Annotated in this window: 56 protein-coding genes, 1 tRNA gene and 1 other RNA gene; 25 read left to right on the top strand and 33 right to left on the bottom strand. The window is 42.4% G+C overall.

The window, feature by feature from the left end; all coding sequences use genetic code 11:
* The first annotated feature begins 137 nt into the window (after positions 1-137).
* The 4 genes from fba to ACGHEH_RS15150 all read left to right on the top strand — a co-directional run bounded on the left by fba (position 138) and on the right by ACGHEH_RS15150 (position 4,843).
* Positions 138-1,202, top strand: coding sequence for a class II fructose-bisphosphate aldolase (fba, locus tag ACGHEH_RS15135; protein ID WP_058028826.1), 1,065 nt, complete (start codon positions 138-140; stop codon positions 1,200-1,202).
* A 543-nt stretch (positions 1,203-1,745) separates the two neighbouring features.
* Positions 1,746-2,435 (top strand): phosphate regulon transcriptional regulator PhoB, encoded by a 690-nt coding sequence (gene phoB, locus ACGHEH_RS15140; protein WP_058028827.1) that lies wholly within the window; start codon positions 1,746-1,748, stop codon positions 2,433-2,435.
* A gap of 27 nt (positions 2,436-2,462) precedes the next feature.
* Positions 2,463-3,770 (top strand): phosphate regulon sensor histidine kinase PhoR, encoded by a 1,308-nt coding sequence (phoR, locus tag ACGHEH_RS15145; RefSeq protein WP_390446820.1) that lies wholly within the window; start codon positions 2,463-2,465, stop codon positions 3,768-3,770.
* Between the two features lie 104 nt (positions 3,771-3,874).
* Positions 3,875-4,843: a PstS family phosphate ABC transporter substrate-binding protein gene (locus ACGHEH_RS15150; RefSeq protein WP_390446823.1), complete on the top strand. Its 969-nt coding sequence runs from the start codon at positions 3,875-3,877 to the stop codon at positions 4,841-4,843.
* A 63-nt stretch (positions 4,844-4,906) separates the two neighbouring features.
* Here the strand turns inward: ACGHEH_RS15150 and ACGHEH_RS15155 are convergent, their stop codons facing one another.
* From ACGHEH_RS15155 to sfsA, 8 genes are all read right to left on the bottom strand, one after another.
* A complete protein-coding gene (locus tag ACGHEH_RS15155) occupies positions 4,907-5,131 on the bottom strand; it encodes a hypothetical protein (RefSeq protein WP_349284539.1) in 225 nt (74 codons plus the stop codon).
* Positions 5,132-5,145: 14 nt separating this feature from the next.
* A complete protein-coding gene (gene panC, locus ACGHEH_RS15160) occupies positions 5,146-5,994 on the bottom strand; it encodes a pantoate--beta-alanine ligase (protein ID WP_390446826.1) in 849 nt (282 codons plus the stop codon).
* Positions 5,994-6,788, bottom strand: a complete 795-nt coding sequence (gene panB / locus ACGHEH_RS15165) for a 3-methyl-2-oxobutanoate hydroxymethyltransferase (RefSeq protein WP_390446828.1) — start codon at positions 6,786-6,788, stop codon at positions 5,994-5,996. The genes panC and panB overlap by 1 nt, the downstream gene beginning before the upstream one ends.
* Before the next feature lie 21 nt (positions 6,789-6,809).
* Positions 6,810-7,298 carry a 2-amino-4-hydroxy-6-hydroxymethyldihydropteridine diphosphokinase gene (folK, locus tag ACGHEH_RS15170; RefSeq protein ID WP_390446831.1) on the bottom strand — a complete coding sequence of 163 codons (489 nt, stop codon included), beginning with the start codon at positions 7,296-7,298 and terminating at the stop codon, positions 6,810-6,812.
* Entirely contained in the window at positions 7,295-8,662 is a 1,368-nt protein-coding gene (gene pcnB, locus ACGHEH_RS15175; protein WP_390446834.1) for a polynucleotide adenylyltransferase PcnB, read from the bottom strand. Before pcnB ends, folK begins: the two co-directional genes overlap by 4 nt.
* A gap of 438 nt (positions 8,663-9,100) precedes the next feature.
* On the bottom strand, positions 9,101-9,994 hold the full coding sequence (gluQRS, locus tag ACGHEH_RS15180) for a tRNA glutamyl-Q(34) synthetase GluQRS (RefSeq protein ID WP_390446836.1): 894 nt from the start codon (positions 9,992-9,994) through the stop codon (positions 9,101-9,103).
* 8 nt (positions 9,995-10,002) lie between these two features.
* Positions 10,003-10,446, bottom strand: coding sequence for an RNA polymerase-binding protein DksA (dksA, locus tag ACGHEH_RS15185; protein WP_390446838.1), 444 nt, complete (start codon positions 10,444-10,446; stop codon positions 10,003-10,005).
* Between the two features lie 173 nt (positions 10,447-10,619).
* Entirely contained in the window at positions 10,620-11,324 is a 705-nt protein-coding gene (sfsA, locus tag ACGHEH_RS15190) for a DNA/RNA nuclease SfsA (protein WP_390446840.1), read from the bottom strand.
* An 82-nt stretch (positions 11,325-11,406) separates the two neighbouring features.
* Between sfsA and pepB the strand changes: the two genes are divergently transcribed.
* Complete coding sequence (gene pepB / locus ACGHEH_RS15195; RefSeq protein ID WP_390446843.1) at positions 11,407-12,702, top strand: aminopeptidase PepB; 1,296 nt, start codon at positions 11,407-11,409, stop codon at positions 12,700-12,702.
* 98 nt (positions 12,703-12,800) lie between these two features.
* On the opposite strand, the gene ACGHEH_RS15200 is transcribed toward pepB, so the two are convergent.
* The 5 genes from ACGHEH_RS15200 to gpmM all read right to left on the bottom strand — a co-directional run bounded on the left by ACGHEH_RS15200 (position 12,801) and on the right by gpmM (position 18,070).
* Complete coding sequence (locus tag ACGHEH_RS15200) at positions 12,801-13,220, bottom strand: HPP family protein (RefSeq protein WP_390446845.1); 420 nt, start codon at positions 13,218-13,220, stop codon at positions 12,801-12,803.
* Positions 13,221-13,299: 79 nt separating this feature from the next.
* Positions 13,300-14,070: a divergent polysaccharide deacetylase family protein gene (locus tag ACGHEH_RS15205; protein WP_390446847.1), complete on the bottom strand. Its 771-nt coding sequence runs from the start codon at positions 14,068-14,070 to the stop codon at positions 13,300-13,302.
* A gap of 52 nt (positions 14,071-14,122) precedes the next feature.
* Entirely contained in the window at positions 14,123-15,352 is a 1,230-nt protein-coding gene (locus tag ACGHEH_RS15210) for a S41 family peptidase (RefSeq protein ID WP_390446850.1), read from the bottom strand.
* A gap of 40 nt (positions 15,353-15,392) precedes the next feature.
* Positions 15,393-16,526 carry a murein hydrolase activator EnvC family protein gene (locus ACGHEH_RS15215; RefSeq protein WP_390446853.1) on the bottom strand — a complete coding sequence of 378 codons (1,134 nt, stop codon included), beginning with the start codon at positions 16,524-16,526 and terminating at the stop codon, positions 15,393-15,395.
* Complete coding sequence (gene gpmM, locus ACGHEH_RS15220; RefSeq protein ID WP_390446856.1) at positions 16,526-18,070, bottom strand: 2,3-bisphosphoglycerate-independent phosphoglycerate mutase; 1,545 nt, start codon at positions 18,068-18,070, stop codon at positions 16,526-16,528. Before gpmM ends, ACGHEH_RS15215 begins: the two co-directional genes overlap by 1 nt.
* 214 nt (positions 18,071-18,284) lie before the next feature.
* On the opposite strand from gpmM, the gene ACGHEH_RS15225 reads away from it, so the two are divergent.
* The 4 genes from ACGHEH_RS15225 to gpsA are packed head-to-tail and all read left to right on the top strand — an operon-like array spanning position 18,285 to position 20,518.
* Positions 18,285-18,716, top strand: a complete 432-nt coding sequence (locus tag ACGHEH_RS15225; RefSeq protein ID WP_390446859.1) for a rhodanese-like domain-containing protein — start codon at positions 18,285-18,287, stop codon at positions 18,714-18,716.
* A gap of 13 nt (positions 18,717-18,729) precedes the next feature.
* Complete coding sequence (gene grxC / locus ACGHEH_RS15230; protein ID WP_058028845.1) at positions 18,730-18,987, top strand: glutaredoxin 3; 258 nt, start codon at positions 18,730-18,732, stop codon at positions 18,985-18,987.
* 36 nt (positions 18,988-19,023) lie between these two features.
* Positions 19,024-19,506 (top strand): protein-export chaperone SecB, encoded by a 483-nt coding sequence (gene secB, locus ACGHEH_RS15235; RefSeq protein WP_138479843.1) that lies wholly within the window; start codon positions 19,024-19,026, stop codon positions 19,504-19,506.
* Positions 19,507-19,510: 4 nt separating this feature from the next.
* A complete protein-coding gene (gene gpsA / locus ACGHEH_RS15240) occupies positions 19,511-20,518 on the top strand; it encodes an NAD(P)H-dependent glycerol-3-phosphate dehydrogenase (protein ID WP_390446863.1) in 1,008 nt (335 codons plus the stop codon).
* Positions 20,519-20,598: 80 nt separating this feature from the next.
* Here the strand turns inward: gpsA and ACGHEH_RS15245 are convergent, their stop codons facing one another.
* Positions 20,599-24,255 carry an EAL domain-containing protein gene (locus ACGHEH_RS15245; protein ID WP_390446866.1) on the bottom strand — a complete coding sequence of 1,219 codons (3,657 nt, stop codon included), beginning with the start codon at positions 24,253-24,255 and terminating at the stop codon, positions 20,599-20,601.
* 88 nt (positions 24,256-24,343) lie between these two features.
* Positions 24,344-24,808: a tRNA (uridine(34)/cytosine(34)/5-carboxymethylaminomethyluridine(34)-2'-O)-methyltransferase TrmL gene (gene trmL, locus ACGHEH_RS15250; RefSeq protein ID WP_138479849.1), complete on the bottom strand. Its 465-nt coding sequence runs from the start codon at positions 24,806-24,808 to the stop codon at positions 24,344-24,346.
* A gap of 102 nt (positions 24,809-24,910) precedes the next feature.
* Between trmL and ACGHEH_RS15255 the strand changes: the two genes are divergently transcribed.
* Entirely contained in the window at positions 24,911-25,810 is a 900-nt protein-coding gene (locus ACGHEH_RS15255) for a cation diffusion facilitator family transporter (protein WP_390446870.1), read from the top strand.
* Here the strand turns inward: ACGHEH_RS15255 and ACGHEH_RS15260 are convergent.
* From ACGHEH_RS15260 to ACGHEH_RS15275, 4 genes are all read right to left on the bottom strand, one after another.
* Positions 25,762-26,727, bottom strand: a complete 966-nt coding sequence (locus ACGHEH_RS15260) for an alpha/beta fold hydrolase (RefSeq protein WP_390446873.1) — start codon at positions 26,725-26,727, stop codon at positions 25,762-25,764. The genes ACGHEH_RS15255 and ACGHEH_RS15260 overlap by 49 nt on opposite strands.
* Complete coding sequence (locus tag ACGHEH_RS15265; protein ID WP_390446876.1) at positions 26,724-28,121, bottom strand: ATP-binding protein; 1,398 nt, start codon at positions 28,119-28,121, stop codon at positions 26,724-26,726. Before ACGHEH_RS15265 ends, ACGHEH_RS15260 begins: the two co-directional genes overlap by 4 nt.
* Positions 28,102-28,785, bottom strand: coding sequence for a response regulator (locus tag ACGHEH_RS15270; RefSeq protein WP_390446879.1), 684 nt, complete (start codon positions 28,783-28,785; stop codon positions 28,102-28,104). Before ACGHEH_RS15270 ends, ACGHEH_RS15265 begins: the two co-directional genes overlap by 20 nt.
* Before the next feature lie 117 nt (positions 28,786-28,902).
* Positions 28,903-29,076, bottom strand: a complete 174-nt coding sequence (locus tag ACGHEH_RS15275) for a hypothetical protein (protein WP_349284518.1) — start codon at positions 29,074-29,076, stop codon at positions 28,903-28,905.
* Positions 29,077-29,195: 119 nt separating this feature from the next.
* Between ACGHEH_RS15275 and ACGHEH_RS15280 the strand changes: the two genes are divergently transcribed.
* Entirely contained in the window at positions 29,196-29,636 is a 441-nt protein-coding gene (locus ACGHEH_RS15280) for a Spy/CpxP family protein refolding chaperone (RefSeq protein WP_390446883.1), read from the top strand.
* A gap of 103 nt (positions 29,637-29,739) precedes the next feature.
* On the opposite strand, the gene yacG is transcribed toward ACGHEH_RS15280, so the two are convergent.
* The 7 genes from yacG to nadC form a co-directional block, all read right to left on the bottom strand.
* The gene (gene yacG, locus ACGHEH_RS15285; RefSeq protein ID WP_390446974.1) at positions 29,740-29,979 is read right to left on the bottom strand and encodes a DNA gyrase inhibitor YacG; all 240 of its coding nucleotides are present in this window, start codon (positions 29,977-29,979) and stop codon (positions 29,740-29,742) included.
* Positions 29,980-30,073: 94 nt separating this feature from the next.
* Positions 30,074-31,756 (bottom strand): type IV-A pilus assembly ATPase PilB, encoded by a 1,683-nt coding sequence (pilB, locus tag ACGHEH_RS15290; RefSeq protein WP_390446886.1) that lies wholly within the window; start codon positions 31,754-31,756, stop codon positions 30,074-30,076.
* A gap of 136 nt (positions 31,757-31,892) precedes the next feature.
* The gene (coaE, locus tag ACGHEH_RS15295; protein WP_390446889.1) at positions 31,893-32,501 is read right to left on the bottom strand and encodes a dephospho-CoA kinase; all 609 of its coding nucleotides are present in this window, start codon (positions 32,499-32,501) and stop codon (positions 31,893-31,895) included.
* A gap of 31 nt (positions 32,502-32,532) precedes the next feature.
* Positions 32,533-33,423, bottom strand: a complete 891-nt coding sequence (locus ACGHEH_RS15300) for a prepilin peptidase (RefSeq protein ID WP_390446892.1) — start codon at positions 33,421-33,423, stop codon at positions 32,533-32,535.
* Between the two features lie 35 nt (positions 33,424-33,458).
* Complete coding sequence (locus ACGHEH_RS15305) at positions 33,459-34,694, bottom strand: type II secretion system F family protein (RefSeq protein WP_390446895.1); 1,236 nt, start codon at positions 34,692-34,694, stop codon at positions 33,459-33,461.
* Between the two features lie 51 nt (positions 34,695-34,745).
* Complete coding sequence (locus ACGHEH_RS15310) at positions 34,746-35,237, bottom strand: pilin (RefSeq protein ID WP_390446898.1); 492 nt, start codon at positions 35,235-35,237, stop codon at positions 34,746-34,748.
* Positions 35,238-35,791: 554 nt separating this feature from the next.
* Entirely contained in the window at positions 35,792-36,658 is an 867-nt protein-coding gene (gene nadC / locus ACGHEH_RS15315; RefSeq protein ID WP_390446901.1) for a carboxylating nicotinate-nucleotide diphosphorylase, read from the bottom strand.
* Between the two features lie 185 nt (positions 36,659-36,843).
* On the opposite strand from nadC, the gene ampD reads away from it, so the two are divergent.
* Complete coding sequence (ampD, locus tag ACGHEH_RS15320; protein WP_390446977.1) at positions 36,844-37,356, top strand: 1,6-anhydro-N-acetylmuramyl-L-alanine amidase AmpD; 513 nt, start codon at positions 36,844-36,846, stop codon at positions 37,354-37,356.
* Between the two features lie 7 nt (positions 37,357-37,363).
* The gene (ampE, locus tag ACGHEH_RS15325) at positions 37,364-38,215 is read left to right on the top strand and encodes a beta-lactamase regulator AmpE (RefSeq protein ID WP_390446904.1); all 852 of its coding nucleotides are present in this window, start codon (positions 37,364-37,366) and stop codon (positions 38,213-38,215) included.
* Between the two features lie 28 nt (positions 38,216-38,243).
* On the opposite strand, the gene ACGHEH_RS15330 is transcribed toward ampE, so the two are convergent.
* A complete protein-coding gene (locus tag ACGHEH_RS15330) occupies positions 38,244-40,748 on the bottom strand; it encodes a PilZ domain-containing protein (protein ID WP_390446908.1) in 2,505 nt (834 codons plus the stop codon).
* 204 nt (positions 40,749-40,952) lie between these two features.
* Here ACGHEH_RS15330 and radA point away from each other — a divergent pair, with 204 nt between their 5' ends.
* The gene (gene radA, locus ACGHEH_RS15335) at positions 40,953-42,323 is read left to right on the top strand and encodes a DNA repair protein RadA (protein ID WP_138479877.1); all 1,371 of its coding nucleotides are present in this window, start codon (positions 40,953-40,955) and stop codon (positions 42,321-42,323) included.
* A gap of 15 nt (positions 42,324-42,338) precedes the next feature.
* The gene (locus ACGHEH_RS15340; protein ID WP_390446913.1) at positions 42,339-43,262 is read left to right on the top strand and encodes a hypothetical protein; all 924 of its coding nucleotides are present in this window, start codon (positions 42,339-42,341) and stop codon (positions 43,260-43,262) included.
* A 339-nt stretch (positions 43,263-43,601) separates the two neighbouring features.
* Here the strand turns inward: ACGHEH_RS15340 and ACGHEH_RS15345 are convergent, their stop codons facing one another.
* The gene (locus ACGHEH_RS15345) at positions 43,602-44,099 is read right to left on the bottom strand and encodes an RDD family protein (protein WP_390446916.1); all 498 of its coding nucleotides are present in this window, start codon (positions 44,097-44,099) and stop codon (positions 43,602-43,604) included.
* A 252-nt stretch (positions 44,100-44,351) separates the two neighbouring features.
* Between ACGHEH_RS15345 and ACGHEH_RS15350 the strand changes: the two genes are divergently transcribed.
* A tRNA-Leu gene (locus ACGHEH_RS15350) sits at positions 44,352-44,436 on the top strand.
* A 296-nt stretch (positions 44,437-44,732) separates the two neighbouring features.
* Here the strand turns inward: ACGHEH_RS15350 and fldB are convergent.
* Positions 44,733-45,254: a flavodoxin FldB gene (fldB, locus tag ACGHEH_RS15355; protein WP_390446919.1), complete on the bottom strand. Its 522-nt coding sequence runs from the start codon at positions 45,252-45,254 to the stop codon at positions 44,733-44,735.
* Between the two features lie 79 nt (positions 45,255-45,333).
* Between fldB and xerD the strand changes: the two genes are divergently transcribed.
* The 5 genes from xerD (at position 45,334) to lysS (ending at position 51,732) form a co-directional block, all read left to right on the top strand.
* The gene (gene xerD, locus ACGHEH_RS15360; RefSeq protein WP_390446922.1) at positions 45,334-46,260 is read left to right on the top strand and encodes a site-specific tyrosine recombinase XerD; all 927 of its coding nucleotides are present in this window, start codon (positions 45,334-45,336) and stop codon (positions 46,258-46,260) included.
* Between the two features lie 59 nt (positions 46,261-46,319).
* Entirely contained in the window at positions 46,320-47,057 is a 738-nt protein-coding gene (gene dsbC / locus ACGHEH_RS15365; protein ID WP_138629238.1) for a bifunctional protein-disulfide isomerase/oxidoreductase DsbC, read from the top strand.
* Positions 47,058-47,201: 144 nt separating this feature from the next.
* Positions 47,202-48,932: a single-stranded-DNA-specific exonuclease RecJ gene (recJ, locus tag ACGHEH_RS15370; protein ID WP_390446925.1), complete on the top strand. Its 1,731-nt coding sequence runs from the start codon at positions 47,202-47,204 to the stop codon at positions 48,930-48,932.
* Between the two features lie 132 nt (positions 48,933-49,064).
* Positions 49,065-50,163, top strand: a protein-coding gene (prfB, locus tag ACGHEH_RS15375) for a peptide chain release factor 2 (RefSeq protein WP_130256774.1) whose coding sequence is annotated in 2 segments (ribosomal slippage) — positions 49,065-49,139 and positions 49,141-50,163 — 1,098 coding nt in all. Because the reading frame shifts where the segments join, the coding sequence is not laid out codon by codon here.
* Positions 50,164-50,190: 27 nt separating this feature from the next.
* The gene (lysS, locus tag ACGHEH_RS15380) at positions 50,191-51,732 is read left to right on the top strand and encodes a lysine--tRNA ligase (protein WP_390446929.1); all 1,542 of its coding nucleotides are present in this window, start codon (positions 50,191-50,193) and stop codon (positions 51,730-51,732) included.
* 137 nt (positions 51,733-51,869) lie between these two features.
* Here lysS and ACGHEH_RS15385 read toward each other — a convergent pair whose 3' ends face one another.
* The 4 genes from ACGHEH_RS15385 to ssrS all read right to left on the bottom strand — a co-directional run bounded on the left by ACGHEH_RS15385 (position 51,870) and on the right by ssrS (position 52,929).
* On the bottom strand, positions 51,870-52,094 hold the full coding sequence (locus tag ACGHEH_RS15385) for a hypothetical protein (RefSeq protein ID WP_390446932.1): 225 nt from the start codon (positions 52,092-52,094) through the stop codon (positions 51,870-51,872).
* Positions 52,095-52,119: 25 nt separating this feature from the next.
* Entirely contained in the window at positions 52,120-52,347 is a 228-nt protein-coding gene (locus tag ACGHEH_RS15390; RefSeq protein ID WP_390446935.1) for a hypothetical protein, read from the bottom strand.
* A 28-nt stretch (positions 52,348-52,375) separates the two neighbouring features.
* Positions 52,376-52,603, bottom strand: a complete 228-nt coding sequence (locus ACGHEH_RS15395; protein ID WP_058028871.1) for a hypothetical protein — start codon at positions 52,601-52,603, stop codon at positions 52,376-52,378.
* Positions 52,604-52,746: 143 nt separating this feature from the next.
* Positions 52,747-52,929: non-coding RNA, 6S RNA (ssrS, locus tag ACGHEH_RS15400), on the bottom strand.
* Positions 52,930-53,151: 222 nt separating this feature from the next.
* Between ssrS and ACGHEH_RS15405 the strand changes: the two genes are divergently transcribed.
* Genes ACGHEH_RS15405 through ACGHEH_RS15420 form a run of 4 tightly spaced genes read left to right on the top strand, consistent with a single transcriptional unit; the run spans position 53,152 to position 57,388 of the window.
* Complete coding sequence (locus tag ACGHEH_RS15405) at positions 53,152-53,709, top strand: UPF0149 family protein (protein WP_058028872.1); 558 nt, start codon at positions 53,152-53,154, stop codon at positions 53,707-53,709.
* Entirely contained in the window at positions 53,709-55,019 is a 1,311-nt protein-coding gene (pepP, locus tag ACGHEH_RS15410; protein ID WP_390446939.1) for a Xaa-Pro aminopeptidase, read from the top strand. Before ACGHEH_RS15405 ends, pepP begins: the two co-directional genes overlap by 1 nt.
* 9 nt (positions 55,020-55,028) lie before the next feature.
* Positions 55,029-56,210, top strand: a complete 1,182-nt coding sequence (gene ubiH, locus ACGHEH_RS15415) for a 2-octaprenyl-6-methoxyphenyl hydroxylase (RefSeq protein ID WP_390446942.1) — start codon at positions 55,029-55,031, stop codon at positions 56,208-56,210.
* Positions 56,210-57,388, top strand: a complete 1,179-nt coding sequence (locus ACGHEH_RS15420; protein WP_390446945.1) for an FAD-dependent monooxygenase — start codon at positions 56,210-56,212, stop codon at positions 57,386-57,388. The genes ubiH and ACGHEH_RS15420 overlap by 1 nt, the downstream gene beginning before the upstream one ends.
* The last annotated feature ends 64 nt before the right edge of the window (positions 57,389-57,452 follow it).

Consider the following 57,452-nt stretch of genomic DNA (forward strand, 5'->3'; position numbering starts at 1 on the left):
TTTGCTGGCCTTTTTATCTTAATCACTCTCACTCAGATTAAGGTGAATAAAAAATCAGTAGCAACAAGCGAAAGGCTACTTTCGATATATCCGTTCAAACTAGATAGCAAAGGCTATCGACTATTGGAGAAAGCAAAATGGCTTTAATCAGTATGCGTCAACTTCTTGATCATGCGGCAGAGCATGGTTACGGCGTTCCAGCGTTCAACGTTAACAACCAAGAGCAGATGCGTGCCATCATGGAAGCGGCTGATAAAACAAACAGTCCAGTGATCGTTCAAGGCTCTGCAGGCGCTCGTGCATACGCAGGTGCACCTTTCATTCGTCATATGATTCTAGCGGCTGTTGAAGAATGGCCACATATCCCAGTTGTTATGCACCAAGACCACGGTACATCTCCAGGTGTATGTCAGCGTTCTATCCAATTAGGTTTCTCATCAGTGATGATGGATGGTTCTTTAATGGAAGATGGTAAAACACCTTCTTCATACGAATATAATGTAGACGTAACACGTCGTACAGTTGAAATGGCGCATGCATGTGGTGTGTCTGTTGAGGGTGAGCTAGGTGTACTTGGTTCATTAGAAACAGGTGAAGCTGGCGAAGAAGATGGCATTGGTGCTGAAGGTAAATTAACTGAAGACCAACTGCTGACAGATCCTGAAGAAGCCGCTGACTTCGTTAAGAAAACAGGTGTAGATGCATTAGCAATTGCGTGTGGTACATCACACGGTGCTTACAAGTTCACACGTCCACCAACAGGTGATATCTTAGCAATCAACCGCATTAAAGAGATCCACGCTCGTATCCCAGATACACACTTAGTTATGCATGGTTCTTCTTCTGTACCGCAAGAGTGGTTAGCAGTAATCAATGAATTTGGTGGCGAGATCCCTGAAACTTACGGTGTGCCAGTTGATCAAATCGTAGAAGGTATCAAGTACGGTGTGCGTAAAGTAAACATCGATACAGACTTACGTTTAGCATCAACAGGGGCTATCCGTCGTCACCTAGCGCATAACCCGTCTAACTTTGACCCACGTAAATTCTTAGCTGAAGCGACGAAAGCGATGACTGAGATCTGTGTTGCGCGTTATGAAGCGTTTGGCACTGCGGGTAATGCAGCGAAGATCAAACCAATTTCACTAGACGACATGCACCTGAAGTATTTATCAGGTGAGCTTGACCCACAGATCAAGTAATAACCAAGTCTAGCTGATTTTATATTAAGCCCCAGTATTGGGGCTTTTTTGGATCAGTATTTTACTAATTCAGATCTGACTTCCCGATGTTGGGGATCAGGTTCTTACCAACTTACGCGATCTGGGATCGATTTCTTACTAACTTGTCGAGTAATTTACACTCAAAACAACCCTAAAACAGTGTATCAAGATCCAAATTGAGATCCTTAATACGACTTCTGTTAGTATAAAACTGATCTCTCAGTGCACTACTTAGTCAAAAGTTGATCTCTATTTAATCAGTGCGTATTTGTGTGATCCGATCAATTAAACTTGGTTTTAGTAAACAGATGTAATAATAGATCTGATTTAAGTGGTTTTAAAATAGCTGCTTAAATAATAAGGGAATTCACATAAATTATTGTTCTTTTTGGAATAATGTATTTTGTCATTTATATGACCTGATAAATATTTCTTTTTAAGATCGGATTATTTTTTCATAAAACTGTCATACTAAGTCATAATAATGAAACCAACTTGGGTAAATCGAAGAGAACTGTGGGAATGTCACGTAAAGTACTTGTAGTTGATGATGAAGCACCAATCAGAGAAATGTTGGTTTTCGTATTGGAGCAAAATGGATTTCAGGCAATAGAAGCTGAAGATTATGATTCGGCTATGGCTGCAATGGTAGAGCCATACCCTGATATGGTTTTATTAGACTGGATGCTTCCGGGCGGCAGCGGTATTCAAATTGCGAAAAAGTTTAAGCAAAGCGAATTCACACGTCAGATCCCTATCATCATGTTAACTGCACGCGGTGAAGAAGAAGACAAAGTAAAAGGACTTGAGGTAGGTGCAGACGATTATGTGACTAAACCTTTCTCTCCTAAAGAATTAATGGCACGTATTAAAGCGGTTATTCGTCGTGTGTCTCCAACCTCACTTGAAGAAGCGATTGAAGTGCACGGTTTACGCTTAGATCCTATTTCTCACCGAGTCACATCGGCGGGTAATGAATTAGACATGGGTCCAACAGAATTCCGTTTATTACACTTCTTTATGACTCACCCTGAGCGTGTTTACAGCCGTGAGCAATTATTAGATCATGTTTGGGGCACAAACGTATATGTTGAAGATCGCACTGTGGATGTGCATATTAGACGTCTGCGTAAGGCAATTGCACCGCTAGGTCATGATAGACTAGTACAAACAGTTCGCGGTGCTGGTTACCGTTTTTCTAGTAAAATGTAAGCACTCAGCTTTGGATACACTGTATTTATGTATCGAGTAATAAATAAACAGGCGTTAGTTAAACGCCTGTTTTTGTATTTTATACCACTGGCTTTGGTGGGCGTTTTAATTGGCGCACCTTTCATCTTGCTGTTTTTAGGCGCGCTCGCGCTGTTACTTTGGCATTATCATCAACTCTACCGACTCAGTGATTGGCTGCTCAACCAACGTAGTTTCAATCCGCCAGAAGGCGAAGGTGCTTGGGAGCAGATCTTCGAAGGGATCTACCATCTTCAGCATCGTAATCGTAAAAAGCGTAATGAGTTGGCTGAGTTGATCCGTCGTTTTCGTGAAGGTGCAGAAGCGGTACCTGATGCGGTCGTCGTATTACAAACTGATTTAAGCATTATTTGGTGTAATCAGCTTGCGCTGAAAGTATTGGGGCTACAATGGCCAACCGATCATGGTCAGCGCTTAGATAACCTAGTGCGGGATCCAAAATTTGCTAAATACATGAACAAGCAAAAGTTCGATGAGCCATTAGAACTAGAGGTATCGCATAATCAAGAGCAAACTCTTGAGTTTAGGGTAATGCCTTATGCGGGCCAGCTTATGATGGTGGTGCGCGACATTTCTCGGCTGAAGCAGCTCGAGCAGATGCGCAAAGATTTTGTTGCTAATGTATCCCATGAACTTCGCACGCCGCTAACGGTGGTGACTGGCTACCTAGAAATGATGGACGAGGATAACCTGCCACCGCCATCAATGTGGGCGAAAGCGCATCAAACCATGATTGAACAATGTCATCGCATGGATAGCTTAGTTAATCAGTTACTGTCACTTTCTCGGATAGAGGGGGCGCGTAAATATGATAATGATAAACCAGTCAGAGTACCTGATATGTTGGCACTGATTGCGACCGAAGCGAATTCACTCAATAAAGAAAAAGGGCATGAGATCAGTTTTGATGTTAACCCTGATCTTGATATTGTCGGTGCACCAGATGAGTTGCGTAGCGCCTTTTCGAATTTGGTGTTCAATGCGGTTCACTACACCAAACCAAACGGCAATATTCATGTGCAATGGCAAATGAAAGATGAGCAGGCGTATTTCTCTGTGACTGATAATGGTGATGGCATAGCCCCTGAGCATATCAATCGACTGACTGAGCGCTTTTATCGAGTTGATAAGGCAAGAAGTCGTAAAACCGGCGGCTCAGGCTTAGGTTTAGCCATCACTAAACATGTATTAACGCGTCATGATTCACATTTAGATATCAGCAGTGAAGTAGGTAAAGGTTCTTGTTTTTCTTTTGCTTTTCCAAAAACACGCATTGCTGATTATGACAATAAATAAAACAGTGGTCATAAAATTGTCATTTTTAAGTAATTTAACTGTCATTTAATCGCTGCAAAATGAACCTCGTTAACTAATTGGGACGAACAACTGGAGAAACCCAAATGAAATTTAAAAGTTTAGTAGCTGCAATGGGTGTAGCGGTAACAACTCTTTTATCAACACCAGCATCAGCTTTAGATGAAAAGCTACCTATGTACAATAAAACAAGTGGCATCTCAGGTAACTTCTCATCTGTAGGCTCTGATACGCTTGCAAACATGATGACTTTTTGGGCTGAAGAATATAAGCGTATTTACCCTAACGTAAATATCCAAATTCAAGCAGCGGGTTCTTCAACTGCGCCACCGGCATTAACTGAAGCAACTGCAAACTTCGGTCCTATGAGCCGTAAGATGAAATCTAAAGAAATCGAAGCGTTCGAAAAGCGCTACGGTTACAAGCCAACTGAAGTACGTGTAGCAATCGATGCACTAGCAGTATTCGTACACAAAGATAACCCAATCAAAGGTCTACGTATTGACCAAGTTGATGCAATCTTCTCTTCAACACGTAAGTGTGGTGCTGAAGGTGAAATCAATCGTTGGGGTGATGTAGGTCTTAACGGTGACTGGTCTGGTAAAGACGTACAGCTTTATGGTCGTAACTCAGTATCAGGTACTTATGGTTACTTTAAAAAGAAAGCACTATGTAAAGGTGACTTCCGTAACAACGTAAATGAGCAACCAGGTTCTGCATCAGTAGTACAGTCAATCTCTTCTTCAATCAATGCAATTGGTTATTCAGGCATTGGTTATAAGACGTCAGGTGTTCGTACTGTACCACTAGCGAAAAAAGGTGATAAGTTCGTAGACGCAACTTTAGATAACGTTTCTAAGGGCAAATACCCACTATCACGTTTCCTATACGTTTACGTGAACAAGCACCCTAACAAGCCACTTTCACCAATCGAAGCTGAATTCTTAAAGATGGTACTTTCTCAAGAAGGTCAGCAAATCGTAGAGAAAGATGGTTATGTACCACTTCCTAGCAAGGTTGCGGCTGCTGAAATGAAGAAGTTAGGTCTTCTTTAATTTAGGCAAATAGAATAAAAATAAAAAACCGCTGAAGTTCAGCGGTTTTTTGTGTTTGAACAATTAATTTAAAGTTTTATTTAGTAAAGCTTCGGTTTCAGCCTTACAGCTGTTGTAGTCGTCAATACACTCATTGCTACAAATCTGATGCCCTAAGGTGTTTTCTGTATGACGTTGTGCACAGTTACTTTCACATTGATAGTTTTGTTGTGCACATTGATTGAGTTCACTGCTGGTTGCCCCACAGCCAACTAACAATACAGAGGCGACAATAAGCAAAGCTTTCATTTTTAATTATCCTTCTACAAAGAAACTTGTAAGTTATCGATCAGTCTCACTTTACCTAAGAAAGCGGCCGCAAGAATAACAAACTCTTTTGTTTCAAGTGTAGCAGGTTTTAAATTGTCTTTTTCAGCAATGGCAAAGTAATCAGGTTTCAAACCGGCCTGTTCAAGTGCTTGTTTTGCTTCTTGTTCAATCGCATCGAACGCTTTATTACCTTGTTCAAGAGATTGACCCGCATTTAACAGCGTTTGATATAACACCTTGGCCGTGTCTTTCTCTTGCTCTGATAAGTAACCATTACGAGAGCTCATCGCCAGTCCAGATACTTCTCGCTGTGTTTGTACACCAATAATTTCAATTGGCATAGACAGGTCTCGAACCATAGCGCGAATGACTTGTAACTGTTGAAAGTCTTTCTCGCCAAAACAAGCAAAGTCTGGCAGTACCATGTTGAACAGTTTAGTGACGACGGTTGCTACGCCTTTGAAATGACCAGGGCGCGCACCACCGCAATAACCCATAGAAATATCAGGTACGTCTACATAACTTTGCGCATCCAGGCCATTTGGATACATAACATCAACGGTCGGCGTAAACACGAGCGCCGTGCCAATTTCAGCAAGCCCTTGTTTGTCGGCGTCTAATGTTCTTGGGTAGCTGTCTAAATCTTCGTTGGCACCAAATTGCATTGGATTGACGAAAATACTAACAACTACTTTATCCGCAAGCGTTTTCGCTTTTTCAACAAGTGAAAAGTGGCCTTGATGAAGATTGCCCATGGTTGGCACAAACGCAATACTTAAGCCTTGTTGACGCCAAGCCTTAATTTGGCTGCGAAGCGATTTTATTTCACTGACTGACTGCATTAGTTAAACTCGTGCTCATTACTTGGGAAGGCACCTGACTTGACATCATCACAGTATTTTTTAACTGCATCGTGCATGTTGCCTGTTTCGGCTAAGAAGTTTTTCGAAAACTTAGGAATGTAACCCGCTGAAATACCCACTAGGTCATGCATCACTAAGATTTGGCCGTCAGTGTCTTTTCCTGCACCAATACCAATCACAGGAATGTTAACAGACTCAGTGATGCGCTTAGCCAGCGCAGAAGGAATACACTCAATGACGAGTAGTTGTGCGCCAGCAGCTTCTAGTGCTTGTGCGTCTGCAACCATTTTATCTGCTTGCTCAGACTCACGGCCCTGAATTTTAAAACCGCCGAATACATGAACAGACTGCGGTGTTAAGCCTAAATGACCACATACTGGAATGCCTTGCTGAGTAAGCGCACGAATGCTGTCGTGTAACCACTCACCACCTTCTAACTTCACCATGTTTGCACCTGCACGCATCAACTGTGCAGCATTGTTACAAGCTTGTTCTACGTTGGCATAGCTCATAAATGGCATATCAGCGATCACAAATAAATCTTTTGAGCCTGCACGAACACACTTGGTGTGATATGCAATATCATCAGTGGTAACTGCAAGCGTGTCATCACCGCCTTGCAAAACCATACCCAGTGAATCACCAACCAAAACAACATCAACACCTTGGTTGTGAAAAAGCTGAGAGAAACTCGCATCATAAGCCGTTAATGCGGTAATTTTTTGTTTTTCTTGTTTCATTTTAGCCAGTGTAGAGACGGTCACTTTAGCCATGTTGTTCCTCTTGGGGTTAATTTAATTCAACTCTAATGGCGTTAAACCATTGAGTGGCACTTGCTGAGCAATATCAGCGAGTGTGTTGCCATTAGGCAGTTTAAGTTCAGGTGAGATTTCTAATAGTGGATATACTACAAACTCACGTTCACATAGACCATAGTGCGGCACGGTTAAGCGCTCAGTGTCTATAATTTGCTCGCCAAATAGCAGAATATCTAGATCTAGGGTTCTTGGGCCCCAGCGTTCATCTTTACGCTGACGACCTTGTTCAAGTTCAATACGTTGTAATTCATCAAGCAGAGCTTCTGGTGCAAGTCTGGTATTGAGTAATGCGACGGCATTAACATAATCAGGCTGATCTTGCGGTCCCATAGGCTTAGATGAATAAAACTGTGAAACTTTTTCAAGCTCACAGTCAGTAAGTGTACTTAGGGCTTTAACCGCGTTGTGCAGCTGTGCAACAGGTGCGTCAAGATTGGCGCCTAAGCCAATATAAACTGGGATCATGTATCACCTGTTTTTTTCTTTGGCTTTCTGCGGTAACGGCGACGCGGCTTTTTGCCATCAGATTGACCTAAGTTTTTGACAAGCTCTTTTTGACCGGTGACATCCGATTTTAAGTATTCAGTCCACCAATCAGCTAACGCTTGTTGATCGTCTTCGCCGCTTTCTACACGCAGTAGTAAGAAATCATAAGCGGCTTTGAAGCGAGGCTGCAGGCTTAAACGATAAGCGCGTTGACCTGAGCGTTTGTCTAAACGCATTTGAATATGCCAGATATCACGCGCGCCTAATGTAAAGCGTTTTGGTACAGATACGTGCTGGGCGTTTTGACTTAAAACTTGGTTCATCGCCTGATTGAAGGCGTCAAATTCTGACATGCCTTGTTGCTCGATGATCTGCTGAGTACGTTGTTGCAGCGGGAACCAAAGTAGCGCGGCATAGACAAACGCCGGCGTGACTTTTTTATCTTGATTAATGCGCGTATCGGTATTCGCAAACATTTGCTCAATAAAGCGCGCTTCAAAGCCGGTTTCACTTTGCTCTAAGATTACATCGAGTGCCGGGAATAGCTGTTTAAATAGACCAAACTCACGAAGTTGTAAGTAGTTTTCAACCGCTTTGCCATTTAAGAATAATTTTAGCGTTTCTTCGAATAAGCGGGCAGGCGGAATATTACCCAGTAAATCAGCAAGCTCATAAATAGGCTTTTTCGTGTCTGGCGCAATTTCCATGTCGAGCTTGGTTGCAAATCGAACCGCGCGTAGCATGCGCACTGGATCTTCACGATAACGGGTTTCAGGGTCGCCAATAAGTTCAATTTTACGGGCTTTGATGGCTTCCACGCCGCGAGCGAAATCATGAATGCTAAAATCATTAATCGAGTAGTATAGGGCGTTTATAGAGAAGTCGCGACGCTGAGCGTCTTCTTCAATGGTGCCGTATACATTGTCACGGAGCAGTTGGCCATGTTCGCTTGATTGGCTGGTCGCATTTTTGCGCTCATCGGCTTCATGGTGACCACGCATGGTGGCAACTTCGATGATTTCACGGCCAAAAACGATGTGCGCTAGACGGAATCTGCGGCCGATCAGGCGACAATTTCTAAATAATTTTTTGATTTCTTCTGGCGTAGCGTTGGTAACAACGTCGAAATCTTTCGGCTGGATCCCCATTAAAATATCACGAATACAACCACCAACTAGATAAGCGTCATAGCCACCATCTTTCAAGCGATACAAAACTTTGATGGCATTAGGGCTAAATTGCTTGCGCGAGATACCATGCTCGGCACGAGTGATTAATGCGGGTGTTGCCGAGGTTGTATGGTGTGCATCTGCAGAGTCTGGCTTGACCCACTTTTTGCACATGTTAATTAGCTTGGAAATAATGACCCGTCTCCTAAAACGCTCAATTGGTAACCTATTTAATAACCTGAGCTCTGGATAATAAATCTATCTCCTGCGGTTACTTTTAAAGCTAACTTCGTTGAATTTACTTTCAATAGGCCAGCTATTGAAAGTAAATTCGCCTTGCCTACATGGATGTAGGTACCTTAGCGATAGCAGGACGCGTGAGCAGTGTTATCCCTAAAAGTTTCCGGCTGCAGACTTGAAAAAACGTTTACTAATTTAATATCAATAAATTAGTAAATCTCTTAACCACAGCTCAGCTTAAATAGGTAAAATCAAAGTGGCTAATAATATACTAGCGTCACTAAAAAATTAAGCTAGGAGTAGAAATAAACTGATCTAAAAGTGGCTTTAGTGTGTCGTTATCTGGTGTGAATATACTTGATGTGCGTCTAGCTATAGTGTGATGCTCTTTTCAAGCACTTGTGGAATAGCGGTAAGAGAAAACTGTGTGATTGCCCAAGTTAAAACTTCTTCAACATTACTGAGTTTCATATCATCAGTGATGTTTATTCCTAAAAAGCTTAACGCGCGCAATAATTCAGGGAGCGGATCATCGATATTAATGGCAGGGGCATGGTTCTGTTTCGAGAGTTTAAAGCCAGGCTCTGTGACAGCCAAAGGTACATGGGCATACTCTGGTACTGAGTGGCCGAGTTGTTTAAACAAGCTAATTTGTCTTGCTGTGGGTTCTAATAAATCGGCACCGCGTACAACGCGACTGATCTTTTGCTCGATATCATCAATCACGACCACTAACTGATAGGCAAATAATCCATCGCGACGTTTGACAATATAGTCTTCGTCAGCCAAAGCATGAGGCACATTTACCTGACCTTGCAGTAAATCAGTAAATTGATAAACCGGCTGCATTTGCGTTAAACGAATAGCATGCTCATTAAAGTCCAGAGCCTGTGACTTACAATGACCTTGATACAGTCCACCCGCTTGTTTGATCATTTTACGCGTGCAATTACAGGCGTAAAGATCGGGTTTAAGCTGTGTTAGGGTATCTTGATAAAGCGCGTGACGCTGACTTTGGTACTCGACTTGTTCGTCCCAATGTAAACCAAACTTTTCAAGTGCAGTTAAGATGGCACTGTCAGCACCTTGCACGACACGAGGTGTATCTATGTCTTCCATACGTACAAGCCAAGCGCCTTGGTGTACTTTAGCGTCTAGATAACTTGCGAGGGCGGCAACGAGTGAGCCGAAGTGTAGAGGGCCAGAAGGCGAAGGGGCAAATCGGCCTCGATAACCCCTTGAATTGGACAATGCTTCTTTATGCATGTGCCGTATTAAGCGCGGCCGATCTGTTTTTCTTTGATCTCAGCCAGCGTTTTACAGTCTACGCATAGGTCGGCAGTTGGACGAGCTTCAAGACGGCGAATACCAATCTCAATGCCGCACGATTCACAATAACCAAAGTCGTCTTCTTCGATTAAGTTCAGTGTTTTTTCGATTTTCTTGATGAGTTTTCTTTCTCTATCACGGGTGCGCAACTCTAAAGAGAATTCTTCTTCTTGCGCAGCACGGTCAACCGGATCAGGGAAGTTTGCGGCTTCATCCTGCATATGGTTCATCGTTCTGTCTACTTCGTTGCGTAGGTCTGAACGCCATGCTTCTAAAATCTTTTTGAAATGCGCACGTTGTGCGTCATTCATGTATTCTTCGCCCGGTTGTTCTTGGTATGGTTGTAAACCGGCTTGAGCCAATAACCCTAATTTTTTTTGGTCTGGCATAGCATTCTCCTAAATCCTTAATATAACGGCGGCTGACGCCGGCGGCTATAAATAGCAAAATATGCTCCCCTAAGCAAACACTTTTTTTACTGTGGATTGGCTAAAATACAGCAGGTGCCAAATTAAGAGAACAACTTAATATTGGCTGCTATATGAGGGCATAGATGACTAATTCAAGAGCTAAGTACGGGAATTTTGTGATTTAGGATTATTTCTTGTGGGCTTATTTGGCAATTATAGGCAATAACTTCTACGCCGGCTATCTGAGCTTCACTCAGTAATTGCGCGTATTTCGGGTCAAGGTGGGCAGCAGCCTTTACCGACTCTATACCCGTATGCATCACCATAAATAGCAGCACAGCGCGATGCCCATGCTGAACGATATCGATTAATTCTCTAAGATGTTTTTGACCGCGTACCGTTTGAGTATCGGGAAAGTAACCTTGTCCGTCTTCTAGTAAAGTGACTGATTTTACTTCAACATAGCAAAGTGCTTTGTGTTCATCTTTAAGCAAAATATCAATGCGACTATTTTCTTGTCCGTATTTCACTTCGGGTTGCAAATGTGTATAGCCTTGCAATTCAGAAATTGTACCTTGTTCTATGCCTTCAATCGCCAGTTTGTTTGCAATCGCAGTATTCACACAAATGAGGTCACCCGCTGAATTCTCAGTGAGTTCCAACGAGTGCGCATACTTTCGTTTTGGATTATCACTGGTTGAGTAGTAAGCATTAAAACCCGGATCAGCACAGCCGGTCATTTTGCCTGTATTGGCACAATGAACTGTAAATGCTTGAATAGGTGTTTCTAGGTCAACTAAAAAGCGTTTATAGCGCTTTATTAAGGTGGCTTTTTCGAGCTTTGGCGTGAACTTCATTGTTTAATCGCAATAGGTTGGGTGATACTCTGTGCTAGTGTACACTTAATGCCATTAATAAGCGTATAAGAGAACACAATCTATGTCTGATAAATTCATTGTTCGTATCAGTGAGCAAGCACCTACAGCGCCGTGGAGTGCAGATGCATTGCTATCGTTTGATCAACTTGGTGCCATTGTTCACCTGCAGCAAAACGAAACACTTAAATTAGTACAAAAAGCAGCGCGCAGCCTTTCTCAACAAGGTGTTAAGCAAGTTGTATTACAAGGTGATGCTTGGTGCACTGAATCACAATGGGCGTTCTATCAAGGTTTCGTTACTGCTAAGCAACTTGATGGTGTTGAGTTTGTTGACAATGAACAGTCAGATTTAGCTGAACTTGCAGCATTAAAAAATGCGGCAACTTGGACGCGCCAGATGATCAACGGCACAGCTGAAGATGTGTATCCTGAGAGTTTAGCTAGCAAAGCGGCTGAGTTTATACAATCTCTAGCGCCTGAGCATGTAAGTTACAATATCATCAAAGGCAACGCACTACTTGAACATCAGTGGATCGGTATCCATGAAGTAGGTCGTGGTAGTGAACGCCCACCAGTATTACTTGAGCTTGATTACAACCCAACAGGTGACGAAGATGCGCCTGTAAGCGCAGCGCTTGTAGGTAAAGGTATTACGTTTGATTCAGGTGGTTACTCAATCAAACCTAGCGAAGGCATGTTATCAATGAAGTGCGACATGGGTGGTGCGGCGACTGTGACTGCGGGCCTTGCGATAGCTATTCAGCGTGGCATCGACAAACGCATCAAATTATTCTTATGCTGCGCAGAGAACTTAATTTCAGGTCATGCTTATAAGTTAGGTGATATTCTAACTTATAAAAATGGCACAACGGTTGAGATCGTAAATACGGACGCTGAAGGGCGTTTAGTTCTGGCTGATGGCTTAATGGCAGCTGGTGAAACAGGTGCGCCATTAATTATTGATGCAGCAACGCTAACGGGTGCAGCCCTGGTTGCTGTAGGTCAAGAATACAATGCATTATTTGGTCTTGATAAAGCATTGGTGTCTGAAGTTCAGCAGTTCGCTGAAGAAGAGTTTGAAGCGGCTTGGCCACTACCCCTTGAAAAGTGGCACCAAAATAACTGTCCTTCACCTTATGCTGACACTGCTAACAGCCGTGCTCAAAAAGGTGGTGGTTACGGTGGCGCATCGAATGCTGCGGGCTTCTTATCGCGCTTTGTACCAAATGAAGGCCAAGGTTGGGTACACATCGATCTAGCTGCTTCATTCCAAAACAGCGCTGGTAGTTTATGGTCTGCTGGTGCAACAACACTAGGTATGCGTACCGTGGCTAGAACATTACAAGCAAAAGCGTAAGCTTTTTTAAGCTAAGCTACATAAATTTTAAAAGGAGGCGAAGCCTCCTTTTTTGTATTTGCTTTATAACTGATTTAATCAATAGCTCAGGTTAGATATTAAGATAAAAGAGCCGCTGCAAGTCTAACAAAATCAGATGAAGTTAAAATCCCCAATAGTTTTCCATCTTCGTCGACGACAGGCATACAACCATGGCGGTTTTCGACAAAAAACTGTGCCACTTCACTAAGAGACTGTTCTGGTCGAATACTGGCAAAATCGGTTGCCATGATGTCTTGGGCAATGCTTTGCTTTTCCTTCCTTTCAATCGCATTGGGCCCGTAGGTTGCCATGATTTTCATTACCTGTGCGACCATGATCTTTTGTGTCAGCATACCTTTTAAAATACCTTGATCATCGATCACTGGAATGTGGCGAATGTTTTTTTCGCGCATCAAGTCGTGCACTTCTTTAACGGTTGATTGATGGTGCACTGCAAATGGATCGGCAGTCATGAGATCAGAAACAATATGAAGCATATTAAACAGTCCTAATTTGGATCAATGTATAAATTTATAACCCATTTTATTCGAGCTTGCTTAAATCGAGATCAAAGTTTTATTTTTCAGTGATGTTTGGTACGACTGTTCCTGTGTTTTTGGCGAGTTGAATGTATCGAGAGCGAACGAGTTGCGATAGGGGAACGAGCTCATACCCTTGTTCAAGTAGAGGCGGGATCTGTGCATGTAAAAATGCCACAGTTTCAGGATATGGGTGCGCGATGAGTACGCTTTGGCCACTTCTTAACGCGATACTTTTTGCTTCATTTAATTGTTGAGCAAAGTAAGCATCTTGTTTCTCGTTATCGAGAAAAACCTGGCGCGCAATATTCGCCACACCGTATAGGTCAGCCACGGTTTGTGCTTGTGACTCATTAGTCGTTCGGCTATCAAGAAAGTATAAACCGCGTTTGCGTAAGACTTCCATCGTCCATTTCATCGGATCGCTATATTGAGTCAGTGCCGATCCCATATGATTATTCACGCCACTGACTTGAGGTAAACTGGCTAGCGCGTGACCCAGTGTCATTTGTAGCGTTTGTTTATCCATGTCTAAAGTCAGTGCACCGGGTCCGAGCGCTTTGTCTTCAATTGCTTGCATAGGTACATGCAAAAGTAGCTCTTTACTCTGTTGACTGGCTAGGTATGCAAATTTTTGAGAATAGGGGGTATGCGGCAAAATGGCAAAAGTCAGCTCACCGGGGAGAGAAAGTAAATTGAGATCACGCTGGTGGTTTCCTACATCGTCGATCACAATGGCAATTTGTTTAGCATGTAAGGGTAATGCTAAGTAAAAAACACTTAGCAATAACCATAATAATGAGCGCACAGTGTATTCTTCTATTTATAAGCCTGTAGCTTGAGAGTGAGTACTCTCTTATTTAATTTTTATCTTTGTAATAACTTTTCGCGTCAACTAAATGCTTGTCTAGCAAGGCTAAATTAGCCATGTTGTTCGAAAGTTCACCAGCCATTATAGCGCGTTTATTTAAATGTGAAAGCCCTTGTTCAGCCAGTAAAATATTTGGTTTAATTCCGACACCATCGATAGAACGACCAGAAGGCGTAAAGTATTTTGCGGTTGTGAGCTTTAGTGCGGTAGTGCCATCGCCGATGGGGATCAGTGACTGCACTGAACCTTTACCATACGACTTACTACCAACGACTATTGCGCGTTGGTTATCTTGTAAGGCACCGGCTAAGATCTCTGCCGCAGAAGCCGATTGCTCGTTGATTAACACCACAATCGGCGCACCATTTAAAATATCACCGTGCTGTGCGACAAATTGTTGGTTAGCATCATAAAAGCGTCCTTTGGTGGTGACTATGGTGCCAGCTTGCAAAAATAAGTCTGAAATCGCCACCGCGCTGCTTAAAGTGCCTCCGGGATTATCACGTAGATCGATGATCAGTCCTGAAAGTGGTCCACCATTATTTGAAGTCAGTTTATTGATGTGACGCGCAACGTCATGATAACTGTGGTTATTAAAGCTCTGCAGAGAAATATAGGCATTTTGATTGGTTAAGAGCTGACTAAATACACTCTCTACATTAATTTCTTCGCGTCTTAAAGCCAAAGTGAGTTCACTTTTAGCTCGCTCGACAGTGATGTAAATAGTTTTTAGCGCCGCTTCTTTGAGTAACTTCGACACGTGGGCGATGTCTCTTTTTGTAACATCTTCAGAATTTATCGCTACCAGTTTATCGCCGCCTTCAATGCCAGCTTGTTCAGCGGGTGAGCCGGGTAATGTCCCTAAGATCACAATGCGATCGTCGACTTCTTCTACTTCAATACCTATACCTGTGTAACGCCCATTGGCGGCACTGAATAAGCTTTCAAGTTCACTAGAGCTTAAATACTTTGAATAAGGGTCAAGTTGCTCAAAGACATCGGTTAAGTTGCTTTTGTGATAATGACTTAGTGGCACATCATCCACATAATAGGTGTGAATATGGTAAAGAATCTCATTGGTTTGTTGCTGAGTAAATTGTGTTGTAGATGCAATAGCTGCAAGGCTGATATATAAACTCAGCATCGTAAACACGCATAAAAAAATAAATTTAGATTTAAGGCGATCTAACGGTTTTGAATTGATTAAGAATGAATTCATGTGCTGCTCCTAGTCAGGTGCAGCAAGGTTATTCTTTAACTTATTTGCACCATTTTACTGGATCGACAGCGCTTCCTTTATGCCGTAACTCAAAGTATAGACCAGGATCAGCTTGTCCGCCGCTCTGACCTACTAATGCAATACTTTCACCGCTACGAACTTGATCACCGACATCTTTTAAAAGCGTTTGCGCGTGACCATATAAACTCATATAACCAAGACCATGATCAATCACAATGACCCAACCAAAACCATTGAGCCAGTCGGCAAAAACAACTTGGCCTTGCTGCACGGCTTTAACGTTATCACCTGTTTTTGCAGCAATGACGACACCTTTCCAATTCATACCTGCATGTTTACGTTGGCCAAAGCGGTGTTTTAAGTGGCCTTTACTCGGCCAAGGCAATTTACCTTTTTTACTGCGCAAGCCAATTAATTCTACAGGTACCAATGACTCGCTTTGCTGTTCATTTAATTGCGAGAGCATGGTGATTAAGGTTTGTTCATTCTCTTTTAAATAGGCAATCGCACTTTGAGTTTGTTTTAGAGCGCTATTAAGTTGTGAAAGGCTGTTTTGGCGCTGTTCTTTGGTGGCTTTAAGTGCGTATAAACGCTCTGTTTGTTGCGTAAATAAATCGTTGAGTTGCTGCTGTTTCTGTTCAAGCGATTGTTGATTTTCAGCCAATTGCACTATGATTTTTTTTAACGCTTCAATTTGTGTGATACGGGCTTTATTGAAGTAATCGTAATAACTCAAAGTACGCTCAAGCGTTGCGCTATGCTCTTGATTGAGTAGCATTTTTGAATAGTCATGACTGCCAGTCATATAAGCGCTTTTTAATTGTCCTGCGAGTAGTGTTTGTAGCTTACTTTTTTGTTGTTCTAAGCGCTTGTTTTCACTTTCGAGGTTGTATTGTTGCTGGCGATTTTCATTGATCCCTTGCTCGGTCAATGACAATGCTTTAGCGTGCTGTGCAATTTGTAACTCGAAGTCACGTAATTTGCGTTTGAGTTTATTGAATCTTTCGCTTTGCTGTTGATAGCTTTTTTGGCTTTTCTCTAGTTCTTTTTGTACTGCGTCTAAATCTTGCTTAGTACGAGACTCGTTGGCATTGGCAAAAGCCAATACCAACATAGTCGTTATGCCGAAAATAATGCGTAAGCTTGTGCGCATTACTTAATGGTCATAATAGGTGAGCCTGTCATTTCTGCAGGTTGTTCCATACCAAGTAGGTGTAGCATAGTTGGCGCCACATCACTTAATGTTTTGCCTGTGTGAGGTTGTGCATCACGACCTACATAAATGAATGGTACCGGCTCGCTAGTGTGGGCTGTATGAGCTTGACCCGTTTTTGCATTGGTCATTTGTTCTGCGTTACCGTGATCAGCAGTGATCAATGCTTCACCACCGACTTTATCTAACGCTTCAACAACACGACCAATACATGCATCAACAGCTTCACAGGCTTTTACTGCCGCTTCAAACACACCTGAGTGGCCAACCATGTCACCGTTCGGATAGTTACAGATGATCACATCGTGTTCACCGCTTTCAATTGCTTCAACCAGCTTGTCAGTCAACATCGTTGAATTCATCTCTGGTTGAAGGTCATAAGTGGCAACCTGTGGAGAAGGGATCAGCTCACGCTTTTCACCATCAAATAACTCTTCACGACCACCACTGAAGAAGAAGGTTACATGTGCGTATTTTTCTGTTTCAGAAATACGTAGTTGTGTCTTATCGTGTTTCGCTAACCATTCACCAAGCACGTTATGGAGTTTTTCAGGTGCGAAGGCAATAGGTGCGTTAATGTCTGCAGCATATTCAGTCATCATCACAAAGGCGCTTAACTCTGGTGCTTGTTTCTTTTCGAAACCTGCAAAATCAGCATCGACAAACGCACGTGTCATTTGACGGGCACGGTCAGCACGGAAGTTCATGAAAATAACCGTGTCACCATCATTAATGGTTGAAGCAGGCGCTGCATCAGGTTGAACCAGTGATGCTGCAACAAACTCGTCGTTTTCATCACGCTCGTAAGCGGCTAACAGCGCTTCAACGCCAGTGTTGTAAGTATGTTGACCTTCAGCACACACCATTAGGTTGTAAGCTGACTCTACTCGTTCCCAGCGGTTATCGCGGTCCATTGCATAATAACGGCCCACAATTGAAGCAAGACGGCCGCAGTTTAATTCTGCAAATAGTGCTTCGATTTTTTCGATTGAAGCTTGTGCACTACGAGGTGGTGTATCACGACCATCTAAGAAGGCATGGAAGTAAACAGCGTTTGCGCCACGCTTTGCTGCAAGTTTAATAGCAGCAATAATGTGATCTTCATGACTATGCACACCACCAGGGCTCAATAGGCCCATTAAGTGTACAGCTTTACCAGCGTTAACGGCTTTATCGATGTTTTCTACTAACACAGGGTTGTGTTCAAATTCGCCATCATCGATTGCTTTAGTAATGCGGGTAAAGTCTTGATAAACAATACGGCCAGCACCTAAATTTACGTGACCGACTTCAGAGTTACCCATCTGTCCATCTGGTAGACCCACATCTAAACCTGAACCTGAAATGAGTGTACGAGGGCGGGTGGCCCATAAGTTATCTAAAACGGGCGTGTTTGCAGCTAAAATTGCGTTGCTTTCGCTTTCTTCTCTGTATCCCCAACCATCTAAAATCATTAGAACAAGTGGTTTTTTCTGTGCAGTCATTTGGGCTCCTAAACTAAGGCACGAACTCTGCGCGTAGCATACCCTGTTTTGTATGAATATTCAGCCCTTTGAAACGGAATAATCTTCATATTAACGTGAAGCAAATAACGCTTTTATAAAAGGGTATACCCAAACAATTGCAAACGGTATACTGCCGAGTCATTGAACATTAAGACAAGATCTAAATCATTGATCTAAAGTAGTTGGAATTTTCATGGAACAATATATTGAATTTATCGGCAATAATGCTGTGCTAAGCATTATTTGGTTAGCCCTTGTTGCGATGATTGTAATGAGCTGGTTTAAAAGCAAATTTTCTGCAATTCGACAAATTAACCCACAGCAACTGACACTGTTGGTTAATAAAGAAGATGGTCAGGTTGTTGATATTCGTCCGGCAAAAGAGTTTAACGCAGGCCGTATTGCGGGTGCTGTTCAACTGAGCGCTGAAAAAGCCAAACAAAGTGACTTTGCAGGCCTTGAAAAGTTTAAATCTAAGCCCATTATATTGGTATGTACAACAGGCATGACAGCAAATGGCATCGCAAACAACGTATTAAAAGCGGGTTTCGAGCATGTTTATGTACTAAGCGGTGGTATGGGCGCATGGCAAAATGCTAACCTGCCTGTAGCAACCGGTAAATAATCAAGAGGATTTTATGAGCAACGTTGTTATTTATACTAAAGATTACTGCCCGTTTTGCCACAGAGCAAAGGCACTGCTAGACAGTAAAGGTGTAACATACACTGAGTATGATATTGCTGCTCAGCCTGAATTACGCGACGAAATGATTGAAAAAGCAAATGGTGGTACGACAGTGCCACAGATCTTTATCAATAACACGCATATTGGCGGTTGCGATGATATGATGGCAATCGAAGCGCAGGGTAAACTAGATACCCTATTGAACGCATAATAATTACATTAAGAAATACAAGTTTTAGGAACACTCATGACAGAACAAGCAAATCAAGCTGCAGCTCCGCAGGAAGGCCCACAATTCACAATTCAGCGTATTTACACAAAAGATGTGTCTTTTGAAACGCCTAACTCTCCTGCTATTTTCCAAAAAGAGTGGACGCCTGAAGTAAAATTAGACATGGATACACGTTCTAACAAGTTAGATGAAGGTATCTTTGAAGTTGTACTAGCACTGACTGTAACCGCTTCTATCGGTGAAGAAACAGCATTCCTATGTGAAATTCAGCAAGCGGGTATTTTCCAAATCGCTGAACTTGAAGAGCTACAAATGGCACACATGCTAGGTGCATTCTGCCCGAACATTCTTTTCCCATATGCACGTGAAGCAGTCGCAGGTTTAGTGAACAAGGGTACTTTCCCACAACTTAACCTAGCGCCAGTAAACTTTGACGCGTTATTTGCTCAGTACATGCAGCAACGTGCAGCACAAGCAGAGCAACCAGCTGACGCATAATTATATGAAAACAGAACAATCAGTTGTATCTGTACTAGGGGCGGGGTCGTATGGCACCGCCCTTGCTATTAGTTTTGCCCGAAATGGACATGCAGTAACCTTATGGGGTCGAAACGCCGATGATGTTGAGACGTTAGCAACTGAGCGTAAAAATCAACGTTATCTTCCCGATATTACATTCCCTGAAACTTTAAAGCTTGAGAGTGATTTAGCAAAAGCAGTTAAGGCTAGTCAGATCATCTTAGTGGTTGTGCCGAGCCATGCTTTTGCAAAAACATTAGAGCAAATTCAACCTATGCTCAATGCGGGTGCTAAAGTGGTGTGGGCGACTAAAGGGTTAGAGCCGAATACAGGGCGGTTACTGCAAGAAGTCGCAGTTGAAAAGCTTGGTGAAACAGTGCCTTTAGCAGTGCTATCAGGCCCAACATTTGCCAAAGAAATGGCGGCAGGCTTGCCGACGGCTATTTCGGTGTCTGCAACTGAAGCTGAGTTTGCCAGTGATTTAGCTAAACTACTTCACTGTGGTCGTTCATTTCGTGTCTACAGCAATGATGACTTTATTGGTATTCAACTAGGTGGCGCAGTAAAAAATGTCATCGCCATTGGTGCCGGTATGTCTGACGGCTTTGGTTTTGGCGCAAACACACGTACTGCATTAATCACCCGTGGACTTGCCGAGCTTTGTCGTTTAGGTTGCGCACTGGGTGCCAAATCTGAAACCTTTATGGGTATGGCGGGTTTGGGGGATTTGATCCTTACCTGTACAGATAACCAATCTCGTAACCGTCGCTTTGGTCTTGCCCTTGGGAAGGGGTTAGGTGTTGATAAAGCTATGGATAGTATAGGGCAGGTTGTTGAAGGTTATCGAAATACCAAAGAAGTGTATTTATTGGCTCAACGCAGCGGTATTGAAATGCCAATCTGCGAGCAAATCTACCAAGTACTTTATGAAAATAAAGATGTAAAAGAGGCAGCCATGGCGCTGTTAGGTAGAGAGCAAAAGTCTGAGTAACACTCAAAGAAGTAATAACAAAAAACGGCGCTTATTTGCGCCGTTTTTTATGCGTTATTAGTTTTTACGAGGTATGCACGCTAGCTTAGCGTTGCGGTTTCTTCGAGCGCATTTTCTAACAACTGAGTTGCTTTATCAGCTGGAAGCGGCTTAGAGAAATAATACCCCTGCAAAATGCCACAACCCATGACGTTTAATAGATAAGCTTGTCTTTCATTTTCGACCCCTTCAGCAACTACAGTAATGTTGAGGTATTTGGCCAAGCGAATGATGGTGGCGGTGATATTTCTATCTTGATCTGATTGCTCAATATCCATGATAAACGAGCGATCAATTTTGAGGATATCAATCGGAAAGCGTTTTAAGTAGCCAAGTGATGAATGGCCAGTCCCAAAGTCATCAAGTGCAATCGTCACGCCCAGCGCTTTAAGGCGATGCATAATTTTAAGGGCTTGCTCAGGGTCGGCCATCATCGCGCTTTCAGTGATCTCTAGCTCTAGACAATGGGCTGGAATATGATGCCTTAGCAGGCATTCACGGACAGTGTCCACTAAAAAGTCACTTTCAAAATGCTTAGCTGAAATATTAATTGCCACATGGTTACCTGACAGCCCCATCATGCGCCAATGACTAATTTGCTTACAAGCAACATCCAATAAGTAATTCGTCATAGGAATAATCGCGCTGCATTCCTCAGCAAAAGGAATAAAATTAGCAGGGGGTTCTATGCTGCCATCGTCTTGCTGCCACCTAACTAACCCTTCAAAACCTACGAGTTTTCTACTTTCTGCTTGATATTTAGGCTGATAAAAAAGTTTAAATTGCTGATCGTCTATAGCCCTCAACAGGGCAGATTCTCGGGATAAAATAGTGGGATCTAATTGATGACGCTGTTTATCAAAAAACTGGTAACTGTTATTACCTTTGTGTTTTGCATGATCTAATGCAGAGTCTGCACAGCGGATCAGATGCTCACTATCAATTGCATCGTCAGGATAGATAGCTAAACCACAAGAAGCGCTGACTGAGGTCTCTACGCCTTGATGCGTAAAAGGATGATTTATACATTTTAAAATGTCATCAGCGAGTTTTTTAGCAAAGAAAATCGTCATACCAGAGAACAGGTAAGGCGGTATAAGTACAGCAAATTCATCACTACTGACACGTGCCAGTGTAAAGCCTTTATCAAGGTGTTGAGATAAACGATTAGCGACTTCTTTTAGCAGTGCATCACCACTTTCATGGCCCATGAGGTCGTTAATTTTTCTGAAGTGATCGATATCAATCAACACCAGTAATAAGGATGGAAACGCTTTATTACAGCTCGCTATAGCTTGATTCAGTGATTCAATAAAAAGCGTACGATTTGCAAGTCCGGTTATTGAATCTCGCGTTGATAAGTTCAGTAACGCTTTTTCATTGGCTTTACGCTCTGAAATGTTTGTCAGTACACCGAGATAAAATACCTCTGAAGGATGATCTTCATGGGTCAACTTAGTCACTGTTACATCGAGCGCGAGTTTTTGATGACTGGCGCCAAGCGTCCAGATTTCGCCAGTCCAATAATCGTTTAACTGGCTTTCTGCAACGATATGTTGCTCAAGTCTACGGTCTCTGCCTTGCTCGGTATAAATTTTTGGTTTATGACCCACTAATGCATCAGCAGAGTAGCCTGTAATATCACTATATGCTTGGTTCACTTTGAGTACATTAAAGTGTTCATCGGCAAGCCAAATTGCATCTTTTGAATGGGTCATGAGCATGTCACTGAAATGCTCTGTCAATTTTGATTTTGAAGTACGCAGCTGCTTGTTTAGTAACCAGTAAACACAGCCTCCACTCATGACTAAGGCTAACACCCAGTGCCACCAAACTTGCTTTGGTTTTGAGGCAGTCACCGTCAACGTTTTCGACATACTTTGACTTGACGCGACCACTTCTAATGCTGACATTTCAGTGGGAGTCAGGGTGAGCTTATTGTTTTCAAGTAATCGCCATGGTGCATCTTCAGATAAACGATAGCTTAGCTGGCAGGTTTCGCAGGTGTTAAACCATAAACTAAAGCGCTTTACATCCGCTTCTATGGTAAGCGGCAACTTTGGTGAAAATGACTCAGTGATTTTATCTCGGTAATGGTAGCGCACATGCGACAGCGCAAGTGTTGGAGATTGAATATGCGCTTGCTCAGCAATAAGTGAGAAACTGTCATTCAATAGCATCAGCTTTTGTCTAAAACTCAGCACTTGGCGTTGTGCTTGAAATGGCGCAATCAAGCGTTTGGTTACGCGATTTTTATAATGCGCGATCCCTTGTTTATCAAATTGCCAAATACCTTCTTCTGCGTGGGCTAAATATTTACCGGTAAATTTATTACGCTGGATGAAGCCTGTTATTTGTTTATTGACCAAAGTCAGCGCAAACAAGCCCGATTCGGTACTAAGCAGGAGAGTATTATTTTGCTTAGTGTAGAGCACATCATGGAATGTCAGGCTTTTAAAAGGTAATGACAACTTTTGTGCAGAGCCTTGTTCAAGCAACCATAATTCGTTGGCCGTCGAAGCGATAAACTGATTATCTGATAACTGTGTGATGCTATGGATACTTTCAATATCATAGCGGTGTAGCAGTGTTTTGCTACCCATATCAAACTGGCTTAAGCTACTGTTGTCTCTGACCCACAAATTGCCATCATGGGTAAAATAGAGCGCTTGTGTATTTTGCTTATCAATAAAAGGAGTGAAACTCCCTTTCTCGCCGCTAAAAATAAAAATTTGTTGTTCAGTTGCGACAGCCCAGCGACCACCATCAATATAACGTACTGCATTTACAGGTTGACTTTTCGCAAACTGCTGAAAAGCCCGCATACCTATTTGGTAAAGCTTCAACTCTTCAGAATTTTCAATGTCAGTTTGTAAGTTTAATTGAGCAGGTTGAAACTTGTGCCATTGACCCAGTTGAGAAAGCCAAATTGACTGGTCAGACACTTTCAAATCATCAATCGGCAAGTTATTAACTTGGTATTGGTACTGGGTCTGTGTGTTTAGATTGTAGCTGTTAATAAAGCTACCTTTGAAACTCACTAGATTAGAATCAAAAACGACGAGGTTATCAGCTGAAAAAAGAGGGTCAGTTTGTAAAGTTTTATCAAACAAAAACACCTCGCCAGCTAAAGATTTTAAGATGACTTTATCTTGATGCAGTAATAAGGTGTCGGTGTCAAATGGCAAGGTTGCGAATTGTTGCTTGCCACTCATCATGTCCCAACGCATAAGGGCCTTGTCTTCAGAGACATATACCACGCCTTGTGGTGAGGCTTGCCAGAGTTGCTGTTTTAAATCGATAGGTAAAACCGATAAAGTCGTATTCACCAGTTGATAAAGGCGTTCATTGCTTTGAAAAATGATGCCATTATTGGTTTGGTTGATTTTTGTGACAGGGGTTTGTAACCAGGTGCGTGTTTCACCCGTCACAGTATTGATCTTAGTTAGGCCATTTTGATGACCTACCCAAAGAAAAGGCGCTTGACTTAAAATACTTAAAAACGGTGCTGTGAGGTCATGAGTGAGCTGCTGAGCATTAAACTTGTTATGGCCGTCGAATTTAATAATATCATCAGCATATAAAAACCAATGCTGATTATTGGCCTGACTTGCTATGGCTTGGGTAGTGCGCTGCGATGCAAAAACTGAGTTGCACAATATTACGAGACACAACAGCAATGAATGCCATAACTTCATAATATTTAATATCCTCCTCAGTCCTTTTAATATTTAATATTAGTGAATTATTCATCGCTGTGCGAGTAAAATGTTAAAAAACGGCTAACTATTTTGAGTTTGGAAAGCCGAGTTGACGCCATGACTCGTAAACGAATACTGATACCGCATTTGATAGGTTCATACTGCGGCTGTCAGGCTTCATAGGAATACGCACTCTTTGCTCTGCAGGCAGAGAAAAAATGATGTCTTCGGGCAAACCGCGAGTCTCAGGCCCAAACATTAAACAATCACCGGCTTGGTATTCCGGCTCATGATGATACGTGCTGCCTTTTGTGGTGCAAGCAAATACGCGTTTAGGTTGCTCAGTTTCTAAATAACTTTCAAAGGAAGGATGACGTTTTACTTCACTGAATTCATGATAATCAAGACCTGCACGACGAATACGCTTATCATCCCACTCAAAGCCTAGCGGCTCAATTAAGTGTAATGTGTAGCCGGTATTAGCACATAAACGAATGATATTTCCCGTATTTGGTGGGATCTCAGGTTGGTATAAAACAATATCTAACATAATCACCTCTAAAGTTATTGAGCTAAGTATACCGAAAAGTATACTTAGCAATAAGTCATTTAGGTGTCTATACCCAATGAGAACCAATTAAGGAGTGAGTTTATGACGCGTCAGTACGATGTGCTAGTACGTTTTTCAAGCCTATTTACCATGGCAGTCGTGAGTATCATGATAGCGGCAAAGGCTTGGGCTTGGTTAGCATCTGGTAGCGCGGCTATGCTGGGCTCGCTTACAGACTCCTTGTTAGATATTTCGGCATCAATGATGAGCTTTTTGGTTTTAAGCTACGCGCTCAGACCCGCTGATGACGATCACCGCTTCGGACACGGAAAAGCAGAGGCCTTGGCAGGGCTGGGTCAAGCCGCGTTTATTTCCGGTTCTGCATGCTTTTTGGCATTTCATGGTATTGAGCGTTTAATTAATCCCGTTCCTCTACCTCACTCCATGTTGGGCGTTTGGGTTAGTGGTTTCGCAATACTGTGCACATTATTGGTTGTGGCGGTTCAGCAATATGTGGTGAAGCATACAGAGTCTATCGCTGTAAAAGCGGATTCACTGCACTACAAAGGAGACCTATTATTAAATGCTGCCGTATTAGTGGGTATTTACTTGGCATCAATAGGTTATTTATTCGCAGATTCCGTGTTTGCCATTGGGGTGGCGTTCTATCTGTTATTTAACTGCTGGGAAATAGCCAAAGAAAGTGCCAACCATCTAATGGATAAAGAAATATCTGACGAAGAAAAAGTCCGTCTGGTTTCTATTATTTCAAAGCATCCAGACGTACAAGGGGTTCATGATTTAAGAACACGGCAAAGTGGCAAACTAAAATTTGTGCAATTTCATATTGAGCTCGATAAGCAGCTAAGCTTACAGCAAGCACATGCGATCTCCGCTGAAGTTTGCGATAAAATACGCGCGGTATTTGGCGAGCATATAGATATTATGGTGCATCAAGATCCGGTTGCCTTAAATGAGCGGTGTGAATCACAAAACCCATAAAACTGCTGCATCAGTGGGTGACGAATAGAATCAATTTCATTTAGCAGCTCGTGTTTCGCCATGGGAAATTCAGAAATACCGATGTCTTTTTGTTGTTGCGCCCACTTTTTTGTTGCTAGGTTATCAACAATACTATCTTGCTCTGCAAGTGCAATATGGATAGGCGTAGGGTCTAGAAGTTCAGGCAATAAAAAAGTCCAATTGAGTGCCGCTTGTAACCACGCAAAGCTTACTCCGCCTAATTGAAGATGGGCTTGATTTGCATATAACGCTCTAAAGTGCGTATATCTTTCAGCGCTATTGGTTAACTCGTTTTCAGAGAAGGGCTTTTCTACATAACTTGCTTGACCAAACGCATAATGCTGTGAAAAACCTAGACGGCATGCTGAGCGCGCTACCCAGAGTGCCACTTTACTTGGGAAAGGTGCGGTGTTTATACCCAGCATAGGCGCACATATAAAGGCACCTTGTGCGCTTACTGGGTATCTCGCCAAATAATCACAACAGATAGCGCCACCCATAGAGTGCGCTAACAAAAAATAATCGCTGCTGATTTGAGGTTTTACGATGCTTTCAATGAACAGATTTAAATCATCAGCAAAGTCTTCAAATTGCTCAATATATCCTAACTGTTGATCAGCCGTGAGACGCGCAGACTGCCCTTGGCCAATATGGTCACAGCAGTACACGGCAATATTGTTCTGATTGAGCTCCCAGATTAACTCTCTATATTTATGACTTGCTTCAATGCGGCCAGAAATCAGCACCACCGCATAATCAATATGCTCAGGCTGATGAATGGTGTAAAACAAATTGCCATTTTTACCGGCAAATTGGCTATGTGTACCCGATTGCCAATGCTGCTCTATGGTGTTGATATTGTCGTTAAGTTGATCTGAATAGCTGTAAAACGTCATAGTGGTAATGTAATTGTGACCGTTAACCCATGTGGCTGGTGGTTAGCAAAGTGAATATCACCTTGGTGGGCGAACAGTGCCCGCTTAGCAATGGCTAAACCTAAACCAATCCCACCAGATTGTCGAGCCCGAGCACTATCGGTGCGATAAAACGCATTACCAAGTTCAGTCAATGCCGCTTCATCAACGCCTTGCCCGTCATCTTTAATTAGGATTACTAGCTCACCGGCTTGTTGCATGATGTCAAATTCAATACAAGAGTCTGCATATTTGATGGCGTTTCTGGTGATATTTTCAATTGCAGAGGTTAACAAGATAGCATCACAGCTTAGTTCTATATCAGGGATCGCACTATTCAATAGTGTTTTATTGTGTTGTTGCGCTTCAAATTTGGCATTTTGAAGTAACTCTTGTAACAAGCTAGAGAGTGAGATTGGTTCAATATTAAGTTGATGATCAGCATATTCTAAGCGTGACAAGGTCAGTACATCAGCGAGCATTTTATCTAAACATTGAGACTCTCTTTCTATGCGTGCTAAATAGCTTTGCGTTGCATCATTGGCACAATCTTGTGCCATAGCATTGGCTAGGTTTAAGCGCGTCAGCGGCGTGCGTAATTCATGAGACACATCGGCCAGTAACTGTTTATGTGCTTGTATACTGTGAGTGAGCTTATCGGCCATAAAGTTAAAGTCATGAATAAGTTGACCGACTTCATCTTTACGCTGAGAGTCAGTTGGTGCACGCACATTAAGCTCGCCTTGTGCAAGGCGTCTTGCACTGCGACTTAATGTGTTCAATGGTGTAATTAAATAAATGGTCAAGAAGATGCTCAAAATCACAGAAGGAATAAATACTGCGAGTAATTTCATCCACACAGGTAGCATACGAATAGAATGAAAAAGCATAGGTCTACGCAGAGGCTTAATTTGATATAAACGGTATGCTTCTTGGTTAAGTGAAATATCAACAGGCCCGTAAGCAACAAAACGCTCAGTTCTAATTTGGCTCGGCACATTTTCATCGCCAAGATCGTTTAATACCGATAAGTTTAAATTACGGTCGTTATTTCCGGTCGCAATGGTTTTATCGATATTGTCATGCACCAACAAAATCATACTGTGGCGAGATAAACGCGGGTGATCCACAGCTTGTTGTAACGTTTTATTGTGATCTTCAACCAGCCTAACAATATTACGCTTCAAATGATTAAGGCTGTCTAGCTGTCTGCCATGAAGCGGGTCATTATCTAATAGCTCCCCCTGCAGGCGGGTGAATAAAACCAATAATAAAAAGATACAAACTATGGTCAGCCAAAATCCTGCGAATGCTTTATAAAATAGCCGACTACTAAGAGCTTGTTTAAAGTTATTCTTACTGAGCCAAAAAGACATAACCGCTGCCTCGCATGGTCTGAATACAATTCGCATCGCTATGTTGCGCGATTTTTTTGCGTAAGTTACTAACATGCATGTCAATAGAGCGATCAAATGGGGCCAATCGACGGCCCAGCACTTCTTGGCTAATCGTTTCTTTGGTAACTACTTTACCGACTTGTGTCATAAGTAGTTGTAACACGGCGAACTCAGTCCCAGTGAGTGTCAGTTGCGCTTTGTTGACGTGAACGGTTCGCGCAGCCATGTTCAGAGCAACACGGTTGTGTTCGATGATCTCAGAGATTTCAGCTTGTTTTACAAACTCGATACGGCGGGTAATGGCATTAATACGAGCCAATAATTCTCTGTGATTGAAAGGCTTGGAAATGTAATCGTCGGCACCCAACTCAAGTCCAAATATACGATCAAAATCATCGCCTTTGGCGGTTAACATGATCACTGGAGTCAGGTGAGTTTGGCGAAGCTGTTTGAGTACTTCGAAGCCATCGAGTTTAGGCAGCATGATATCAAGTAAGATGACGTCGAAGTTATCTGCTTTAGCCATTGCTAAACCCGCTTCTCCATCAAACGCTTGGCTGACAGTATGATTCTGACTTTGCAAATATTCGCAAAGCAAATTACTTAATTCAATATCGTCTTCTATTAGTAATAAATGGCTCATAATGGACCTGACAGCATAACTTCTTATCTCTAGTGTACTGATAATCACATTGTATTGCAGAACTTTACACACTCTTTACGTTCGCTTGCGTTACTTTGCATTGCAGAGAGTAAGCTTTTATATACCCAAACTACCTGAAGATGCATGCTTCAGAGCGATGTCTTCTGTTCTAGTTCGAGGAAAAGGACGCAGTGGAATGACTAGTCCTTTCCAAGTTCTTTGACGATGAAATAGAGCCGAAGACACGCTCCCTAGGGCGAGTTTGATAGACTTTCTTACTGCGTTATCCATTTTCGATTTAGAGCCACTAGATCTTCAAATTGATGCCTTGTCTGAAAGTCTATCAACTATCGCTGAATCTCGTATATTCAGGCGGTTTGGGTATAAGTTAACCCGAGAGAGAAATTAATATGAAATTATCAACTTTATTAAGCGCCATCGTTTTATCAGGCAGTATTTTAGTGTCGCTGACGGCCAACGCTAAAGGTCATTCGGAGCACCGCGGAGACTTTCTACTTTCTAAGCGCGCAGTGGCAGCACTGGATCTAACGGTCGATCAGCAAGCACAAATCAAGTCGATTATTACAGAATTAAAAGCGGATAAAAAAGATAGAAAGCTAGAGCGTAAAGAAAATCGTGAAGCATTTCGCGCTTTAGTCGAAGCTGAAAACTTTGATGAAGACAAAGCAAAAGCCCTGATTTCAGACATAAAAGCTGAGCGTTCAGAAAAAGTGTTAGCGCACCTAAAGAGCCGTCATCAGATTTGGCAAATACTGACCTTAGAGCAAAGAGAAAAGTTTACCGAGATGCGCAAAAAGCGTAAAAACAAGCAGCGTCGTCACCGCGACTAACTAGCATTTGCAAAACCTCTTCAACATAAAAAGGCGATTATCAAAATGAGATAATCGCCTTTTCCACATTCTTTCAAGCTTTTTTGCGAGTTATAGAAAGAGATTATTGAAAGAAGTCATCGTTTTTAGCCAGCATGGCTTCAATGTCTTCAATCATATCTTGTTTGGCTTGCTCATCGAGCTCTTCGTTTGCAGATATCTTGCTGGATATCTTGTTATTTTCTTCAGACCATTCGCCTAAATCAATTAACTGACAACGCTTTGAACAAAAAGGGCGGTGTGGACTTTGCTTACCCCATACGACATCGGCTTGGCAAGTCGGGCATTTTACAACTGTGGCCATCATCATTCTCTATTGACTTGGTTTGGCCACAGTGTAATTAAAACTAATGCGCTTTGCTACCTGATACTCGCACCTAGATTTGAGTATCTAGAGTTTAGAAACTGGTGACTCGATTTATTTCGGCAAGAGAAGTGACGCCTGCCGCGGCTTTTTTCAGACCTGAAATACGTAAATTGGCGAACCCTGCTTTTGCAGCCATTTCAGCGATTTGAATCGAGTTACCACCTTCCATAATAACTTGTGCGATTTCAGGCGTGATCTTCACCACTTCATATACACCAACACGGCCTTTGTAGCCTTCGGTACAGTGATCGCAGCCATTGGCTTTGTATAGCGTTATGTCGTTGATCCCTGCTTTGACAAAACCTTGGCGATTGAGTTCTTCCTCAGGCAAGGTTTCAGGTGTTTTACATTTAGGGCATAAACGACGCGCTAGACGCTGTGCGATAATCAAGCTAATAGAGCTTGCCACGTTATAAGCTGGTACACCCATATTCAGTAAACGTGTTAAGGTTTCAGGTGCTGAGTTGGTGTGAAGTGTACTCATTACCAAGTGACCTGTTTGTGCTGCCTTAATAGAGATTTCAGCGGTTTCTAAGTCTCGGATCTCACCAACCATCACCACATCTGGATCTTGACGTAAGAAGGCTTTAAGCGCATTGGCAAAGGTCATCTCTGCTTTTGGATTGATCTGAACCTGGTTGATCCCTTCAAGGTTAATTTCAACCGGATCTTCTGCGGTACTGATGTTACGCTCTGGTTTATTAAGAATATTTAAACCCGTATAAAGTGATACTGTTTTACCTGAGCCCGTTGGACCGGTTACTAAGATCATACCTTGTGGCTGCGCCAGTGCATCCATGTAGAGTGCTTTTTGTTCTGGCTCGTAACCCAACACATCAATGCCTAACATGGCGCTTGATGAGTCTAGAATACGCATTACGATTTTCTCACCCCATAACGTAGGTAGGGTACTGACACGAAAATCGATACTTTTACGATCTGAGATCTTTAATTTAATGCGGCCATCTTGCGGTTTGCGCTTTTCGGCAATGTCTAAACGAGACATAACCTTGATACGTGCTGACAAACGCGTTGATAAACTGGTTGGCGGGCTTGCCATTTCATGTAGCATGCCATCGATACGAAAACGAATACGGTATTTATGTTCGTAAGGCTCAAAGTGTAAATCTGACGCGCCTTTTTTAATGGCATCCATTAAAATCTTATTGATGTAGACAATGATAGGAGCATCATCTTTGTCTTTTTCATCGTTGGTGTCTTGCTGCTGTTGAGTTTCTTCAACATCCATACCTGAGAATTCTTTAAAGTCATCCTCACTCATGGATAGGCCGCCATTGGCATCGAATAGTTGATCTATCTTTTGCTCTAACTGTTTGTAGTCAACCACCACAATTTCACATTGTAAGCCAGTGCTAAATTCAAAGTTTTCAAATGCACCGTAATCAGTGGGATCAGAGGTAGCGATATACAGCTTGCGACCTTTTTTCACTAAAGGCAGTAAATGATGCTGGCGGATCAGCTTTTCTTTAATAAGTTCCTTTGGTAGCTGTTCAACATCAAAGTCACTAAGGTCAAACATTGGTACTCTAAAGAGGTCTAGGCATTGTTCAGCAAGCTCTTGACCTGTCATCCCACTACATAAACAGATGAGCTCTGCCGTTGATTGTGCTTCGGCTTGCTTCAATTTTAATTGTTCCGCGGTCACACGACCGAGTGTAATAAATTTCCGTAAAAGGGGAGAGTGATGTTCCATAATGCCTCTATGACGACTTGAACTTAGTTTAGCTTAGCAAAAAATATCAAAGCAAAAAATAGACCTTACTCAAAGTATTACTTTAGTGCTTAATGAATGCACATTACGAGCTGTCTAAAAATAAAGACCAATAAAGCTATTTACTTATTTCAGCTTGTTGTAAAAAAGCGTGGTGTAATTCTTCAACATCTAAAAGGACTGAACTAATTTCACGATGATTATCAAGAATTGAATCTGCCTTTTGTCGCTTATCTTCCCGTGGCATTTGTGCAGCAATAATGTTCTTTACTTGCTCAGTGCTAACTGAGTCTCTATTTGCTGTTCGTGCTAGTTGCATCTCAACAGGCACATCAACCAGTAAAGTATGGTTGCAGAGCGCATCGAGTTTGTTTTCGAAAAGTAGCGGGGCACTTAACACCACATAAGGGCTTTTGGCGTTGGTTAGCTGCTCTGTAATATTTTGACGGATAAGTGGATGCATCAAGTTATTCAACCAGTTTTTCTGCTCTGAATCAGCAAAAATAATTTCACGTAGCTTGGCCCTGTTGAGTGAACCATCGTCTAACAAAATAGCATCACCAAAGTGCTGCTTGATGGCGTTTAGACCATCACTGCCAATTGCTACGACATCTCGGGCAATGATATCGGCATCAACAATTTCAATACCTAGAGAAGCAAGGTGGTTTGACACGAGAGTTTTACCTGCGCCTATGCCTCCAGTGAGTCCTAAAATCCAGTTACTCATACTTGTTAACCTAAAAAAGCAGGCTGAAAAATTAGCCTAGAAGAGAAATGTACCAAGTTTGTATATCAGTGCCATAGAGTATCGCTAGCCAACCCGCGATAGCCAAATACGGCCCAAATGGAATAGGCGTACTGTGCTCTTTGCCTTGCACAGCTAATTGAATACTGCCAATGATGGCGCCCACAACGCTTGAGAGTAAAACTATGGTCAAAATGGCCTGCCAACCTAATAGTGCGCCAAAAATAGCTAACAGCTTAAAATCACCATATCCCATGCCTTCTTTACCAGTGAGTAGTTTAAATGCCCAAAACACGCTCCATAAACTTAGGTAGCCTACCGCGGCACCAATAATGGCTTCGCTCGGGGTAATGGTATAACCCATGACACTGACCATTAACGCCAGCCAAACTAAAGGCAGCGTGAGCTGGTCAGGCAATAGCATGTGGTCGATATCGATAAAAATAAGCGCCACGAGTACCCAAGTAATAAAAATATAAAGCAAGCCAAGCTCAGTGGCACCAAACTGCAATGCAATCCAAAGGGAGGCAAGGGCAGTCCCTAGTTCTACTAGCGGGTAACGAACAGATATTTTTGCTGAGCAACTGGCGCATTTTCCTTTTAACATCAGCCAGCCCAACAAGGGAATATTATGCCAGGCTTTAATTGGGGTTTTGCAGTGTGGGCAAGTCGAGTTAGGTTTAATCAAGTTGAACGTGTCGTTGCTTAATTTTGCTTTTTTACTTGAGTTTGTCAGTTCATCAGCCAGTGAAATACGGCACTCTTGCTGCCACTCACGTTGCATCATGATTGGCAGGCGGTAAATCACCACATTTAAAAAGCTACCAATACACAAACTCACCAAACCAACGGTCAATAGAAAAAACCACTGCTGGTTTTGCATTAAATAAATTACTTCTTGCATTAAAACGTCACTTTCTAAAAGGTAGAAAACTGGGCTTACACCACAGAGCCCAGTTGGAAGATAGGTAAGTACATGGCGATAATAAGGCCACCAACAAGCACAGCAAGCACACTCATAATTAACGGCTCTAACAGGCTAGATAGACCATCAACGGCATCGTCGACTTCTTGTTCGTAAATGTTAGCCACTTTTTCTAACATGCCATCGAGTGAGCCAGACTCTTCACCGATAGAGACCATCTGTACCACCATATCTGGAAAGAGTTTTGAATTGCGCATCGCCCAGTTCATTTGGTTACCTGAACTTACCTCGGCTTTGATTTCGGTAATGGCATTTTTATAGATCACATTACCTGAAGCTCCTGCGGCTGAATCTAATGCATCAACGAGCGGCACACCTGCTGCAAATGTGGTCGAGAGAGTACGAGCATAACGCGCTACAGCAGCTTTGTGTAAAATCATACCGACAACGGGTAATTGTAATACCAAGCGGTCGTTGAAGTGGCGTACGGCAGATGAGCGGATCAAGGCCTCTTTATACGAATATATACTCACCCCGATAACCAATAAGAATACCCACCAGGCTTCTTGCATAAATTCTGAGATACCGATTACAAATAAGGTAAAGGCAGGCAGTTCAGCCCCGAAACTACTGAAGATATCTTGGAATTGCGGTACCACAAAAATAAGTAGGATAGATGTAACTATCAGTGCGACCACCACTACCGCAATAGGGTAGAACATGGCTTTTTTAATTTTCGACTTTAACGCTTCGGCTTTTTCTTTATAAACGGCAACGCGGTCAAAAATTTTATCCAGGGCACCTGACTGTTCCCCTGAGTGAATGAGGTCGCAATAGAGCTCATCAAAATAACGCGGGTAGGCGCGCAGTGATTTCGCCAACGGCTGACCGGCTTTAACTTCATCGGCAATGGTGCCAATGAGTTTACTTAAACTTTTGTTCTTTGCCCCAGATGAAATCATTTCTAAAGACTGAATCAGCGGCACGCCCGCAGTCAACATGGTGGCAATTTGTCGAGTGAAAATCGCAATGTCTTTGGCGGTAATCTTTTGACCACCTGCACCTATACCAAATAAGGGTTTAGGCTTGCGCTTCACTTTTGATGGGGTAATACCTTGCTTACGAAGCTGGGCTTTAACAAGGGCAATACTGGTACCTGTCATTTCGCCTTCGAGCTTTTTGCCTCGGGCGCTTAAACCTGTCCATTGAAAGGTATCGAGTTTATCTGCGGTATTTTTATCTTTTTTCATAAATAACCAAAAAGGGCTGAATTAACAGCCCTTTAAGTAACTTCGTTATTATTAACGACAGTTTGCAGGTAAGAATTCAGAGTCTATACCTTCACTAGATGCTGAAGCACACTTCCAAGCTCTGATTGGAGTTAGGCTTGCAGCATTAAAACCAGCTGCAGCCATAGCTGTAGTTGCTGCTGTATTTGTATAAGGGGTTAGTGTGATCTTATTAGTTGTACCAGTAATTTGAGGGATATTTGTTGCTGTTACTGTAATTTGACCATTTTCATCAACTGATACAGCGGAAACATATTGAGAAGTAGTAGTTGTACAACCTAGTTTTTCCATAGCATCTGTTTCAGTTGGTGTTGCACTTAAACCAACTTGAGAAGTTTCAGAAATTGAAGCTTTACAAGAATTTGCAGCAAGAATTACTTCACTTACTTTTGCACGAGTCGTGTAGTTCTGGTAAGCAGGTAATGCGATTGCAGCTAGAATACCGATGATTGCAACTACAATCATTAGTTCGATTAGGGTAAAACCCTTTTGATTTTGCGTCATGATGTGTCTCCTAAAGGAAAAATGCTAACTCACCGTGGTAAGCTAGGTTATTAAATAGTTATAAAGTTTGTATCAATGGACAAAGTTTACACCCATTGTATTGCAAATTTATAGTGCTAACTCATTTAATGGGGCTACCACTATGATGGCTGTTAATTATTCAAAAATATCTAAACAATGCGCCATACATGGGTTGTTAGCGAACGTGTCACCTTTCTTAAGGCTTAACGCATTACCACCATCTCAATTAAAGTTTAGATTTTTATCTAACAAAAATCACTGATATAAGATTATCGGCAATTTTGCATTTATATAAACGTTAAACTTAATTATTTGCTACTTTAATTGTTAAACTTGATATTAACAAGAGTAAATAAGAACTAATTCTTATTTTAAGATCTAGAACTAATTATTTAATACTGGCAATGATATATATTAACTTATATCTCGAGGAAAAAATTAATAATTTGTTACCAGTATATCAAAACTCGCTCATTAAATTCTCTTTAAAATCAATTGTCAACATTTATGCACTTATCATAGATTACAGTCAATTACACTGACGTGTTATTGAAGCGCATTGATAGGTCGATACTTTGCACATTTTTGGTCAGAGCACCACTTGAAATGTAGTCGACACCCGCTTGCGCGTATTCTGCTAAGATTTCTATGGTCATATTACCCGACACTTCAAGTTTAGCGCGCTGTGCTGTCACTTCTACGGCTTGTTGAATTTGTGGCACGCTAAAGTTATCTAGCATGATGATGTCGCAACCAGCTTCAATGGCTTGCTGTAGCTCGTCTAGATTTTCAACTTCTACTTCAACTGGTTTAGCTGGGTGATTCAGTTTAGCTTGTTTAACTGCAGCTGCAATGCCGCCGCAAGCTGCAATGTGGTTTTCTTTAATTAAGAATGCATCAAACAAACCAATGCGATGGTTTTTACCGCCACCACAAGCCACAGCATATTTTTGTAATGCACGAAGACCCGGCACTGTTTTACGTGTATCAAGGAGTTGGGTATTACTGTTAGTTAGTGCTTTTACATAATGAGCTGTAGTTGTTGCGGTGCCTGAAAGCGTTTGTACAAAGTTCAGGGCAGTACGCTCAGCGGTTAAAATGGCACGGGCTGAGCCTTTAGCAGTAAAGAGTTGGCTATTCGCAGCAACAAAATCCCCATCATTGACGAGCACTTCAACCTCAACATTTGCATCAACCTGTTTAAATACTTCTAAAATTAGGTCTTTACCACAGAAAACACAGTCTTCACGGGTGATCACATAAGCGTTCGCTTGCTGCGCTTCAGGAATTAACTGCGCTGTGATATCACCATCGGCAGCCGATTGAAAGTTAAGGTCTTCATTTAAAGCTTGTGTGACTAATTCACTAATAAGAGCAGGCGTAAGAAGTTGGTTTTGCATACTAAGCGTCACTTATGTTGTCTAATTGCATTGTGCGAGAACTAAATTTTACTGCTTCCAAGAGTTTAAGACAATCGCGCTAGTGAAATTTCATAAAGCTTGTTAAGGTTAGCTTATTATCGAAGCAAATGGTTTTAACCGTGAAACACACAGAGTTTTGCTTGCCACATTCAAGCTTTAGGGTGATGCAAAGGCCTTGTACTTTTTTTGATGAGAGACCGAATGAGCAAGATGTGAACTTGCTGGTGGTTCATAATATTTCTTTGCCCGCGGGGGAATTTGGTACTGAACATGTGGATGCTCTATTTATTGGTAATATAGATTGTGCTGCACATCCTAGCTTTACCGATTTAGAAGGGCTAAAAGTGTCAGCGCACTGCTTTATTAGGCGAGATGGTCAAGTGCTGCAGTATGTGCCATTTAATAAGCGAGCATGGCATGCTGGCGTGTCAGAGTTTAAAGGTCGACAAAGGTGTAATGATTTTAGCATTGGTATTGAATTAGAAGGCACAGATACAACGCCTTATACCGATGCACAATATGTCGCTTTGACTGCGTGCACGCGTTACATCATGCAGCTGTATCCTGACATTACTCCAGATCACATCGTTGGCCATTGTGATATTGCTCCAGGTCGAAAGACAGATCCTGGAGAAGCTTTTGATTGGCATAAATTTTTTAAGTTGTTAAGTGAATGAGTAAATTATGATTTTGATCTCAATAATTTTAGCGCTGGCCATTGAACGGCTGGGTGCCAGAGATGCACATTGGCAGATTGATCATTATAGTAAAGGCTACCTCAATATGAGTCAGTCACTATTGCAGAATAATTCATTATTAAAATCGCCATTTGCGTTTGCACTATGGGTCTTATTGCCAGCTTTAGGCGTTTATTTTGTCATGGATTTTGCCGGCTTCTTTCTCTTTGAGTTGGCATTAAATGCGCTATTATTACTTGTCTGTTTTGGCTGTGCTAAACCGCGCGCTTTGTATAAGGGCTATTTAAATGCGCTTACGCGAGGTGACAGTGAAGGTGCAACTTTATATGCACTTCAGTTAGGCCAACACCGTACTGAAGATCAACAAGGCGGTGAGTGGGTGGGTCAAACGCTAGCTTGGGTTAACTTTAGACACTACTGTGCGGTAATCTTTTGGTTTGTTGTGTTTGGTTCGCCGGGAGCTGTGATGTACGCTGTGACGCGCAGCTTATTCGATCAAGCTCAGCAAAGTGAACAAAGTGTACTGACTTCGCGCAGTAGCGTATTGGCCGATATGCTTTATTGGTTGAATTGGTTACCGGCACGCATTACCAGTTTTGGTTATCTGATCATTGGTAACTTTTCAAAGGGCACAGGTTGTTGGCTAAAATATGCGTTAGATTTCAAGACCCCAAACCGTAAAGTCGTGACCAGTACAGCGCTTGCTGCAGAGCAAATCGAACAGCAATACGCGGGCTGTACTTACGAAGCCACCTGTATGATGCGTTTGGTTAAGCGTAATATTTTGTTTTATTTGGCACTGATAGCCTTGCTTACATTGTTTGGTGGCGTTGCTTAAAATGTCTTACTCAGACTATGAGTCATAATTACATAAGAAGCGACTTAAACCAAAGTCGCTTCTTTTCTGTCATTTTTTCGATTAAGTTATCTTCAACCTCAAGTGTTGAGATCACTTCATCGGTAATATCGATAAGATCACAGACTCCTGCAACATTCCACAATGACTCTTCTAAATCTTTTGCCTTGTGAAGTGCATAATGGCTTACATACTTCAGCTCATTCGCTAAGTAGTCTGTATCTGGGCGACCTGTTTTTGATACCTGTAGTTGGAAAACAAATAAGATCTCTTTTCTGAGCGCTTTTTTGATAAATAAAAACAGGCTATCAAGTGAGTCTTCATCCCTCAAAATTTGGCTTTTGACGGCGTCAGCTAGGGTTTTTTTGTCTGGATCAAAACGCATAAATAGGGTGTATTTTAGCGGCTTGTCTTGTCGTGTTTGTTTACGTAGCGCTTCTGAAAGTTCATCTTCAATAAACTTAGCAGGAAAAACCGGCGCGATTTCTATTTGCTCATCACCGCTTTGGTTTAAGTGCTCTAAAACTTTGTGCAGCTTGGTAGAGTATAGGCCTCGGCCGACAGCACCAATGTTAAAGTGTGCTGACTCTTTATGTAAGTACAAAGGAAACTGGCACACACTCTTAGTGATCATATTACGCAGTGCCGTCGATAACCCTGGGATCTTTGGTGTCTCCTCACACGCTTGCAGTTTGCTCTTGTTTTTATCAATGAGTTGCGTAAAAAACTCAATAGCAGGGTGCTTATTTTCAGATACCCTATGCACCTTTAAATTGATGATTGTTTTTGATTTACTGACCGCCATGACTTGATAGCGTAAGTGTTTTAAATCATGTTTCTTGGTGATTTTCTGTAATTCTGGCAAGTCGATATAAACTAAGTCACCTTTTTTTGCATCAGTTGGCGAATAAAGCTCGACCTGCAGGCCCATAACAGACAAATCACGGGTGTTGCCTTCGATTACATTTTGGCTGTTGGCATGAAAAATAGTGCCTGTTTTATAGAGGTAGCGTTTATGCGCGCGCAGATTTACATATTCTAGCGCCACAACTTCCAGCGATGGCGGAGTTGATGACTTACCATGGCCAAAGTGTTTGAGTAAATTGACTTGCCCAGCATCATATTGATGCTTTTTATATTCTGCGGTGCGACGCGGATCTGTAATGTCAGTCAGTAGCATCAGGTTTTGTACGTCTTGAATAAAGCCCTGTACTCGAGGTGTTGGCCTTTTATTCAATTTTTCGAGCGACTTTCCGGCACTGGCAGGAAGTGATAGCGGAATAAAAGCATCTTCATGGTAGCTAGGCATAATCTGTACTTTAAAAGCGCGCCAGCTGTCTTTTCGTGCGCCAAATCCAAAGAATAATGGGTTAAGACTGGGTTCTTGTTTTAGTTCGAAATCAAAGGCCGAATAATAGTAAATTTTACCGCCGTTTGAGTGAGTAAAAGTATATAAAACCGCTTCTTTTACTTGGCTATGAAGGCTATTCAAGTAGGCCAGTCGCTTTTGATTAAAAATACTATACAAGCACGACTTTTTTCTTTCATCTTCAAAGTAATAATGAATGAAAGCATTGTTCTCGTTGGTCAGCACCATTGAAGGGAGTGTGAGTTTGTCTTTGACCTTGCTGAGAAAAACAAACAGTGAGCTGACTCGTGGCAAGTAGTATTGTTCATAGCCTTTGCATACGACCGCATCCATGGTGTTATCTAAATTAATTTTATATCGGCGCTTGTTACCGTGTATGAAACTATTTAAGAATTCATCAAAGCCCTGATTGTTCTCAACAAAGGTACGCTTTAAACGCACAAATTGATATTCATTATTTACAGGCTCAACAGCAACGACTTCATATTGAATACCACCTTTAAGACCTAGCTCAAAATCTTGTTCAAGCCCTACTAGTCGAATACTCAGTAATTGGCCTTTCTCAAACACGGCTTTCGAATGTACTTTGATCTTTGCACCGCTTAGTGAAATATCTGATGTATTGGCAGAAATAATATTTTTCTTAGATATCTCAACCGTTATCTTGATTGAGTAATTCATTCGCTCTTCAATACGACTTTCATAAGAAGCGAATTTGATTAACTTTGCCCCATGCGTGAGAACGGGCGTTGGCGTGTCTGCATCATCTTGCGCTTGTTGTTGCGCGCGCTTTTGCATGACTCTATAGTTATTATCGGTATGCGTGACTGCTTCATAAACCGCGAGTGTATACTTACCGTGCTTAGCAATTTCTTGCTCAAATACTGCGATGGCTAAGTCGTCCATAAAGTGCTGCTTACCATCATGAATATAAGGTTTTACTTCACCAGAAACCTGCCCGCGTAAATCGATAAACCGTGCGATAGGTTGGGAGAGGCGAGACATCTCCATTTTGATCAAAAACTGATCGGGCTTAGACAGGTGGGCTGTTTTTTGCGCAAAGAGCCCATCAAAGCCAGGCGAGCCTAACTGTTGCTTGAGTTCTTCTATCAAAGGTTGATATTGTTGCAGCTTATCTTCAGCCATATAAAACCATTTTACTTACCGTGTTTTGTAATCGTACAAATACCGGCATTAATTTTTCTTTTAGATTTCTTAGTTAATACTATGACAATAATTAGACATAGTTAACTTATTCTTGAGCAATAAATGAGTAAAGTGCCAGATTTATATGACAAAACTGAATATAATTTTACTCAGTAAATTTTAAAGCAAAAAGTGTGCCTTAGTATGGGAAAGAAAAAAACAGCATTTGTATGTAGTGAGTGTGGTGCCGAATTTGCCAGATGGCAAGGGCAGTGCTCAGAATGTAAAGCTTGGAATACCGTCACTGAATTTAGGGTGCCCAGTGTTAAGTCAGCACCTCGCAGCTCAGCGATGGCAGGCTATGCGGGCATGGTTGATGCTAAGGTACAGACGCTTGATGAAGTAAACCTTGAGAGCTTACCGCGTTTTTCGACTGGCTTTAAAGAGTTTGATCGTGTGCTTGGCGGTGGTGTCGTTCCCGGCAGTGCGATTTTGATCGGTGGCTCACCGGGTGCAGGTAAAAGTACCGTTTTACTGCAAACCATGTGTTTACTTGCCGAGTCGATGAACACTTTGTACGTCACGGGTGAAGAGTCACTGCAACAAGTTGCCATGCGTGCCCACCGTTTGGGGCTACCAACTAACAAATTGAAAACACTTGCAGAAACCAATGTTGAGACAATTTGCCAACTGGCTTTACAAGAAAAGCCGAGTATCATGGTGATTGACTCAATTCAGGTGATGCATATGAGCGATGTGCAATCGGCGCCGGGCAGTGTCTCACAAGTACGTGAAAGTGCCGCTTACTTGACGCGCTTTGCGAAACAGAATCAAGTCGCCATTATTATGGTAGGTCATGTAACCAAAGACGGCACTTTGGCGGGCCCTAAAGTATTAGAGCACTGTATTGATTGTTCTATTTTATTAGAGGGCAGTAGTGACAGCCGTTTTAGAACATTACGCGGTAATAAAAACCGCTTTGGTGCAGTGAATGAATTAGGCGTGTTTGCTATGACAGGGCAAGGTCTGAAAGAAGTATCTAACCCATCGGCTATTTTCTTGAACCGGGGTGAAGAGCAAACACCGGGTTCTTTGGTTATGGTTATTTGGGAGGGCACACGCCCGCTACTTGTTGAAGTACAAGCCTTGGTTGATTATTCCCAGCTAGCTAACCCGCGCCGTGTTACCGTTGGCTTAGAGCAAAACCGTTTAGCGATGTTATTAGCCGTATTGCATCGCCATGGCGGTTTACAAGTTTCAGATCAGGATGTGTTTGTTAATGTGGTCGGTGGCGTTAAAGTGTCTGAAACCAGTGCTGACTTGGCTTTGATCACCGCGCTGGTATCGAGTTTTAAGAACTTCTCACTCGATAGACAACTGGTCGTTTTTGGCGAAGTTGGACTAGGTGGAGAGATTCGTCCTGTACCAAGTGGTCAAGAAAGATTAAGAGAAGCCGCGAAACATGGTTTTAAACGTGCTATTGTACCTAATGCCAATAAGCCAAAAGAGCTTATTGAAGGGATGGAAGTTATAGGCGTGAACAGTCTAAGCGAAGCCCTGGACGCGTTATTTTAATCAGGAAGTTAAAACATGAAAAAACCGCTTATCGCGATTGCTGTTATTGGCACAATAGCAGCGGGTTACGGTGTAACTCAATACAAAGCCAATGAAAAGCTAAATAACGAGATTGCCAAGCAGATCTCTGTTTTTGAAGAAACATCTGGTTTTTCTGTTGATTACAAAGAAGCAAATTACTCATTGCTTAGCCAAGAAGTTAGTTTGAAAGACATTCAGTTTAAAGGCCCTGAAGGTGAAGACCTTGCAGTGATTAACCAAATTATCATTGAAGGCTATGAAACTGACAAGATTAGCCCATATACATCAATGGACTTACAAGGTTTACGTTTAGCGCAGCCTCTGATTGAGCAAGCACAGCAAACGGCACCTTCAGAGTTATTAAATGCAAGCTATGACATCACTTCAAGCTTAAAGTATGACGAAGCCAGTGGTAAGAGTGACTTCGACATTGGCTTTGTGGCTGGTGAAGTTGCCTCTATGGATATGGCCTTCTCGTTAGGTAACTCACAGTCACTGATGGAAGTGTCGCTTGAGTCGCAAAAACTTCAATCTCAAAGCCCACTGACAATGGAGCAAGAGCTTCAACTTCAAAGTAAAATGATGATGGCAATGCAAGAGCTGCAACCGCAATCATTCAACTTTACTTTTAATAATAAAGGTCAGTTTGACACGGTTGTTGAGAAGCAACTGTCTGCGGTTCAACTAGATAAACTGACGTTTGTACAACAAGCACAGATGCAAGTAGATATGCTGCCGCTTGCTGAAGATTCAAAGTCTGAATTAATGAACTTTGTAAATGGCTTAAATAGCTTAAATATTTCAATGCAGCTAAACGAAAACAAAGCAGTATCGCAACTTGCAATGGAATTGGCTGGTTTAGCTCAGCAGCCAGAAAAGTTAGCAGAGTTCCTTAACTTACAAGTTAAAGGTAGTTAAGCAACGGCATAACTTTAGCTTAATATTAAAAAAGGCTTCAAATTTGAAGCCTTTTTTGTTGCTGTTATTTTTATACCCAAACCACCTCAAGATACGAGATTTAGCGAGAATTGATTGGCTGTCAGACAAGGCATCGATTTGAAGGTCTAGTGGTTCTAAATCGAAAATTGATAACACAGTATGGAAGCCAATCAAACTCGCCCAGGGAGCGTGCTTTCAGTCCTATTTCATCGTCAAAGAACTTGGAAAGGACTCTTCATTACACTGCGTTCTTTTCCTTGAACTAGAACAGAAGGCAGCGCTCTGAATCATGCATCTTGAGGAAGTTTGGGTATAGTTTTAATCTAAGCTGTTATAGACACGTTTGTTTTCTTCTTTGCTCAGTAACAATACTTCTGTGCCACAGATCATATCTTGCAGCGCACGCTTTTGTTTAAAGTCGACGAGTAGCAGTAAATTACCTAAGCCTAATAGTGCGAATAAACTACGTGCCATGGCTTTTGGCCAAGACAGCAATTGACCATCGGGTGTTTGAACTTTTAAACGCCATGCTCGCATACCAATGGTTTGACCGCTTTTAGTCCAGAAGTAGCTGAAAAAAATCATACTGACTAAAACTAATAATACACTTCGAAGACCGTACAGCAGAGGAGTTGATTGAATCAGTGCAGACACATCCTCATGATCGCCCAGTGAAATCATACCTAACGAAATAAAGCCCTGAATAATTAGCAGATAAGCCACGGTAGTTAGCATAGCGAACGCGATCACGACCAAACCGTCATACATTAAAGAAGCAAGTCGGCGCATTAATCCAGCGCGAGGAAATTCAGACATCTTAGCCAACACTTAAATAAGAAAATAATGCAGCTATTTTACACAAAGCCAATGAAAATGGCGAAACTGCTGTTTATAAAAGTTAAGCGATTAAAATATCAGCAGTTAAATGGAGCAATAAAAAAATTGCTTGCTCCCACTAGGGGATATTTGTATAGTGTTTTGCACAGAGATGAGGGCATAGAAAAAAAGCCTGAGCTCAAAGTGGTTTTTCTTTATTTTCTCTTGGTTAGAAGATCAAAGAAAAATTATGCCAGTGTGATGGAATTGGTAGACATGACGGATTCAAAATCCGTTGCCTTCGGGCGTGGCGGTTCAAGTCCGCCCACTGGTACCACTTTTTATATAACCCTAACCGTTTGGTTAGGGTTTTTTTATGCCTGAAATTTATTATTACTTTATTTTTTTGATGTTTAACACTGGTGAACTCGAGCGCCACGCATATGGCGCTAATATAGGTTAACAGCCTGCCAACTGGTACCACTTTTCTAAACCCTAGCCGATTGGTTCGGTTTTTTTATGCCTGAAATTCACTTAACAAAAAGCATCGATAAATAACGCGGCTTCATCTAAACTTTTTTAGCTTTTAGCTTTTAGCTTTTAGCTTTTAGCTTTTAGCTTTTAGCTTTTAGCTTACAAAGTCTCACTATACTCAGTAAGCACTTGCTCAACCCAATTGGCAATGCGTTCGTCACTTTTTTCGTACTGGCTGTCTTCATCTAAAGCTAAGCCAACAAAGTGCGACTTATCTTCGGTGAGTGCTTTTGAGGCTTCAAACTCATATTCATCGTTATTTGGCCAGTAACCTAAAAATGTCACACCTTGGGGGGCGATTTTATCGTGCAGCATGCCAAGTGCGTCTTGGAACCATTGGCCGTAACCTTGCTGATCGCCCATACCGAATAGCGCGATGGTTTTACCTGTTAGGTCGACGTTTTCAATGTCGTCCCAAATTGATTCCCAATCTTCTTGCAATTCACCAAAGTCCCATGTCGAAATACCGAAGATTAAAAAATCGAAATTTTCAGCGTCTTTTAAGTTCACATCTTTAATGTTGAACATAGATAGGGTGTCTTTGCCGATGATGTCTTGAATTTTTTCAGCGGCCATTTCGGTGTAACAGGTGGTTGAACCATAGAATAAGCCAATTTGCATGCGGTTTATCACTTCTTATAAGGCTGATATGATGGGGCAAATTTTACCTGATGACACTTTAAATTGATACAGGCGACCAGTGAGCGATTTAGCAGATTTTGAAAATGACATAACCGAGCAAGAAGATGTGATAGAAGCATTTATCGATGTGCTTTTTCTTGAGCATGGCTTGAGTGAAAATACCTTAGCTGCTTATCGCACCGATTTAGAAAAGTGCGATGCCTTTATGAGAGCAGAGCAAGGCAGAGAGAATCTGCTTGAAGTAACGCAACAAGATATTGAGCAATACTTGGCGCACCGAGTCGATTTGGGTTTAAAGCCTCGTAGCACCGCCAGAGCGATAAGTGCATTAAAGCGGTTTTATTTGCATTGGGTGAAGACGCAAAAAATTTCAGCGTCACCTATGGTTAATATTGCATTACCAAAAACTGGTCAGGCAATCCCTAAAACACTCACTGAAAACGAAGTTGAAGCCTTGCTTGATGCGCCTAATGTTGAAGACCCCATGGGGCTTAGAGATAAAGCCATGTTAGAGCTTTTATATGCAACAGGCCTGCGTGTCACCGAGCTGGTGGGTTTGCGTATGGAGCAAATTAACTTGCGCCAAGCTGTGGTGTTAGTGCGTGGTAAAGGTGGTAAAGAGCGCATGGTGCCGATGGGAGAAGAAGCGCAGCACTGGATAGAGTTATTTATACAGCAAGGTCGTGCTTTAATGATTAAGCATGCCACTGATTTTGTTTTCCCATCAAAACGTGGGATAGGTATGACTCGTCAAACTTTTTGGCATAGAATCAAACACTATGCTATTTTGGCAAACATAACGTCGCCATTATCGCCACATACGTTACGTCATGCCTTTGCAACACATTTGTTGAATCATGGTGCTGACTTACGAGTCGTGCAAATGATGCTGGGCCACAGCGACTTATCGACGACACAAATTTATACCCATGTAGCGAGCGAAAGGTTGAAATCGCTGCATCAAGAACATCATCCTCGTGCGTGATGGAATTTTTTTGAATTTATCCGGTCATACTGGGTAGTAACGAAATTTATGAGAACAGAATGAAAAAGTTAATTTTAGCTGCAGCAATGGCGTTATCTACAGGCGCAATGGCTGAGCAAGTGACTGCTCCTTTAGTTGGTGCAGTAGAAACAACAGTGAGCCCAATCGAAACTCAGTTAAATAACTTAGGCTTAACAGTTAAAGCAATTCAAGATAGCCCAGTCGCTGGCTTAAATACGGTTTTAACTGACAAAGGCGTATTTTACGTGAGCCCAGATGGTCGTTACCTGGTTCAAGGTACGATGATCGATGTCGACAAACGAGAGAATTTAACTGAGTCGGCGTTAAGCGGCGTTCGTAAAGAAGGTGTGACTGAGTACGAAGACTCAATGATCGTTTATAAAGCTGAAAACGAAAAGCATCAAGTTACTATATTTACTGATATTACTTGTGGTTACTGTCGTAAGTTACACCGAGAGTTAGATGACTACTTAAATGCAGGTATCACAGTGAAGTATCTTGCATTCCCTCGTGGTGGTTTACGTGGCAAGGGCTACAAAGACTTAATGAATGTGTGGTGTGCTGAAGATGCCGCAAAAGCATTAACAGAGGCAAAAGCGGGTGAAGAAGTGGCAGAAGTTAAAAACTGTACTGCACCTGTGGCTGAGCACTACCAGCTAGGTCAGAGCTTTGGCATTTCTGGTACACCAGCAATCATTTTAGAAGATGGTTCGATTATTCCTGGCTACCAACCAGCTGCAGCATTGGCGCAAGCGCTAGATGGTAAGAAGTCATAAGCGATAAAATTCGCTATAATCACCGTATTATTAAAAAGGCCTAAGGGCCTTTTTTTGTTGTCTGTTAAATTTCTGTTTTAACGTTGTAATGCTCGCTCTCTTAATTAACGCTTTTTGAGAGCAGGTATAAGGGTAAAAGAATAAATGCAAACCGTGATAACAACACGTGAGCGCGTGGATGACAGTCATCTTCCTGCGCATCTTCATCCTGTAATTAAACAAATCTATGCAGCTCGCGGTGTAAGCGACCCTATTGAACTCGATAACCGTGCTAGCACCTTATTAAATTTCAACTTATTCAAAGATATGGATAAGGCCTGTGCTTTGTTAGTTGAAGCATTGCAACAGCAAAGTAAAGTCTTAATCGTTGGTGACTTTGATGCTGATGGTGCAACCAGTACCTCGGTTCTGATGGAAGGGTTAGCATTATTTGGTTTCCAGCATGTCGATTATCTTGTGCCAGACCGCTTTAGCTTAGGTTATGGTTTAAGTCCTGCACTGGCAGAGCAAATAGTGAATATCGCGCCAGATTTAGTGATCACCGTAGATAACGGTATCTCTTGTATTAGTGGCGTTGAGATTGTCAAAAATGCCGGTATTAAAGTACTTATCACTGATCACCATTTGCAAGGTGAGCAACTGCCTAATGCCGATGCCATCGTCAACCCAAATCAACATAGTTGTAACTTCCCTTCAAAAAGCATTGCGGGTGTGGGTGTGGCGTTTTATTTGCTGGTGGCGCTGCGTCATAGTCTTCGTGAGCTGCAATATTTTGTGACTCAACAACAACCTGAACCAAATTTAGCAGAATTACTCGATATCGTTGCACTAGGCACGGTTGCTGACGTTGTGGCACTCGATGCCAATAACCGCACATTGGTTTATCAGGGTCTAGCACGTATTCGCAGAGGTAAAACACGACCGGGGATCACTGCACTTATTGAAGTGGCAAAACGCAACGCAGCGCGTTTATCTGCCAGTGACTTTGGTTTTGCACTCGCGCCGCGTTTGAATGCTGCTGGCCGACTCGATGATATGAGTCTAGGTATCGCTTGTTTGTTATCGAAAGACATCAACCAAGCAAGACGCATAGCAGGCGAGCTTGACGCACTTAACCATGAACGCCGTGAAATTGAAGCGGGCATGCAGCAAGAAGCGCAAGCTGTACTTGAGCGCTTGGTATCGGCACAACAAAGCGTGCCTGATGTTGTCTGTTTATATCAAGACGATTGGCACCAAGGGGTGATTGGTATTTTAGCTGGGCGATTGAAAGAGCGTTATCACCGTCCGGCAATTATTTTTGCACAAGGTGACGAGGGTGAAATAAAAGGCTCATGTCGCTCTATCGAAGGGTTGCATATGCGTGACTTACTTGAGCAAATTAACACTCAGCACCCAGATCTAATTGCTAAGTTTGGTGGCCACGCTATGGCTGCAGGTTTAACCATTTTAGAGCGTGACTTTGAACGTTTTAAAACGGCGTTTACTGATGCTGCCAGTGCGATTTTGACCGAAGAGCATAAGCAGAGTGTGCTACTGACTGATGGCGAGTTGCCTGCGACCTGTTTCAATCTAGACTTTGCGCAACTGCTTCAGCAAGCAGGGCCTTGGGGTCAGCAATTCCCTGAACCTGTATTTGAAGGTGTATTTGAACTCATTCAGCAGCGTATTGTCGGTGAAAAACACCTAAAATTGGTGCTAAAACACAGCTCTGGTCAGTTAGTTGATGCCATCGCTTTCAACATTGATGTAAAAGCTTGGCCAAATACAGCTGCACAATACGCCAAATTGGCGTATCAGCTCGATATAAATGAGTTTAGAGGCAAGTTCTCTCTGCAATTATTAGTGCGAGAAATTCAAGCACAACCCGCATAAATCCATTTATAGGGCACAGATTGTCTGTTATCATGGCGCGTTTAAAAATCACGCGCCTTTTTTATGGGCTGAAAAAGCATTCGGCTATTTATATTCGCCGTGTGACACGTTAATTTTTTTGGAGTAGTGAGCATGTTTGAAGTGAATCCTGTGATTAACCAAATCAAGGAAATTCGCGAACGCACTGAGCTGCTTAGGGGGTATCTTTGACTACGCTCTAAAACAAGAGCGCTTAGAAGAAGTAAACGCAGAGTTAGAAGACCCAGCAGTATGGAACGAGCCTGAAAAAGCACAAGCATTGGGCCGTGAAAAATCGAATCTAGAAGCGATTGTTGAAACCATTGATAACCTTGTTGGTGGTGCAGACGATGCTGAAGGCCTAGTAGAACTAGCCGTTGAAGCCGAAGACGAAGAAACCTTTGAAGAAGCTCAAGCTGAAGTAGAAGGTTTAGTTGGTCAATTAGAAAAGCTAGAGTTCCGTCGTATGTTCTCTGGTGAACAAGATGCTAACGATGCCTACATTGACTTACAGTCAGGTTCGGGCGGTACTGAAGCGCAAGACTGGTGTAACATGCTATTGCGTATGTACCTACGCTGGGCAGAAGCGAAAGGCTTTAAAGTTGAAATCGTTGAAGCGACCGATGGTGATGTTGCCGGTATTAAAGGCGCAACCGTGCGTGTATCTGGTGAATATGCTTACGGCTGGTTACGTACAGAAACAGGCGTACACCGTTTAGTTCGTAAGAGCCCATTCGATTCAACAGGTCGTCGTCATACTTCATTTGCGTCTGCGTTTATTTATCCAGAAATTGACGACAACATTGAAATTGATATTAACCCAGCTGATTTACGTATCGACGTATATCGTGCATCGGGTGCTGGTGGTCAGCACGTTAACCGTACAGAATCTGCGGTACGTATTACCCACTTACCAACGAATACCGTTGTGCAGTGTCAGAATGACCGTTCACAACATAAAAACAAAGCGCAAGCAATGAAGCAGCTAAAAGCAAAATTGTTTGAACTTGAAATGAAAAAACAAAACGCCGAAAAGCAATCTCAAGAAGATGCTAAATCAGATATAGGTTGGGGTAGTCAGATCCGTTCATACGTATTAGATGACTCACGTATCAAAGATTTACGTACTGGTGTTGAAAACCGTAATACCCAAGCGGTACTAGACGGTGATTTAGACAAATTTATCGAAGCCAGCCTGAAATCAGGCCTTTAATCAACAAGCTAAACTAAGAGCTAAAAAATGACAGATCAAATCCAAGACGAAAATAAACTCATTGCTGAGCGTCGTGCTAAATTGGATACAATTCGTGAGAATTGTGATGCCAATGGCCACCCGAACACCTTCCGCCGTGAAGACTATACGGCTGATCTACAGGCTAAGTTTGGTGATAAATCGAAGGAAGAGCTTGTTGAGTTAGACCATCAGGTATCGGTTGCAGGTCGTATCCTTGCTAAACGTGGTCCTTTCCTTGTGTTACAAGACATGAAAGGCCGTATTCAAGCATATGCATCAAAAGACGTACAAAAAACGCTTAAAGAAAAATATGGTCAACTAGATATCGGTGACATCATTGGTGTGTCTGGTCCACTTCATAAGTCAGGTAAAGGCGACCTGTACGTAGACATGGTGCAGTATGAGCTACTAACTAAGTCACTTCGTCCGTTACCAGAGAAGTTCCACGGCCTAACAGACCAAGAAGCTAAGTACCGTCAGCGTTACGTTGACCTGATCACCAACATGGACACGCGTGAAACATTCCGCATCCGTTCAAAAGTGATCGAAGGCATTCGTCGTTTCTTAGCTGAGCGTGACTTCATGGAAGTTGAAACGCCAATGCTTCAGGTTATTCCTGGTGGTGCAACGGCGCGTCCATTCGTGACTCACCACAATGCACTAGATATCGACATGTACCTACGTATCGCGCCTGAGCTTTACCTTAAGCGTCTAGTAGTAGGTGGTTTTGACCGTGTATTTGAGATCAACCGTAACTTCCGTAACGAAGGTCTTTCAACGCGTCATAACCCAGAATTCACGATGATCGAATTCTACCAAGCGTATGCTGACTACAACGACCTAATGAACTTAACTGAAGACATGTTACGCACTGTTGCACAAGATGTTCTTGGCACAACGACAGTGATTAACACAGTTAAAAATACTGAAGGCGAAGTGGTTGAGACGATTGAATATGACTTTGGAAAGCAGTTTGAGCGTCTATCTATGGCTGATGCCATCATCAAGTATGGTCCTGACGCTGAAGAAATCGCGCATATCTTCAAAGATCCAGAAAACCACTTCGACGAGCTAGTTGCTTATGCGAAGAAAGTACACGTTAAGATCCCAGAGAAATGTGTGTGGGGTGCAGGTAAGTTCTTATGTGAAATCTTCGAAGAAACTGCTGAGCACAAGCTAATTCAACCGACTTTCATCACTGAGTACCCGTGGGAAGTATCACCACTTGCACGTCGTAACGATGAAAATCCATTCATCACTGACCGTTTCGAATTCTTCGTAGGTGGTCGTGAGCTTGCAAATGGTTTCTCTGAGCTTAACGATGCACAAGACCAAGCTGAGCGTTTTGCGCGTCAGGTTGAAGAAAAAGATGCCGGTGATGACGAAGCAATGCACTTCGATGCTGACTACATTCAAGCGCTTGAGTATGGTTTACCACCAACAGCGGGTGAAGGTATTGGTATCGACCGTCTAGTGATGCTTTTCACTGATTCACCAACAATCAAAGACGTTATCTTGTTCCCGCATATGCGTCCACAAGCTGACTAATCTCGATTAAGTTTATCGATAAGAGCCTTGGCAAATGCCAGGGCTTTTTTTTGCTTAAATTTTTATCAATGCAATTAGCTAAAACAAAAACGGCTTTCAAAAGAAAGCCGTCAAATGCTCATAAATACTTTATATATTTACATCGGTTCAACAATTGCAATGCCACCTTGAGCTCGGCATTGACGTACCGCAGCTCTTAACTCAGTGGTTCCTGTGATCCTTGCAAACCACAGAGGTATACCATTAGCGCCTGAGCATTCTACGATGTAAGAATTTCTTTCGAATTCAAATGCCGAAGCTGGTGCTGCTATTGAGATAGTTGTTGCGGCAATAGCACCGAATAAAATTGATTTAATTTTCACTGTTAGATTCCTTCTTTATTTTTTCTTATCGAACTCGTTCAGCATAGGCATAACCGCCCATAGCTCTACAGCGGCTTTTCACTTGTGAAAGTTGAGTTCTGCTGTATGCCCACTCAAAAAAGATAGGTCTGTTGTTTTTAGCGTCGAAGCACTCGACAAAATATGACTCATTATCAAACCAAGCGCTTGCTTGCATAGAAGTGGCTAAAGTTAAAGCTGATACTGCACCTAAGATAATTGCTTTTAATTTCATTGTTCTAATCCTTGTTTAATTATTTTTCTTATCGAACTCTTTCAACGAATGCACTACCGCCAAGGCTTGAACAGCGGCTGATTAGCGAGTTTACTTGAGTGCGGCTGTAAACCATTTGGAAGAAAAGAGGTTTATTTGTTGCGTCGTCATAACACTCAACAAAGTATGACTCATTTTCGAACCAAGCGCTTGCTTGCATAGAAGTGGCTAGGGTAATAGCTGAAACTGCGCCTAATAGGATTGCTTTAATTTTCATTTTCAAACTCCTTGATTATTTTTTGTATAAAGCGTTAATACAAATAGCACTGGAGTTATCAGGTTGTAAATAAAAAATTAACAATAGATGTGTTTAATGAAAAATTTCATTAATTGAATAAAGACGATTAGGTATAAAGGTAAGACTTCCCCGGCTTCGCGGATGCTGATGTCAGCCCTTGAACCCTAAGGTTCAAGGCGGAGTGTAACAGCTCACCGTAGGCTTCTCGGTACATGCCAAGCTTGCGCAATAGTAAGCAAACTACACCCCTAGATAAAGTTTATCGGCTCAGGGACTTAATCTGCTGTCCTACGAGCTAGGGAATTAAGTTCAGTATATAAGACTTGCAGCAGAGGTAAACCATAAATCAAGAAATATCAGTTCAACTGCTGGCAAATTAAACGCCGCTGCTCATAAATGAAGCCCTTTAAAGACAATTGTTTGGAGTTGCTATACTGTGAGTGTTAGCATTGATAGCAATTAAATTAAGACATACTTTTTAAATTGAGTGTGTTCTTATAATGAAGATTCTTTGACGAGCATTAGCAATGACAGAAATGACCGATTACACACAAGCACAACTGCTGCTTGAAAAGCATGATATTTTCGTATCGCCTTCAGAAGCACACGGCACCATCAGTGGTTTGTTGGCTTGTGGCTTAAACATTGATGAAAAAGACTACTTAATTATGTTAAGTGACGTGTTTAACGACGGACAAAGTTTCTCAAATGAATTAAAAGGACTATTTGGTCAAATGTTCACGCATGTTATGTCATGCTTCAACAGCGAAGAGCCAAATTTTGAGCTGTACTTGCCGAATGAAGATGAAACCTTACTAGATAAAGCCAATGCGCTAGTGGCGTGGGTGTCGGGCTTTTTATTGGGCTTTGGCTTAAAGCAAAAAGACTATGGCAAGCTGTCGGCTGATGTCAAAGAAGTGATCAGCGATTTTAGTGAAATTACTAAACTCGACACTGACTTCGGTGAAGAAGAAGAAGACCAACAAGCTTTCCACGAAATTGTTGAGTATATCCGTGTTTCAGCACTGTTATGTTTTGCTGAAATGGGCAGAGAAACGGTTACTCCATCAAAGACGTTACACTAATGATCAGCATTCAAGAATTTGTCCAGCGCAGAAGCAAATTACTTGCGCAACTCGATAACCACAGCGTAGCGATTATTCCTGCTGCGGTTGAGATCACCCGCAGTCGCGATACCGAATTCCCGTTTCGCCAAGACAGTGACTTTTTCTACCTAACCGGCTTTAAAGAGCCAGATGCCGTTTTAGTCTTATCAAAAGACAAGCAAGGTGAAGGTAAAAGCACGTTATTCTGTCGTAACAAAGATAAAACCGCCGAGATTTGGCACGGCCGCCGAGTGGGCTATGAAAGCGCTAAGTCTGACTACTTGTTTGATGAAACTTATCCGTTAAGTGAGTTAGACGATGAGCTTCTGCAACTGGTAAATGGCAATCGCACTTTATTTTACGGGCAAGGTACTTACAGTACGTTTGATGACAAGATATGGGCTTTATTAAATACTTTGCGCGGTGCACCGAAAAAAGGCTATCGCGCGCCTGAGATCATCAAAGATACACGCCCGCTTATTCACGAAATGCGTTTGTTTAAATCAGACGCAGAAATTGCCGTGATGCGCAAAGCGGGTCAAATAAGCGCTGAAGGTCATGTGCGTGCAATGCAGTTCGCCAAGCCTGATGCTACTGAATACCAACTGGAAGCCGAGCTTCATCATCATTATGCCATGAATGGCGCACGCTATCCGGCTTATGGCACCATTGTCGGCTCAGGTAATAATGCCAATATTCTGCATTACACAGAAAACAGCGATAACTTAAAAGCAGGCGACTTAGTGTTGATTGACTCAGGGTGTGAACTTGAAGGCTATGCAGCTGATATTACTCGTACTTTCCCAGTGTCTGGTAAATTCAGTGAGCCACAAAAAACCATTTATGAGCTGGTATTAAAAGCCCAAGCGGCGGCATTTGAGCATGTGAAGCCGGGCGGTACTTTGGTTGCGGCTAATAAAGCGGTGATGACAGAAATGACCCAAGGTTTGATTGAGCTCGGTATTTTATCTGGCGAGTTAGATACACTTGTTGAAAAACAAGCATGCAAAGCGTTCTATATGCATGGTTTAGGTCACTGGCTAGGTCTTGATGTACACGATGTGGGTGAGTACAAACTCGATGAAGCTGACAGACCATTTGCACCGGGTATGGTGTTGACCATAGAGCCTGGTTTGTACTTCGATGAAGATGCACAAGTGCCAGAACAATATAAAGGCATCGGCATTCGCATTGAAGACGACCTATTGGTAACTGAAAATGGTCACGAAAATCTGACCCAAGACGTGCCGAAAACCGTAGCAGAAATAGAAGCGTTAATGCAGCAGTAGGAGAATGCGTTGCAGCACTTTGATGTTGTGATTGTAGGCGGCGGTATGGCAGGGGCCACCGCTGCTTTGGCAATCAAAAAGACCAGCCCAAATTTGCAAGTTGCCGTGATTGAGGCATTTGCACCAAAAAGCCAAGCACACCCTAGTTTTGACGACCGCTCAATTGCCTTGGCCGATCAGTCTGTGCAGTATTTAAAGCAATTTAACTTGTTTAATGCTGACTGGCCGTTTGCCGAAGCCATTAAGCAAGTACACGTGTCTGATAGAGGTCACTTTGGTAAAACCTCATTGCACCACCAAGACTATAAAACGAATGCCCTTGGTTATGTGGTGGAAGTGAACCCATTTGGTGCTTATTTACATCAACAGCTAGCTAAAACTGACATTCAATTATACTGCCCTGCGACTATTAATGAATTAAAGCAAACACAAGACAGTGTTGAGCTGACCTTAAACGACGAAACTCAGGTAAGCGGAAGGTTATTAGTCGTTGCCGATGGCGCACAATCCCCCACGCGCAAACAGCTAAACATTGGTTTTGATAGTCTGGCTTATGAGCAAGGGGCGCTAATCGCCAATATCGAAGTTGAAGGTGGTCATAGCGGCCAAGCGTTTGAACGTTTTACCGAGCATGGGCCAATGGCACTGCTCCCTATGACACAAAACCGCTACTCGCTGGTTTGGTGTATGCCAAACGTACACCTTGAACATTATAAAATGCTTGAACCTCACGCCTTTATTGCTGAGCTGCAAGCTGCCTTTGGCTATCGCGCTGGGGTATTCAAACAGGTTGGTATGCGCGCACAATATCCGCTGGTACTAGGCCGGGTCGAGCAGCTCGTTCATCACCGTAGCGTATTAATTGGTAATGCAGCACACGCTATTCACCCAATTGCTGGGCAAGGTTTTAATTTGGGTTTAAGAGACATTCAAGCTTTGGTTGAGCTGATTGCATCAGAGCAACATGCTTTGGGTGAACATGCTTTTACGCAAGCTTATAATCGTGCGCGTGCACAAGACATCAAAACGGTGATGACACTGACCGATGCGCTCGTGCGACTATTCTCTAATTCTTCTCGTTTAATGGCACTCGGTCGCAGTTGCGGTTTGCTTGCCATGTCGCTGTCTGAAAATTTTAAAGCACCGTTAGCCAAGCAACTAATGGGTCATGTTATTAAAGGAAAAAGCTGATGCAACAAGCGCAAATATGTATTGTCGGTGGTGGCTGTGTAGGCCTCACTTTGGCGTTAGGTCTGGCAAAAAATAACATTAGCGTGCACGTGATTGATGCAGGCAGTGAACCTGCGCCACTTACTGAGCAGTTTGCTAATCGCGTGAGTGCCATCAGTCTTGCCAGTCAAACGCTATTTACTGCGCTAGGCGCATGGGATGATATTTTAGCGCAGCGAACTTGTGCCTATACGCATATGGACGTCAGAGACAAAGACAGTTTTGGCAAAATTGCCTTTAACAGCACCGAGCTAGATTTACCTGAGCTTGGGCACATCATTGAAAATGACGCTATTCGTTATGCGCTGTTTCAGCAGTTAAAACAGTATTCATCTGCAACGCTTAGCTTTAATACTCGCTATCAAAGTATTCATCAAACCGACACTGACGTGTTAATCACCTTAGAGTCAGGCATGCCGGTTATGGCCAAGCTATTAGTTGCAGCAGATGGCGCAAATTCGGGTATTCGTACTCAGTTTAAAATGCCCATTACGTTTTGGGACTACGACCACCACGCTATCGTCGCAACGGTTAAGACGCAAGAGACACACAGCCATACTGCAAGACAAGTATTTTTACCAACTGGACCTCTGGCGTTTTTACCACTCAGTGATGAACACAGCCAATCAATCGTGTGGTCAACGTCACCTGAGCAAGCACAGCATTTAATGTCGTTAGATAACGCTGAGTTCAATAAAGCATTGAATGTCGCCATCGACGGTCAGTGCGGTTTATGTGAAGTACAAGACGACCGAGCGGTGTTCCCGTTGAAAATGCGTTACGCCCAACAGTGGGTAAACGGCAAGATTGCATTAATGGGTGATGCTGCACACACCATCCACCCGCTGGCGGGGTTAGGTATGAACCTAGGCCTTAAAGATGCAGCGCTTTTAATTAAACTACTCACCGACAGCAAGCAAGAATTTGCCAGCACTCGCGTGCTGCGTGAATACGAACGTGCTCGTAAACTCGATGCACAAAAGCACATTGCCATGATGCAAGGTTTAAAAGAGCTGTTTGAAGGCGATAACCCGTTGAAGAAACTGATCCGAGGTGTAGGATTGAGTATGGTTGATAACCTTGGACCAATTAAAACCTTATTTGCGAAAGAAGCTGTTGGGAAAGGTAGTGCAAAATAGACCTACGAAGTAGGTTATTTTTGCGCAAGGTGAAGTGAGCCATTTTAGCCGCCGCAGAGTTGCA

This window comes from Pseudoalteromonas sp. MTN2-4 (assembly GCF_042848605.1).
Taxonomy (GTDB): Bacteria; Pseudomonadota; Gammaproteobacteria; order Enterobacterales; family Alteromonadaceae; genus Pseudoalteromonas.

What these genes read in the sequence shown, in the direction of transcription:
- fba (WP_058028826.1), top strand. Translation starts at nt 138, where the DNA reads ATGGCTTTAATCAGTATGCGTCAACTTCTTGATCATGCGGCAGAGCAT.
- phoB (WP_058028827.1), top strand. Translation starts at nt 1,746, where the DNA reads ATGTCACGTAAAGTACTTGTAGTTGATGATGAAGCACCAATCAGAGAA.
- phoR (WP_390446820.1), top strand. Translation starts at nt 2,463, where the DNA reads ATGTATCGAGTAATAAATAAACAGGCGTTAGTTAAACGCCTGTTTTTG.
- ACGHEH_RS15150 (WP_390446823.1), top strand. Translation starts at nt 3,875, where the DNA reads ATGAAATTTAAAAGTTTAGTAGCTGCAATGGGTGTAGCGGTAACAACT.
- ACGHEH_RS15155 (WP_349284539.1), bottom strand. Translation starts at nt 5,131, where the DNA reads ATGAAAGCTTTGCTTATTGTCGCCTCTGTATTGTTAGTTGGCTGTGGG.
- panC (WP_390446826.1), bottom strand. Translation starts at nt 5,994, where the DNA reads ATGCAGTCAGTCAGTGAAATAAAATCGCTTCGCAGCCAAATTAAGGCT.
- panB (WP_390446828.1), bottom strand. Translation starts at nt 6,788, where the DNA reads ATGGCTAAAGTGACCGTCTCTACACTGGCTAAAATGAAACAAGAAAAA.
- folK (WP_390446831.1), bottom strand. Translation starts at nt 7,298, where the DNA reads ATGATCCCAGTTTATATTGGCTTAGGCGCCAATCTTGACGCACCTGTT.
- pcnB (WP_390446834.1), bottom strand. Translation starts at nt 8,662, where the DNA reads ATGTGCAAAAAGTGGGTCAAGCCAGACTCTGCAGATGCACACCATACA.
- gluQRS (WP_390446836.1), bottom strand. Translation starts at nt 9,994, where the DNA reads ATGCATAAAGAAGCATTGTCCAATTCAAGGGGTTATCGAGGCCGATTT.
- dksA (WP_390446838.1), bottom strand. Translation starts at nt 10,446, where the DNA reads ATGCCAGACCAAAAAAAATTAGGGTTATTGGCTCAAGCCGGTTTACAA.
- sfsA (WP_390446840.1), bottom strand. Translation starts at nt 11,324, where the DNA reads ATGAAGTTCACGCCAAAGCTCGAAAAAGCCACCTTAATAAAGCGCTAT.
- pepB (WP_390446843.1), top strand. Translation starts at nt 11,407, where the DNA reads ATGTCTGATAAATTCATTGTTCGTATCAGTGAGCAAGCACCTACAGCG.
- ACGHEH_RS15200 (WP_390446845.1), bottom strand. Translation starts at nt 13,220, where the DNA reads ATGCTTCATATTGTTTCTGATCTCATGACTGCCGATCCATTTGCAGTG.
- ACGHEH_RS15210 (WP_390446850.1), bottom strand. Translation starts at nt 15,352, where the DNA reads ATGAATTCATTCTTAATCAATTCAAAACCGTTAGATCGCCTTAAATCT.
- ACGHEH_RS15215 (WP_390446853.1), bottom strand. Translation starts at nt 16,526, where the DNA reads ATGCGCACAAGCTTACGCATTATTTTCGGCATAACGACTATGTTGGTA.
- gpmM (WP_390446856.1), bottom strand. Translation starts at nt 18,070, where the DNA reads ATGACTGCACAGAAAAAACCACTTGTTCTAATGATTTTAGATGGTTGG.
- ACGHEH_RS15225 (WP_390446859.1), top strand. Translation starts at nt 18,285, where the DNA reads ATGGAACAATATATTGAATTTATCGGCAATAATGCTGTGCTAAGCATT.
- grxC (WP_058028845.1), top strand. Translation starts at nt 18,730, where the DNA reads ATGAGCAACGTTGTTATTTATACTAAAGATTACTGCCCGTTTTGCCAC.
- secB (WP_138479843.1), top strand. Translation starts at nt 19,024, where the DNA reads ATGACAGAACAAGCAAATCAAGCTGCAGCTCCGCAGGAAGGCCCACAA.
- gpsA (WP_390446863.1), top strand. Translation starts at nt 19,511, where the DNA reads ATGAAAACAGAACAATCAGTTGTATCTGTACTAGGGGCGGGGTCGTAT.
- ACGHEH_RS15245 (WP_390446866.1), bottom strand. Translation starts at nt 24,255, where the DNA reads ATGAAGTTATGGCATTCATTGCTGTTGTGTCTCGTAATATTGTGCAAC.
- trmL (WP_138479849.1), bottom strand. Translation starts at nt 24,808, where the DNA reads ATGTTAGATATTGTTTTATACCAACCTGAGATCCCACCAAATACGGGA.
- ACGHEH_RS15255 (WP_390446870.1), top strand. Translation starts at nt 24,911, where the DNA reads ATGACGCGTCAGTACGATGTGCTAGTACGTTTTTCAAGCCTATTTACC.
- ACGHEH_RS15260 (WP_390446873.1), bottom strand. Translation starts at nt 26,727, where the DNA reads ATGACGTTTTACAGCTATTCAGATCAACTTAACGACAATATCAACACC.
- ACGHEH_RS15265 (WP_390446876.1), bottom strand. Translation starts at nt 28,121, where the DNA reads ATGTCTTTTTGGCTCAGTAAGAATAACTTTAAACAAGCTCTTAGTAGT.
- ACGHEH_RS15270 (WP_390446879.1), bottom strand. Translation starts at nt 28,785, where the DNA reads ATGAGCCATTTATTACTAATAGAAGACGATATTGAATTAAGTAATTTG.
- ACGHEH_RS15275 (WP_349284518.1), bottom strand. Translation starts at nt 29,076, where the DNA reads ATGGATAACGCAGTAAGAAAGTCTATCAAACTCGCCCTAGGGAGCGTG.
- ACGHEH_RS15280 (WP_390446883.1), top strand. Translation starts at nt 29,196, where the DNA reads ATGAAATTATCAACTTTATTAAGCGCCATCGTTTTATCAGGCAGTATT.
- yacG (WP_390446974.1), bottom strand. Translation starts at nt 29,979, where the DNA reads ATGGCCACAGTTGTAAAATGCCCGACTTGCCAAGCCGATGTCGTATGG.
- pilB (WP_390446886.1), bottom strand. Translation starts at nt 31,756, where the DNA reads ATGGAACATCACTCTCCCCTTTTACGGAAATTTATTACACTCGGTCGT.
- coaE (WP_390446889.1), bottom strand. Translation starts at nt 32,501, where the DNA reads ATGAGTAACTGGATTTTAGGACTCACTGGAGGCATAGGCGCAGGTAAA.
- ACGHEH_RS15300 (WP_390446892.1), bottom strand. Translation starts at nt 33,423, where the DNA reads ATGCAAGAAGTAATTTATTTAATGCAAAACCAGCAGTGGTTTTTTCTA.
- ACGHEH_RS15305 (WP_390446895.1), bottom strand. Translation starts at nt 34,694, where the DNA reads ATGAAAAAAGATAAAAATACCGCAGATAAACTCGATACCTTTCAATGG.
- ACGHEH_RS15310 (WP_390446898.1), bottom strand. Translation starts at nt 35,237, where the DNA reads ATGACGCAAAATCAAAAGGGTTTTACCCTAATCGAACTAATGATTGTA.
- nadC (WP_390446901.1), bottom strand. Translation starts at nt 36,658, where the DNA reads ATGCAAAACCAACTTCTTACGCCTGCTCTTATTAGTGAATTAGTCACA.
- ampD (WP_390446977.1), top strand. Translation starts at nt 36,844, where the DNA reads ATGCAAAGGCCTTGTACTTTTTTTGATGAGAGACCGAATGAGCAAGAT.
- ampE (WP_390446904.1), top strand. Translation starts at nt 37,364, where the DNA reads ATGATTTTGATCTCAATAATTTTAGCGCTGGCCATTGAACGGCTGGGT.
- ACGHEH_RS15330 (WP_390446908.1), bottom strand. Translation starts at nt 40,748, where the DNA reads ATGGCTGAAGATAAGCTGCAACAATATCAACCTTTGATAGAAGAACTC.
- radA (WP_138479877.1), top strand. Translation starts at nt 40,953, where the DNA reads ATGGGAAAGAAAAAAACAGCATTTGTATGTAGTGAGTGTGGTGCCGAA.
- ACGHEH_RS15340 (WP_390446913.1), top strand. Translation starts at nt 42,339, where the DNA reads ATGAAAAAACCGCTTATCGCGATTGCTGTTATTGGCACAATAGCAGCG.
- ACGHEH_RS15345 (WP_390446916.1), bottom strand. Translation starts at nt 44,099, where the DNA reads ATGTCTGAATTTCCTCGCGCTGGATTAATGCGCCGACTTGCTTCTTTA.
- fldB (WP_390446919.1), bottom strand. Translation starts at nt 45,254, where the DNA reads ATGCAAATTGGCTTATTCTATGGTTCAACCACCTGTTACACCGAAATG.
- dsbC (WP_138629238.1), top strand. Translation starts at nt 46,320, where the DNA reads ATGAAAAAGTTAATTTTAGCTGCAGCAATGGCGTTATCTACAGGCGCA.
- recJ (WP_390446925.1), top strand. Translation starts at nt 47,202, where the DNA reads ATGCAAACCGTGATAACAACACGTGAGCGCGTGGATGACAGTCATCTT.
- lysS (WP_390446929.1), top strand. Translation starts at nt 50,191, where the DNA reads ATGACAGATCAAATCCAAGACGAAAATAAACTCATTGCTGAGCGTCGT.
- ACGHEH_RS15390 (WP_390446935.1), bottom strand. Translation starts at nt 52,347, where the DNA reads ATGAAATTAAAAGCAATTATCTTAGGTGCAGTATCAGCTTTAACTTTA.
- ACGHEH_RS15395 (WP_058028871.1), bottom strand. Translation starts at nt 52,603, where the DNA reads ATGAAAATTAAAGCAATCCTATTAGGCGCAGTTTCAGCTATTACCCTA.
- ACGHEH_RS15405 (WP_058028872.1), top strand. Translation starts at nt 53,152, where the DNA reads ATGACAGAAATGACCGATTACACACAAGCACAACTGCTGCTTGAAAAG.
- pepP (WP_390446939.1), top strand. Translation starts at nt 53,709, where the DNA reads ATGATCAGCATTCAAGAATTTGTCCAGCGCAGAAGCAAATTACTTGCG.
- ACGHEH_RS15420 (WP_390446945.1), top strand. Translation starts at nt 56,210, where the DNA reads ATGCAACAAGCGCAAATATGTATTGTCGGTGGTGGCTGTGTAGGCCTC.